Here is a 56,998-nt window from a genome sequence, read left to right as displayed (position 1 = left end):
CGGCGGCTCCGGCGCCGCCGATGAATCGCCTGCGGCCCAGCCCAAGAGGCGGTATGTCACTGTTGTGCATATCTGCTCCTCGTGAAAGCCGACGGAGGACACGGCCCGACGGAGTTGCTCATGGATCCAGCCGCGGCTGCGCCGATCCGGCGGTCGGTGGGGGGTCTGTCGCCGTCGCCAGTGTTGGACCGGCCTGATGGGCTGTCAACACTTTCGACGTGGGGACCGAATGTTTCGAACCGGCTCAGCGGCTCCGTACGGCGCCTACGGCCCTGAGTGTGCGCACCGCCGCCCGCTTCAACGCCGGGTGGTCCCGCACGAGCCGGTGTGCGGCCCTCGTCGGTTCGCTGCGGAGCCAGTGCAGGGTGCCGCCGGGGCCGGTGGTGCGCAGGGCCCCCTCGTGGACGAGGAGGTCGCCGGTCTTGAAGGAGTTCTTGTAGGCGGCGTCGCCTCGTCCGAAGTCGAACAGGCGGATTCCGGACGCGGCGGCGGCTTCGATCATGCGGAGGTAGAGGACGCGGCCGGGCGAGTAGGTGGCCAGGCTGCGGTCGTAGGAGGGGAACCAGCAGGAGAAGACGGTCTGCGAGCGCAGTCCGAAGTGGGCGGCGACCGGTCTGTCGGCCGCGTACAGCACGGAGAGGATGCCGGAGCAGTGCGGCGACGTGGTGTGGGCGAGTCGGTCGACGAGCTCGGTGATCCAGGGCTGGGCGAAGGGGTCGCGGCGGCCCGTGCGCCGGTAGTGGGCGGACTTCCAGGCCAGGAGTGTGCGCAGGGCCTCGGGGTTGCGTTCGTCGTGGACGTAGCGCAGGGGCCCGAGTTGGCGGTTCATCCGGCGTTCCTGAGCACGTGCCGTCTTGACGAAGCGGCGCGAGTGCGTGCGCAGATGGTCCTCGTACCGTGCGAAGCCGTGCGTGAGGTCGACGACCGGTGAGGCGAACTGGCCGGTCGCATAAGGGAGGAAGAGATCCTGGCCGCTCTCCAGGTGGTTGAACTCCCAGGCGTTCAGGGAGCAGGCGCGCATGAGGTGCAGCGGGTCGAGCTGGGCGTCGGGGTGCAGCACGGCGCCCTGGCAGTCGGAGACGCCCAGACCGACCGCACGGCCGTGGCCCCATCTGCTGCGCTGGTAGGGGAAGTAGCCCAGCCGTTCTCTTCTGCGGTGCAGGACGGCCACCCGTGTGTCGGGCCGGACCTGGCCCATGGCCCGGGTGAACTGTGCGCTCATGAAGGGGTTCACCGCGTCGGCGGTGGCGGTGCTCAGTTCGCCCCACAGTTCGAGGTCCCCTGGTGTCAGGTCGTCGGGGTGCACGACGTGGATGCGCGGGAGGCGGGGTGTGGACATGTGGGCTCCTGGTTCGGCGGCAGAGCGAGTGGTGCGGCTTCGCCGGTGAGGTGCGCGGGCGACTGCCGCCGAGGGCGGCGGTGCGGGCGCGCGCGAGGGTGCCCCGTGGCGAGCACGGGGGAACGCCGGCAGACGCCGAAGGGCTCGGCGTGTGCGGAGTCGCACGCGGCAGGACGGGCGCGGTCAGCGCTCGGTGACCTGCCCGGGTGGTGTGGACGCGCTGTTCTTCGGGGGAGGGCCCCGACGTGCCGCCGCACCGGTCGGCAGCGCCTCGGGAACGGGCGTGTCGTGGCGGTCGCCGCCGGCGCCGGTGAGCGGGCCGCTCCGGGCGCCGGGCGCCGGGGTCCGTGCGGACGCCAGGGCGCAGAGCCGGTGGGCGAAGGCTCTCAGTGCTTCCTGCATCATGACGGACAGCGGCGGCCCGGAGGGCGCGGCGGCGCGCAGGGCGCCGGTGGTCACCAGCGTCATCACCACGTAGAGGGCCGCTCCCATCTCCCCATGCAGCGCGGCGGCCGCGGGGGTGGGGTCGCTGAGACACGCCAGCCAGCAGCAGGCGGACGCCTGCGCGAGAAGCATGGCTCCGAGATCCGCGGAGAGGGACCGTTCCCTGGGTGGGCGCAGCAGGCGGCCCACGAAGAGCGCGAGCGCCACGGCGAGGTGTCCTGCGACGGGGGCCGTGCTCGCGAACGCCAGGTGGTGTCCGGCGGCTGCCAGGGGTGTCGCCAGCGCCGCGAAGGAAGCGGCCCCCAGCACTCGCGGCCGGGCCGCTCCGCTGGGCAGCGGGCGGCTCGGCCGGGTGAGGGGGCATGCGTGCGGGCTCATGACGTGACCATCGTCCGTGAGATGTCCGGTCGGCGTTCCTGAACGGAAAAACTTCCCCACACGAACGTCCGCTCGAAAGCTCACCTGTACGGGTGAGTTTCCCGGCCGTTCGGATCCGCTCGGGGCGGAGGGTGTGCGGGCGTCCGCCTCACCTCTCGGTGTCCGTCACTTCGTCCCGGTTCCCTGCGCCGTCCGCTCCCCCGCCCGGGCCTCTCGGCGCCGGCAGTGGTCGCGGGCCAGCAGCAGGTAGCCGCTCGCGGTCCAGGTGTAGGCGCGGTCGCGGAGCCCATGGCCGGTCAGGGCGTCGAAGTTCTCGGCGAAGCCGGAGGTCTCGCACAGGCCGCGGAAGCGGGCGCTGATCTCGTCGGCGAGGCGTTCGTGGCCGGCGCGGCGCAGGCCGTCCTCGACGAGGACCGTGGCCGGCGCCCAGATGGGGCCGCGCCAGTAGCCGTCGGACTCGTAGTGAGGGGAGCCCGGCTGTTCGGTCGCCAGGCCGAACTCGGTGAGATGGGTTTCGATCCGCTCGGCTAGCCGGTCGCGGACCTCTGGGGGAAGGCGGTCGCCGAGCACGACGGGCATCAGGTCGAGCAGGCCGGCGCTGTAGGAAGGGGGTCCGCCGTGGGCCGGGCGGCTGGTGAACCGTTCGCCGTCCCACAACTCCTCCAGCAGGGCGGCCTGGAGGGCGTCGGCCGTCCCGGCGCGACGCCCGGCTTCGTCGTGGAAGCCCAACTCCGCTGCCATGCGCGACAGTTCGTCCAGCTGGAGGATCAACACGGCGGCGAGGTCGGCAGTGACGGCCACGCGGGCGGGGTCGAAGGTGGTGGCGTTGTCCCAGCCGCTGTCGTTGCCGTGCTGGTAGTGCGGGAGGGCGGCGGAGGGTGCGCGCCGCGCGGTGAGCCAGAAGTCGGTCCAGCGCGCCAGCCTGCCGTACGCCTCGGTCAGTTCGGCCGGGCCGAGGGGCGCGGGGAGCCGGTCGCGCAGGCCGCGCAGGGCCCAGCCGTGGATGGGAGGTTTGACGAAGTTGTAGAGGACCTCGGAGTGGGTGACGGAGTCGGGCAGCGCCCCCGTCTCGTCCTGGTGGTCGAAGGGCAGGGCGAACTGGTCCCAGGCGAGCTCGGGGCGACCGGGGGCCAGGGCGAGGGCGTTGAAGCAGTGGTCCCAGCTCCAGACCTTGTCCATCCAGTGCTTGGACATCAGTACGGCGGGCCGGGTGACCAGTCCCGCCGGGGCCACGGTCGCGGACCACACCACGTAGGCGGCGAGTTCGGCTGCCGGGGTGTCGGCCGAGCGCCAGGGGGCGACCGTGTCGGCGAACTCGGCGAAAGACCGCTGGGCGGTCTGCGTGATCTCGGCGAACGCCGCCGACGGGCGGTGGGGCGGTCGTGCGCTGTCCAGTTCCTCGACCGCGATCTCCCACGGGGCGCCGGACTCGCCGGTGACCGTGAGACCGCGGTCGCCGGCGCCGAGGGCCTGGGAGCCGGACACCTCGGTGACCGCGCCGGACAGCACGGTGATCCGGTAGCGGCGGCCGGTCTCGTAGGAGGTGAACGTGTGGGCGCCGTCGACCGGGTCCCGGAAGAAGTAGGTCCCGCTGAAGGGGGTGAGGGTCCGCGCCGCCGCGGTGACGCGCAGGCCGAGTCCTTCGCCGCGCACGCGCACGGTGTCGGGCGAGGCGTAGGCGAGGTCGATGCGGCCGCCCGCACCGGTCCAGGTGAGCAGGCTCGGGGTCGCCCGCACATCGGTGTGCGCCCGCCCTGCGGTGGCCGGGTCGAGGGGGACGAGGCGCAGGACGGCGTGCATGCCGTTCTGGTGCGAGACGAGGTGGAGGTCCTCGGCACGGGTCTTCTCCGCCAGTACGGGTGAGATGCCGAACCAGGAGCCGTGTGTGCTGAACGGGATGTCGTGGACGGAGAAGGCCGGGCCGGACGGGGCGGCGGTCATGGCGCTGACTCGTTTCTCGAGCGGGGGCGGGGCACGGTGGGCGGCTCAGTCCTTGACGGCGCCGGTGGTCACTCCGGCGGCCACGTAGCGCTGGGCGAGGACGAGGATCACCGCGGCGGGCAGTGAGGCGACGACGGCGGTGGCCATGATGGCGTTCCACTCCTGGTTGTTGTTGCCGATGTAGTGGTAGACGCCGAGCGTGATCGGCTCGTGGGCGCCGCCGTTGACGAGGGTGTTGGCGAAGACGAAGTCGGACCAGGACCACAGGAAGGCGAAGAGCGAGACCGTGACGACGGCGTTGCGGCTCATCGGCAGGACGACGGACCAGAAGACGCGCCCGGCTTTCGCTCCGTCCATCTGCGCGGCCTGGAGCAGTTCGCCGGGGATGCCGGACATGAACGCGGTGAAGATCAGGACCGCGAACGGGACGGCCAGGGTGGAGTCGGCGACGATGAGGCCGGGGACGGACTGGAGCAGGCCGAGCTGGAGGTAGACGGCGTAGAAGCCCATCGCCATGATGATGCCGGGGATCATCTGCGCGGCCAGCAGGAGGAAGCCGAGCAGACCGCCGCCGCGTGGGCGCAGTTTGGCCAGGGCGTAGCCGGCGGGTGCGGCGAGGGCCACGGTCAGCGCGACGGTGCCGAGGGCGACGACGAGGCTGGTGGCGAGGTAGGGCAGTTGCTCGTCGAGGACGGTGCGGTAGCCGGCCAGGGTGCCGTGCAGGGGCAGCAGGTCGGGTGGGCTCTTGCGCATGTCCTGGTCGCGGGTGAGGGACACGTTGATCATCCAGTAGACCGGGAAGAGCATGATCCCTGTCAGCAGCAGGCCGACGGCGGTCTTCCATCCCGTGCGGCCGGAGCGTCGGTTCATGACAGCGCCTGCTTTCGCTGGACGCGGAGGTGGATCAGCCCGAAGACGAGGGCGGCGACGACGAGCAGGTTCCCGACGGCCGCGCCCGGGCCGAAGGCGGGCAGGAGGTTGCCGAAGCCGAGCCGGTAGGACCAGGTGGCGAAGGTGGTGGACGCGTCCGCGGGACCGCCCTTGGTCATGATCCAGATGATGTCGAAGACCTTGAGCGTGTAGACGAGTCCGAGCAGCAGGGTGATCGCCGAGACCGGGCGCAGCAGCGGGAAGGTGATGCGCCAGAAGCGCTGCCACGCGTTCGCTCCGTCGAGGGCCGCGGCCTCGTGGAGCGCCGCGGGGACGGACTGCAGGCCGCTGTGGAGCACGACCAGGTTGAAGGGGACGCCGATCCAGATGTTCGCGATGATCACCGAGGTCAGGGACCAGGACGGCGAGGTGAGCCAGTCGACCGGGCCGATGCCCACGGCGTGCAGGGCGGCGTTGACGATGCCGGAGTCGCTGTTGAGCATCCACGACCAGGTGGAGGCCGACACGATCAGCGGCAGCAGCCAGGGCACCAGGAACAGGGCGCGCAGGGTGGCGGAGAGCCGGAAGTGCTGGTGGAAGAAGACGGCGAGGGCCAGCCCGATGGCGTACTGGAAGACCAGGCATACGGCGGTGAAGACGACGGTGTGCAGCAGTGCCGGCGCGAAGGTCGGGTCGGCAAGGACCTTGCGGTAGTTGTCCAGCCCACTGAAGGGCGCGTCGCCTTGGACGAAGGAGCGGACGGTGTAGTCGCGCAGGCTGAGGTCGAGGTTGCGGTAGAGCGGATAGGCGTAGAAGCAGGCCAGGTAGAGGGTCACCGGGGTGAGGAAGGCCCAGGCGGTCCACTGCGGGGAGGCGGGGCGTCGCGGGGGTCGCGTCAGTGCCCGGGCCGGGGCGTCGGTGGCAGCCTCGGTGGGACGGTGTGCGGGCCGTCGTCGCGGCAGCTGTGTCGTGTGGTCCATCGTGGGGCCGCGTTCCCGGATCACTTGACGGCCGACTGGGCCTCGGCCAGCGCGTCCTTCGGCGACCGGGCGCCGCTGAGCGCTGACTGGACGGCCTTCCACATCTGCTCGGAGATCTTGGGGTAGCGGGTGCCCAGGTCGTCGCTGGTGCGGCCCTTGGCTCCCTTGACGGCCTGCACCCACGGCTTCAGTTCGGCGTTCGCCGCGACCTGCCTGTCCTGGACCTCGCCGGTGGGCGCCACGTACGACAGGGTCGTGTCGGTGTCGTAGAGGTTGTCGGTGCTGGTCAGGCAGGTCACCAGTTTCCGCGAGGTGGCGTGGCGGGCGGTGTCGCCCTGGACCGGCAGGGTGACGAACTCGCCGCCGGTCGGGGCCGCCGCGGCGCCGCCGGTTGCGGCGGGGACCGGCAGGACGCCGTACTCGAAGCCGGTCTTGTGGGCGGCCGCGAGCTGCCAGGTTCCGTTCTCCGCGAAGGCGTAGTCGCCACTGGCGAACTCCTGCCAGCTGGTCGTCTGGGTGTTGTTGAGCACGGAGTTGGGGGCGTAGCCGCGCTTCAGCCAGTCCTTCCACAGCGACAGGGCGGACACGGCCCGGGCGGAGTCGAGTTCGGTGAGTTTCGCGCCCGAGCCCCAGAACCAGGGCAGGAACTGGAAGCTGCCCTCCTCCGTGCCGATCGCCGAGAAGGTGATGCCCTTCTTGCCCGCCTTCTCGACCTTCTCCAGCGCTGCCGTAAGCGACTTCCAGTCCTTGACCGTGGCGATGTCCACCCCGGCCTGCTCCAGCACCTTCTTGTTGTAGTAGAGGGCGAGAGTGTTGGCGCCGATCGGCGTGCCGTACGTCTTGCCGCCCGCCTGGCCCGCGGCGAGCAGGTTGGGGTCCACCTTCGAGGTGTCCAGCTTGTTGTCGTCGGTGGTGGTGAGCACGCCCGCCTCGGCCAGGGTCGACACCACGGGGTTGTCGACGATGAGGACGTCGGGCGAGTTGCCCTGCTGGGCCGCCAGCAGGGTCTTGTTGGCCAGGTCGCCGGTGTCGAAGGCGGTCCGCTTGATCTTCACGCCGGCCTGGGCACCGCACCGGTCCAGCAACCGCGTCCAGGCCGACCCCTTGGCGAACTGCGGGTAGGGGTCCCAGACGGTGTACGTGCCGCTGTCGGCGTTCTTCGATCCGGCGACGCCCGAGCCGGAGGAACAGGCGGTGGCGCCGGCGGCGACTGTCAGGAGGGTCAGGGCGGCGGCGGTCAGACGGCGCTGTCTGGAGGTGCTGGGCATGGCGGATCCTTCACTTCTGGCACGGATGTGCCGCGGGAGGGGTGACGGACGGGAGGAGGGCGCGGCGGACCGCGGCGGCGGGGGGCAGGGGGTGCCGTAGGGCTGTGCGGCCGGGCCCCGAAGCGGAGACCGGGGCTGTGGGCTCGGCCCCCGAAGCGGAGACCGGGGCTGTGGGGTCGGCCCCCGAAGCGGCGGCCGGGGCTGTGAGTCGGGCCCCGGAGCGGAGGCCGGGGCTGTGGGCTCGGCCAGGAGCAGAGGCAGTAGGGCTGTGAGCCGGCTCCGGAACCGAGGGCATGGAGCCGGCTGTGCGGTCGGCCCCCGCGGCGCGGATTCACGGCGCGGTGTGAGGCCGCGGGCTCGGACGGGAGGTCGGGCGTCGTGCGGACTTCGGGTCTCAGGCGGTGCCGGCGGCGGGGCCGGTGCTGCCCCGCAGTGAGATCGGCGGGGTCAGGAGGTGGTGCCGGGGTGGTGCGCCGGGGTGGTCGAGCCGTTCGACGAGGAGGTCGACGGCGCGGCGGCCCAGCTCCCGCGCCGGCACGTCCGCCGCGGTGAGCTGCGGGGTGACCGTCTCCGCCCACCGGCCGGCGACGACTCCGGTGACGGAGAAGTCGCGTGGCACATGGCGGCCCGCCCCGGCGAGCCCCCGGTACAGACCGCCGAGGGCGGCCTCGTTCAGCGTGACCAGGCCGGTGGTGGCCGGGTCGTCCCGCAGGATCCGCTCCACGCACGCCTGGCCCGACGCGGCGTCGTCCCCGCAGGTGTACGTCCGTACCGTCAGCCCGCGTTCGGCCGCGGCCTTGGTGAAGCCGTCCAGGCCGCGGTGCGCCGACTCGTATCCGGCCCGCAGGAGTTGCTCGGGCCGGTTGACGAGGGCGACCCTGCGGTGGCCGAGGTCGGCGAGGTGGTGGACGCAGGACGCCGCGAGCGCGGTGTGGTCGAGGCTCACCCACCAGCCGCCCTCGGGGCGGGCGGTGCGGCCGATGGTGACGGAGGGGAAGTCCAGGGCGGCCAGGTGGTCGGCCCGGTCGTCCTCCAGCCTGATCTCCATGAGGATGGCGCCGTCGACGCGCCGCTCCCCCAGCATCCGCTGGAACGAGCGGTCGCTGTCGACGCCGCTCGGGGACAGCAGCACGTCGTAGTCGCGGGCGGCGGCGGCTTCCACGACGCTGCCGATGAAATCCAGCTGCATTCCCGTGTAGTGGTCGCCGGCCGGCGGGAAGACGAGGCCGATCGTGCTGGTCCGGCCGTTGGCGAGGGCGCGGGCGCTCGCGTTGGGCCGGTAGCCCAGTTCGTCGATGACCCGCTGGATCTTCCGCCGGGTGCCGTCCGACACGGGGCGTTTGCCGCTCAGCGCGTAGGACACGGTGCTCCGCGAGACACCGGCCCGCCGGGCGATCTCACCGATGTTCACGGATGACTCCTTCGTCGCACCGGTTCGTCCGCGACCGGTCGTCGAACCGGTTCGCGTGAAGTGAACGTAGGAACAAGCCGGGCGGCTGTCAACATCCGCGACAGCACTGTTCCCGCATCTTGCCGAAAGTGCTTCACCACCGGACTCGGCTCGTGTCCGGGGTATTGCTGAGCGATTTTCCCGGGTGCTAGCTTCCAGCGAACCGGTTCGATGAAGTGATCCTTCCGGCGGCCCCGGAACCCTCCTCGCCGACGGCGGCACGCCGATGCGCGACCGGCTCGGCGGGGCCGACCGGAACCCGTTGCTCAAAGGATTGAGGACGCACTCCATGTCATCCGCTGACAGTTCCGCCCGGCGCCGGAAGGCACCGGCCGCCGTGGTCCTGGCCCTCGGCGCGGGGGTGCTGGCCGCCCCGGCCGTCCCCGCGCAGGCGGCCGGCGCGCCCCCGCCCACGGTCCGCTACACCTTCGACCAGGACGACCTCGCCTCGGGAAGGATCGTCGACAGCTCCGGCAACGGCCTGACGGCGAGCCTGGTGAACGGGGCCACCGCACGGTCGGTCGAGGGCGCGGACGGCGGCAGGGCGCTCGCCCTGCCCGGCGGCGCGCCCACCTCCGACGGGGCGTACGTCCGGTTGCCGCGCGAGGTGCTCGCGGACGCCACCGACCTGACGGTGTCCGCCCGGGTGCAGTGGGGGGACGACCGGTCGCCCTGGCAGCGGATCTTCGATCTCGGCACCGGAACCGGCAAGTACCTGTTCACCACCCCGTCCCACGACGGTGGCGTCCTGCGCACGGCGGTGACCACCGGCGGAGGGGGCGGAGAGGCCCGGGTCTCCGGGTACGCGGCGCTGCCGGCCGGCGCCTGGCGGACGGTCACCGTCACTCTCGACGCCTCCGCAGGCCGGGTCACGACCTATCTCGACGGTGTGGCGGTGTCCTCCGCCGCGACGACCGTCAAGGCCGGTGACCTGCTGGAGGGTTCGGCCGCGGCCGCCGGATACATCGGCAAGTCCTTCTACCCGGACCCGCTGTTCAAGGGCGCGATCGACGACTTCACGGTCTGGCACGAGGCGCTCACCCCCGAGCAGGTCGCCGGCACGGTCGCGAACCCGCCCGAGCTACGGGAGCTCTCGCGGACGTCGTTCGCGGTCCGTACGACGGCCGGTACGGCTCCCTCGCTGCCGGCATCGGTCCGTGCGTCCTTCTCCGACGGCTACGACCGTGACACGCCCGTCGTCTGGAACGCCGTGCCGCCGGAGAAGTACGCGCGGCCCGGCACGTTCGGCGTGGCGGGGACGGCGGCGGGGCGGGCGGTGGAGGCGTCCGTCACGGTGGTGCGCGAGGGGCAGTTGACCGTCGACCTCGGCTCGGACACCGGCGCGTTCCACGGCGGCGCGTCCGGCACGCTGTACGGCGTGTACGGGCCGGACGTCCCGACCGGCAACCTCATCGAAGGGATGGGCCTGCGCACGGTCTCCACCAAGGCGCAGGACGGCCCGCAGCATCCGGGGGCGGACGCGCTGGAGGTGGTGAGGCCGCTGGCCGACTCCACCGACGGCGACGTGTACATCTACATGACCGACATCCACCGCGGCTTCCCCTACGAGTGGCCCGGCGGCACCCCCGCGGAGAAGCTGAGGCTCTACCAGGAGAAGATCGCGAAGCAGGTCGACCAGGTCCTGAAGCTGCCGAAGGAGTACCAGGACAACATCGTCTTCGTGCCGTTCAACGAGCCTGAGGGCAACATGTTCGGTACCGGGCAGTGGAGTTACGACAAGGTCAGCTGGCTCGACGACCCCGACGACTACTTCGCCGCCTGGGACAGCTCCTACCGGATCATCAAGGACAGGATGCCGGACGCCCGTATCGCCGGGCCCAACACCAGCATCCTCTACAACCAGGTGAAGGGCTTCCTCTCCCACGCCCTGGCCGCCGGCACCCTCCCGGACGTCATCACCTGGCACGAGCTGAGCCACCCGGAGGCGGTGCGCGACAGCGTCGCCAAGTACCGGGTGTGGGAGCGGGAGTTGTTCGAGGGGACGGACAGGGAAGGCAGCCGGCTGCCCGTCAACATCGACGAGTACGCCTTCAACTACCACACCTCCGTGCCGGGTCAGATGATCCAGTGGGTGTCCGCGATCGAGGAGTCCAAGGTGGACGCCGACATCGCGTACTGGAACATCGACGGCAACCTCTCCGACTCCGCTGTGCAGTCCAACCGCGGCAACGGCCAGTGGTGGCTACTGAACTCGTACGCCTCGATGAGCGGCCACACGGTGCGGGTGACCCCGCCGTTCCCCGGCGAGAACTACACCATGCAGGGCGTGGCCACGCTCGACGCGGCGAAGAGGCAGGCGCGGCTGGTCTTCGGCGGCTCCACCGGCAAGGGGCACATCACCTTCGCGGGCGTTCCGCGCGAGCTGTTCGGTGACCGCGTCCACGCCTGGGTCCGAGAGATCGAGTGGACCGGGCAGGTCGGCGACTCCACCGGCCCGAAGCTGCTCACGGAAACGAACCTGACGGTCAATCAGGAGGGGTCGGTGGCGGTCGACTTCGGAGACGGGGCGCTGCCCGCGCTGGAGGAGTCCTCCGCGTACGAGATCGTCCTCAGCCCTGCCGGTACGGCGAAGGGGACGCAGGCCGCGCCCGTGCGCTGGAAAGGGTCGTACGAGGCGGAGGAGGCCGCCCACACCGGGTCCGGCCATTCGAAGAACGGCCCGGAGGGCTCCCCGCGGGACGTGTCGAAGTTCTACACCTCCGGCGGCTACGACGTGGGGGGCCTGCGCACCGGCTCCGACCTCACGCTCGACTTCGCCGTGGACGTCCCCGAGGACGGCGTGTACGACCTGAGCGTCTTCGCCAACTCCCTCAACACCTATGACAAGGTGGCCGAGCAGGGCCCCACCAACGTGTTCCTGCGGGTGGACGGGCAGGCGGACAGCGAGCAGGAACTGCATCTGCCGCTCGGCTACAAGTGGGTGGTGTGGGACCACACCGACACCAAGGTGCGGCTCACCGAGGGCAGGCACACCCTGACCCTCGCCGCGAGGAGCGCCGACGGGACCCGCGCCACGAAGGGCGACGCCATCGTCGACCGTGTCACCCTCACTCTTCCCGAGGCATCGGCGGGCACGCGGGTGTACGAGGCCGAACTCGCCTGGCTGGAGGGCGGAGCACGGCCCGTCTACGACCTGCCGGAGAAGGCCGACAGGCCCGCCACCGGTTCGGGCGGGGCCCTGATCGCGCGGGACCAGAGCGCCACGTTCTGGGTGTACTCCCCCGCCGACCGCGAGGCGACGCTCCGGGTCGACACCCTGGACGGCAAGGGCGCCCGGCTCTCCGTCAACGGGCAGGACGTGATGCGTCTGGCCAAGAGCAGGACCAGCGTGGCGGTTTCGCTCTCCGGCGGCGTCAACAAGGTGACACTGACGGGAGGTTCGTCCGCCACGCTCGTCGACCGGCTGACGGTCACGCCCACCGACGGCGTGCTCGGCTCACGGACGTACGAGGCTCAGGACGCGCGACTCGCCGGCTCGGCGACGCTGATCCCGCTCTCGCTCGCCACGAAGGGCAGCGCGATCACCGGCGTCGGCGGCGACCCGGGCAACGGCAACACGGCCACGTTCACCGTCACCGCGGACAAGGCCGGTCTGCACGCGCTGCGCATCCGCTACTCCAACCCCGAGCAGTCCCCGGCCACCCACTACAACCCGGACCCACTGGCCCGTTACGCCGACCTCACCGTCAACGGCGGCGCGACACGGCGCGTGGGCTTCCCGCACACCTTCCACCAGAACAACTTCTGGGAGCTGACCGTCCCGGTCCAGCTCGGAAAGGGACGGAACACCCTCGTCCTCCGCGCCGAGGAACCGCCGAACTTCGACGGCACGACGCACGCCTCGGACACCTTCCCCGGAGTCCTGCTCCGCTCCCGCCACGCACCCCTGATCGACCGCATCACGGTCACGCCGTTCGCGAAGGAGGTGCGATGAGGTGATCCGCGCGCACGGCGGCCGTCCTCATCCCTCGCGCAGCGCGGGCCCGAGCGTCTCCAGCAAGGTGTCGCGGACGGCGGCCCACTCCTCGGCGCAGCCCCGTGCACGGGCGAGGGGGAGGACGTCCGGGCGCACCAGGTCCTGATGTCGGCCGGGAGCGGAGCCGTAGAGGTGGCAGAACGCGCTGACGGCACGCTCCCGGTCCGGGGAATGCTCGTCCTCGGCGTCGCCGTCGGCGTTCTCGGCCGCCGCCGCCAGCAGGTTCCACGCATCGGCGGCGGCGCGCAGGCGCCGCTCGCCGGCGGCGCCCTGCCGCAGCAGCATCAGGGCGGCGAACTGGTCGGCGAAGTCCTCCTCCCGGCCCGCCGTCCGCACGCCGAGGGCGTCGACGACGGCATGGGCGGTCTCGTGGAACACCGTCTCCTGGAGCACCGCCGCGACCGCGTCGTCCGTGTCCTGCCGCCCGGCCCGCGCGAACAGGTCCCGTGCCTCGGAGACTTCTTCGTAGCAGATGTCGATCCGGCGGGATTCGGGGTCGTAGGAGGAGCCGTCACCGTCGCAGGACCGGACGACGAGGGGGACCGGCCGGTCCAGCGTGAGGAGGACGGTGACCGCGGCGGCGGCCTGTGTCACCGGTTCGTGCTCCCGCAGGAAGGCGGCGGCCGCCCGGTCGGAGCGGGCCGGTTCCTCGAACCGGACCACGACGGCCGGGTCTTGGGCGCCGGGACCGGACACTTCGGCGTTCCCGCAAGCGGCGCCTCCGGTCAGGGCGGCCAGCGCCACCAGCCATGCGCGCGACCAGGCCGTCAGGGCGGCCCCTCCCTGTGCTCTCGCTCCCGTTCGCACGGCTCCCCCGACTCCCGGTCCCGGACGGTCCGTTCGCTCAGCCGCGCTGTGCGGCGTCGTAGACGGCCTGGGCGGTCTTGTCGAAGGCCGGGCCGTACATCGGGGAGCCGCCGTCGCCCGCGCCGTGGCTGTTGACCGAGACCAGGGTGCCCTTGCCGGTGGCGGAGTCGAAGCCGGCGAGCCAGGGGCCGCCGCTCGCGCCGCCGCCGAGGTCGCAGGGGACGCGCTGCTCGTTCTCGGGCGCGACGGCGGACGTGCCGACGCAGTACAGGAGTTGCTCGCCCCGCTGGGGCGTCGTCCCCGGGTAGCCGAAGGTGACGATCCGCTCGCCGGCCGCGCGGCCGAAGGCGATCTTCTGCTCCCCCACCGCGTCGGTGAGCCGCTTGCCGCCGGCCGGGGTGGCGACGACCATCGCCGCCACGTCGCCGACCGACTTCTCCACCCAGGAGCGCGGTGTCATGGCCGTCTTTACGGCGTAACGGCCGTACGGCGTCTTGCCCTTGGCGTAGCCGGGGGCGAAGACCATGTCGGTGAAGGTGTTGAAGGACGACGAGCCGACGCGTGAGCAGTGGGCGGCGGTCATGATCACCGACCGGTTGCCGCTGGTGACGGAGCTGGCCGTGCACCAGCTGTCGTCGCCGCGCGAGTTGACGAAGAAGAGCCGGCCGATGCTGGGGATCGCCTTGCCGGTCCAGGTCTTGGTGAGCGGCCCGGTGGCGCCCAGGTCGACGGTGCGGCCGGCCTGCGCCATCCGCGCGGGCGTCCAGTACGACAGGGCGGCGGTCTGCTCGGCCGCGGCGTAGGCGACCGTGCTGACCTGCCCGGTTCCGGCGGCGGCCGCTGCCGGCGCGGCCGGGACCGCCAGTGGTCCGGCCAGGGCCAGCAGGGCGGCGGTGGCGACGCCGGAGACGGCGCGGCGGACGCCTCGGGACAGGGTGTGCGGCATGGATGTCCTCTCGGGTGATCAAGATCGTGCGATCACCCGGGAGGACGCGATCCGGGCGGGCGGGGTGCATCCGCCGGGGCTACTTTCGTCGGGGTCACGTGGGGTCGGGGACGAAGAGGCACACACGGTAGGCGGCCGGCGTCGGCGGGCGTCCGCACACCATGTCGATGCGGACCGTGGACATGTCGACCGGTTCCGCTCCCGTGCTCAGCCGGCGCAGAAAGTCGCGCAACTCCGCCGCGTCCAGCGTCTCGAAGACCGCTTCCCAGCGTCCCGGTCCGTCGGTCGCGGATCGTCGCCCGGCGGCTTCCCGCTGTCGCTTCCTCTTCCGTTGTCCCGGCACGGGCCCACCCTGGCCGAACGGAGGGGCAGGGGCAAGGAGAATCCGAGTGTCGACGGCGGGCTGTCCGCTGGCGGGGCCGCTTCGGGGGCGGGACCATGAAGATCTCGTGGGTCTGGTGGTGAGAGGCATGGCGTCTGCGGACCGGCAGGAAACGTTCGGACCGGCGACGTCGGCGAGCGGCGGCCCCGGCGCCGTCGAGCCGACGGACGCGACCGCCGTCGTCACCGCCGCCGGCGAGATCATCGGCTGGACCCCGGGCGTGGAGGAACTCCTCGGGTACGCACCGGAGGAGGTCGTCGGCCGCTCGGGGGCGTTCCTGTTCGCAGGGTCCGAGGACCCCGCCCGGACGGCGAGGATCCTCCAGCGGTGCCGCACGGGACCGGGGTGGAGCGGCGTGACGACGGCCCGCCGCCGCGACGGCCGGACGATCGAGGTCGCCGTGCAGGTCTCCGCCGCGTTCCGGCTGGCCGGCCAGGAGTGCTTCCTCGTCTCCGGCCGGGAGCGGCGGCCGGAGTGGACGATCGGCCAGTCCGTGCTCGACGGGTTCCTGACCCGCTCCCCGATCGGCATGGCGGTCATGAGCCCGGACCTGCGGTACGTCTGGCTGAACGACACCCTGGAACGCTTCGGCGGGGTGCCCCGCGAGCAGCGGATGGGCTGCCGGCTCAGCGAGGTGGTGCCGGGTCTGCAGGCCGAGGCCATCGAGGCGATCATGCGCCAGGTGCTGGACACGCGCGTGCCGGTGGTCGACTACGAGTACCAGGGCTGGAGCTGGGCCGACCCGCACCGCCGGCACGCCTACTCCACCTCCTTCTTCCCGCTGGTGGACGCGCAGGGTGTCATCACCGGCGTGTGCTACATGGTCACGGACGTCACCGACCGCTGGAACGCCCAGCAGCGCCTGGCCCTGATGAACGACGCCGGGGCCGGCATCGGCAGCACCCTCGACGTGATGCGCACGGCCCAGGAGCTCGCCGACGTCACCGTGCCGCGCTTCGCCGACTTCGTCGTCGTCGACCTGCTGGAGTCGGTGCTCAGCGGCGAGCCCGCGGCCCCCGCCACCCTCGGGGACGAGCCGCCCGAGAGCACCCCGAGGATGCGGCGGGCCGGGATGAGGTCGATCCACGAGGGTTGCCCTGAGGCGGTCGTCCAGATCGCAGAACCCGTCGACTTCACCACCCCGCGGTACGACGCCAGCCACATGTTCCACGGCGAGGCCGTGTTCATACCGACCCTCGACCCGCTGGACGAGGCCTGGGCGACCGAGCAGCCGGAGCGGGCCGCCAACATCCGCCGGTTCGGTCTGCACACGCTCATCTCGGTGCCGTTGCGGGCGCGGGAGACGGTCCTGGGCGTGGCGACGTTCATGCGGTCGGAGAACCTGGCCTCCTTCGAGCGGGACGACCTGCTGCTCGCCCAGGAGCTGGTCGCCAGGGCGTCGGTGTGCATCGACAACGCGCGCCGCTACAGTCGGGAACACGCCACGGCCCTCGCCCTGCAGCGCAGCCTGCTGCCGCGGACCCTCGCCGGCAGTCCGGTGCTGGAGGTCGCCTCGGCCTACCTGCCCGCGGACGCGAAGGACGGCGTCGGCGGCGACTGGTTCGACGTACTGCCGCTGTCGGGCGCGCGGATCGCCCTGGTCGTCGGTGACATGGTCGGGCACGGCATCACCGCCGCGGCGGCCATGGGACGGCTGCGCACCGCCGTGCACACGCTCGCCGACATGGACCTGCCGCCGGCGGAGCTGCTGGCCCACCTCGACGACCTGGTGCTGCGCCTGACCGACGACGAGCCCGAGGACGAGCCCACCCGCACCGCCGTGCTCGGCGCGACCTGCCTGTACGCGGTCTACGACCCCGTCACCCGGCACTGCGAACTCGCCCGCGCCGGGCACCCGCCGCCCGTCCTGGTGGGCCCCGACGGGACGGTCAGCTTCCCCGACCTGCCGTTCGGCCCGCCGCTGGGCCTGGGTGGTCTGCCGTTCGAGGCGGCCGATCTGGAGGTGCCCGAGGGGAGCATGATCGGTCTGTACACCGACGGTCTCATCGCGACCTCCGGCCAGGACGTCGACGCCGGGATGGCCCGCCTGGGGCACGCCCTGGCACAGACGGGTCTGGACCTGCGTGAGCTGTGCGACGCGGCGGTGGGACGACTGCTGCCGGGCCCGCAGCCCGACGACGTGGCGCTGCTGCTCGCCCGGCCCCATCCGCTGCCCCCCGAGCAGGTGGTCACCTGGGACGTCCCCGCCGATCCCGCCGCCGTGGCGGCCACCCGGTCCCTCGCCGCGCGCCATCTGGACGGCTGGGGTCTGGGCGAGCTGGTCATGACGACCGAGCTGATCGTCAGCGAGCTGGTCACCAACGCCATCCGCCACGCCACCGGACCCGTCCGGCTCAGGCTGCTGCGCCAGCCGCTCCTGATCGTCGAGGTGTCGGACGCCAGCAGCACGTCGCCGAGGCTGAGGCATCCCCGGACCACCGACGAGGGCGGCCGCGGTCTCTTCCTGGTCGCTCAGCTCGCCCGCCGCTGGGGCACCCGGTACACCGACAACGGCAAGATCATCTGGGCGGAGCAGGACCTCCCGGCCGGCGCAGCCGCGACCGGCCCCCTCAGCTCCGGCCCGCTGCCCGCGAGGCATCCCATGTCCGACGGCGAACCGGCCGCCGCGCTGTAGCCGAGCCGGGCATCGCCGCCCACGTCCGCACGAAGCCGCACGTGAAACGGGCGAACCGCGCATTGATGGGATTCATTCAAGGGCAGGCGCGATACAAGTAAGGGCGCACCCGGAGAGCCGAGTGCCCATTTTCAGGGCTTTTCCTGTCGGACATCTAGACAGCCCGCCCGCGCCACCCCTATAAACATCCCATCTCTCCGCGGGCGACATCCCACCGTCGCACCGTGCACCACGCCGCTTCGGGACCAGCGCGAGGAAGTACCGATGAGACTCAGAACAGTCCTCTGCTCCACCGCCTCCGTAGTCTCCGCCCTGGCGCTGCTCAGCGCCTGCGCCGGCGGCTCCCCGACCGCGTCGTCGGGCGAGCCGCTCGTGGGCGTCGACTACCCGCGGTCCGACACCGACTTCTGGAACTCGTACATCAAGTACACGCCCCAGTTCGCCAAGGAGCTGGGCCTGAACCTGAAGACCACCAACTCGCAGAACGACGTCGCCAAGCTGACCGCCAACGCCCAGACGTTCATCAGTCAGGGCGTCAAGGGCGTGGCGATGGCCCCGCAGGACACCGCCGCCATCGCGCCGACCCTCGCGCAGCTGGAGGCGAAGAAGATCCCGGTGGTCACGGTGGACACCCGCCCCGACACCGGCAAGGTCTACATGGTCGTACGCGCCGACAACCGCGCCTACGGCGAGAAGGCCTGCCGGTTCCTCGGCACGAAGCTGGGCGGCAAGGGCAAGGTCGTCATGCTCCAGGGCGACCTCGCGTCCGTCAACGGCCGTGACCGCACCGAGGCGTTCAACGACTGCATGAAGAAGAACTACCCGGACATCAAGGTGTTCGGCGAGGCCACCAACTGGGACGGGGCCGTCGCCGCGCAGAAGCTCCAGACCGACCTGACGGCCCACCCGGACATCAAGGGCGTCTACATGCAGTCCAGCTTCGCCCTGTCCGGCACCCTCCAGGTGCTCAAGCAGAAGGGCCTGCTGGTCGGGCCGCGGGACGAGAAGCACGTGTTCGTGGTCTCCAACGACGGCATCCCCGAAGAGCTGAAGGACATCGCCGCGGGCAAGATCGACGCCACCGTGTCCCAGCCGGCCGACCTCTACGCCAAGTACGCCCTGTACTACCTGAAGGCGGCGATCGGCGGCAAGACGTTCCAGCCCGGCAGGACCGACCACGACAGCACCATCATCGAGGTCCGTGACGGCCTGCTGGAGGACCAGCTCTCCGCGCCGCTCGTGACGGCCGACGGCGCCACCTACGGCGGGGTCGCCAGCCTCAAGAGCGACGACAAGTCCCTGTGGGGCGGCAACCTCGGCTGACCCGCCCCCATCGGGCAGCCAACGGCTATGGAGGACAAGGCGGTTGAGATGAGCGACGGGGAGCGGGAAGTCACCCCCGCGTCCGCCCCGGCGGACGGCGGACGGGCCCCTGCGGACCCGCCTGTCGTCGAGGCGGCGGGCATAGTCAAACGATTCGGTCCGACGGTGGCCCTGAACGGCGCCCGGATCACCATCAGGCTCGGCGAGACCCACGCACTCGTCGGCCGCAACGGGGCCGGCAAGTCGACCCTGGTGTCCGTGCTCACCGGCCTCCAGGCCCCCGACGAGGGCACGGTCTCCTTCGGCGGCGTCCCGGCGCCGCGGCTCGCCGACCGCGACGGCTGGCGGCGACGGGTGGCGTGCGTCTACCAGAAGTCCACCGTCATCCCCACGCTGACCGTCGCCGAGAACCTCTTCCTGAACCGGCACGACCACGGCCGCGGCCGCCTGATCAGCTGGCGGGGCGTACGCGGCCGCGCCCGGGACCTGCTGGCCGCATGGTCGGTGGACGTCGACCCGCAGACGCTCGCCGGCGATCTGGACGTGGAGCAGCGGCAGTTCGTGGAGATCGCCCGGGCGTTGTCCTTCGGGGCGCGGTTCATCATCCTCGACGAGCCGACGGCGCAGCTCGACGCGGCGGCCATCAACCGCCTCTTCGACCGCATCCGCGATCTGCAACGCCAGGGCGTCACCTTCCTGTTCATCAGCCATCACCTCCAGGAGGTCTACGAGATCTGCGACATGGTGACGGTGTTCCGCGACGCCCGGCACATCGTGACCGCGCCGGTCGCGCAGCTGCCCCGCACGGACCTGGTCGCCGCGATGACCGGCGAGGCGGCCGCCGGCCGGCGCGAGGACCGGGCGAGCAGTCATGTGCCCGCCGTCGGAACCGCGCTGAGCGTGCGCGGGCTGACCGGCGAGTCCTACGGCGACGTCGGCTTCCGGGTCGGCGCCGGTGAGATCGTCGGGCTGGCGGGGGCGGCCGGCAGCGGACGCACCGAGGTCGCCGAGACCGTCGTGGGGCTGCGTTCGGCGGCGGCGGGCGAGGTGGAGATCGCGGGGACGCGGCCCCGGCCGGGCAGTGTGCCCGCCGCGCTCGCGGCCGGGGCGGGATTCGTCCCGCAGGACCGGCACCACCAGGGCTTCGTCCCCGACATGTCGATCGCGGACAACGCCACGCTGTCCGTGCCGAAGCGGCTGGGCCGGGGCGGGCTGCTGGACCGCGGCCGCCGGGACCGGCTCGCCGAGGTCATGATCGAGAAGCTGGCGATCAAGACGCCCGGTCCCGATCTTCCCGTCTCCGCCCTGTCCGGGGGCAACCAGCAGAAGGTCGTGATGGCCCGGGCTCTCGCCGACGACCCCCGTCTGCTGGTCCTGATCAGTCCCACCGCGGGCGTGGACGTGCGCTCCAAGGAGTTCCTCCTCGGCAAGGTCGAGGAGATCGCGGACACCGGGACCGGGGTGCTCATCGCCTCCGACGAACTCGACGACCTGCGTATGTGCGACCGGGTCCTGGTGATGTTCCAGGGCCGGGTGACGACCGAGATGGCCCGCGGCTGGCACGACCACGACCTCGTGGCCGCGATGGAAGGAGTGGACCTGCATGCCTGAGGCAGTGCCTGAAACGGTCCTCGCGCACCCGCCCGCGCCCCCGGCGGCGAAGCCGCGGCTCAAGCGGACCGCGCTGCTGGGCGGCCGGGTGCCGCTGGCCCGGCTGCGCGACCTGGCGCTGGTTCCCGCGATCGTGGTCATCGCGATCGTCGGCCAGATCGTCAACCCGGTCTTCCTTCAGACGGACAACCTCGTCAACGTCCTTCAGACCATGTCGGAGATGGCGCTGCTGGTCCTCGCCCAGACGATGATCCTGATCGTCAGGAAGATGGACCTGTCGCTGGAGTCCACCATGGGCCTCGCGCCCGGAGTGGCGGCCTGGCTGGTGGTCCCGGTCGGCGCAGGACACGGGCTGGGCCTGCTATCCGGAGCGTGGGCCGTCCCCGTGACGCTCGCCGTGGGCGCGCTCGTCGGCGTGCTCAACGCGCTGCTGATCATCCGTTTCGGCCTCAACGGCTTCATCGTCACCCTCGGCATGCTGATCGTGCTGCGCGGCGTCCTCACCGGTGTGTCCGGCGGCCAGACGTTCTTCCAGCTGCCCGAGTCGATGCTGTACCTGGGCACCGCGCAGTGGTTCGGGATGCCGGCGTCGATCTGGATCTGCCTGGCGCTGTTCGCCGTGGCGATCGTGGTGCTCGGCTGGACGAGTTTCGGCCGGTCCCTGTACGCCATCGGCGGCAACGTCGACGCGGCGAAGGCGGCCGGCATCCGCACCGACCGGGTGCTGTGGATCGTCATCGTCACCGGCAGCGTGCTCGCCGCCCTCGCCGGCCTGATGCTCTCCGGACGGCTCGCGTCGGTCGCCTCGGCGCAGGGCAACGGCTACATCTTCACCGTCTTCGCCGCCGCCGTCATCGGCGGGATCAGCCTCAACGGCGGCAAGGGCACCATGTTCGGGGCGTTCAGCGGCATCCTGCTGCTGTTCATGATCCAGAACGTGCTCACCCTGGCCGGCGTTCCCGCCCAATGGATCGGCGCCCTCAACGGCCTGATCATCCTGTTCGCCCTGATGATCTCCCGCATCACCGGCGGCAAGGTCCAGGACTGACCGGGCGGTCCGCGCCCGAGCCGTCTTCCCATGTCCCGTCGCGAGGGGCCGCACGCCCCTCGCCCCTCACAGGAGTTGCCGCCATGTCCTCCGCTGTGTCCCCTCCCCCGGCGTCTGCCCGCATCACCGCCCTGGACGTGCTGGACGTGCGCTTCCCGACGTCCGAGCATCTCGACGGCTCGGACGCGATGAACCCCGAACCGGACTACTCGGCCGCCTACGTCGTCCTGCGCACCGACGCCGGCGACGGTCTTGAGGGCCATGCGCTGGCCTTCACCACCGGCCGGGGCAACGACGCGCAGGCCGCCGCCATCGCCACCCTCGCCCCGCATGTGGTGGGCCTGTCCGTCGAGCAGGTCTGCGCGGACCTCGGCGCGTTCGCGCGCGGTCTCGTCCACGATCCCCAACTGCGGTGGCTGGGGCCGGAGAAGGGCGCCATCCACATGGCGACGGGCGCGGTCGTCAACGCGGCCTGGGACCTCGCCGCCAAGCGGGCCGGAAAGCCGGTCTGGCGCTTCCTCGCCGAGATGACGCCCGAGGAGCTCGTCGCCCAGGTCGACTTCCGGTGGCTGAGCGACGCCCTCACCCCCGAGGACGCGCTGGAGATTTTGCACCGCGCCGAACCGGGCCGCGAACGGCGTACCGGCCTGCTGATCGACGAGGGCTATCCCGCGTACACGACCACCCCGGGCTGGCTCGGCTACTCCGACGAGAAGCTGGCCCGTCTCGCCCGCGAGGCCGTCGCCGACGGCTTCACCCAGATCAAGCTGAAGGTCGGGGCGTCGCTGGCGGACGACACACGTCGTATGCGGGTGGCGCGTGAGGCGGTGGGGCCGGACGTCCGCATCGCCGTCGACGCCAACCAGAGATGGGACGTGGGCCCCGCAGTCGCCTGGATGCGGGAGCTCGCCCCGTACGACCCGTACTGGATCGAGGAGCCCACCTCCCCCGACGACATCCTCGGCCACGCGGCCGTCCGCGAGGCGCTGGCGCCGATCAAGGTCGCCACCGGTGAGCACGTCGCCAACCGGGTCGTCTTCAAGCAGCTGTTGCAGGCGCGCGCCGTGGACGTGGTGCAGATCGACTCGGCCCGGGTGGGCGGCGTCAACGAGAACATCGCGATCCTGCTGCTCGCGGCGAAGTTCGGCGTGCCGGTCTGCCCGCATGCCGGCGGGGTCGGCCTGTGCGAGATGGTGCAGCACCTGTCGATGTTCGACTACGTCGCCGTCACCGGCACCACCGAGGACCGGGTCATCGAGTACGTCGACCATCTGCACGAGCACTTCGTCGACCCGGTGCGCGTCGTCGACGGCCGCTACCTCGCGCCGACGCGGCCCGGGCTGAGCGCGCAGATGCACCCGGAGACGCTGAAGGAGTACCTCTACCCCGACGGCCCGGTCTGGTCCGCCCGTGTCTGAGCCGCTGCCCCTGGTCGACGCCCACCACCATGTGTGGGACCTGGACCGGCGCCCCCAGCCCTGGCTGGACGAGCCCGGCCTCGAACCGATCCGCCGCACCCACGGCATGGGAGACCTGCGGCGGGCCGCGGACCGGCCCCTCGCGGGACGGCGGCTGACCCGGACGGTGCTGGTCCAGTGCGTGACCTCGGTCGCCGAAACGAGGGAACTGCTGGCCCTCGCCGAACGGGACCCGCTGGTCGGCGCGGTCGTCGGCTGGGCGGACCTCACCTCGCCCACGGTCGGCGACGTGCTCGACGAACTGCGTGCCGGGCCCGGCGGCGGGCGGCTGCGGGCCCTGCGCCACCTCGTCCAGGGCGAGTCGGACCCGCAGTGGCTGCAACGGCCGGCCGTCGAACGGGGCCTGCGCGCCGTACGGGAGCGGGGGCTCGGCTACGACGTGCTCATCCGCAGCCACCAGTTCCCGCAGGCCGTCCGCCTCGCCCGACGCTTCCCGGACCTTCCGCTGGTCCTGGACCACGCCGGCAAGCCGCCCGTCGGCCGGTCCTCGCTCACCGAGTGGACGCGGCAGGTGCGCGCACTGGCCGACTGCCCCCAGGTGCGGTGCAAGGTCTCCGGGCTGATCACCGAGGCCGACCACCGCACCTGGACCCTCGACGACATCCGGCCCGTGTGGGACACCCTGCTGGCCGCCTTCGGCCCCGGCCGGCTGATGTTCGGCTCCGACTGGCCCGTGTGCGTCCTCGCCGGCGGCTGGGACCGCTGGGCCGCCGCCGTCGAGGAACTGCTGCACGACTGCTCCGCCGACGAGGCCGGGATGATCCTGGCCGGCGCCGCGACCGATTTCTACCGTCTGAAGGACGCACCGTGCTCCTGACCGAACTGCTGCACCCCGGCATCCTCGAAGCGCTCGCGGGAGCGGGGCACGGCGCCCGCGTCCTGCTCGCCGACGGGCACTACCCCGCGAGCACCGCCGTCGGGGAGCGGGCGCGGACCGTCCACCTCAACCTCTGCCCCGGCGTCCTCGACGTCACCACCGTCCTCGGGGTGCTGCTGCGGGCCCTGCCCGTGGAGTCGGCGCAGGTGATGGTGCCGCCCGAGGGCGAGCCGGAACCGCCCGCCGTCGCCGAGTACCGCTCGCTGCTCGCGCCCGTCGCCGTCGACGCTCTCGGCCGCTTCGCGTTCTACGACGCGGCCCGCTCACCCGACCTGGCCCTGGCGATCGTCACGGCCGACACACGGACCTACGCCAACCTGCTGCTGACCATCGGCGTCCGCGCTGAAGGGACCCTGACCCCGCGATGACACTCGCCGTCCGCTACACCCGCGCCCGCACCCTGGACACCGCGCCCGCGCTCAGCGCGCCGCCCGGTCCCGGCGAGGTGGAGCTCGCTCCCGCCTACGTCGGCATCTGCGGTACCGACCTGCACATCTTCCACGGCGACATGGACGCCCGGGTCGCCGCGCCCGCCGTCCTCGGGCACGAGATGTCCGGCCGGGTCGTCCGGGTCGGACCCGGCGTCGAAGGATGGCGGCCCGGTGACGCGGTCACCGTGATGCCGCTGCGCTGGGACGGCTCCTGCCCCGCCTGCCGGGCGGGTCATCGCCACATCTGCCGGCACCTGGACTTCATCGGCATCGACTCCCCCGGCGCCATGCAGCAGCGGTGGGTTGCCCCCGCATCCACCCTGGTGCGGCTGCCCGACTCCCTGCCCCTGGACCAAGGCGCCCTGGTCGAGCCCACGGCGGTCGCGGTGCACGACGTGGGCCGGGCCGGGGTGCGCGACGGCGAGCGGGTCGTCGTGGTCGGCGGCGGCCCGGTCGGCGTCCTCATCGCGCTGGTGGCGCGGGCCGCCGGCGCCGACGTCCGCGTGGTCGAACTCAACGCCCATCGGCGACTGCTCGCCGGGGACCTCGGCCTGACCGCCTGGGACCCGGCCTCCCACGACATCCCCGAACTCGTCGCCCGGTGGACCGGCGACGCGGGCGCGGACGTCGCCTTCGAGGTGTCCGGCGCGGCGGGCGGCGTGGACACCGCGGTCGAAGTCCTCGGCGCGCGCGGCCGGTTGTGCCTGGTCGCCATCCACCCCAGGCCCCGCGAGGTGAACCTGCACCGCTTCTTCTGGCGTGAACTCACCCTCGTCGGGGCCCGGTTGTACGACCGGGACGACTTCGAGGAGGCGGTCGCCCTGGTGGCCGACGGAACCGTCCCCGCCCAGCGCCTGATCAGCAAGGTCGTGCCCCTCACCCAGGCGTCCGCCGCGTTCGAGGCGCTGGAGAGCGGCGGCGACGTGATGAAGATCCTGCTCGACTGCGCCACCGTCCCGCAGGGAGCCGCCGTATGAACGCCTTCGACCTCACCGGCAGGCTCGCCGTCGTCACCGGCGCCCGGCGCGGGATCGGCCGGGCCATGGCCCGCGCGCTCGCGGAGGCCGGCGCGGACGTCATCGGCGTCAGCGCCTCGCTGGAGGAGTCCGGCAGCGAGGTGGAGAAGGACGTCACCGCCGCCGGCCGTGCCTTCGAGGCGATCCGCGCCGACTTCGCCGACCCCGACGCCGTCCGCGCCCTCGGTGCCGAACTCGCCGCGCGGGACCGCCCGGTGGACATCCTCGTCAACAACGCCGGCACGATCCGCCGCGCACCGGCCGTCGAACACAGCGACGCCGACTGGGAGTCGGTGCTCCAGGTCAATCTGAGCGCACAGTTCGCCCTCACCCGTGCGGTCGGGGCGGGCATGGTCGCCCGCGGACACGGCAAGATCGTCTTCACCGCATCGCTGCTCAGCTTCCAGGGCGGCATCACCGTCCCCGGCTACACCGCCGCCAAGCACGGCGTCGCCGGACTCACCAAGGCACTCGCCAACGAGTGGGCGCCGCACGGCGTCAACGTCAACGCCATCGCCCCCGGATACATCGCCACCGACAACACCCGGGCGCTGCGGGACGACCCTGCCCGCAGCAAGGCCATCCTCGACCGCATCCCGGCCGCCCGGTGGGGCAACGCCGACGACCTCGCCGGCGCCACCGTGTTCCTCGCCTCCAGCGCGGCCGACTACGTCCACGGCGCCGTCATCCCGGTCGACGGCGGATGGCTCGGCCGATGAGCGGCGCCGGCATGACGGCCGTACTGGCGGGGTCCCGGCTGCTGCCCGTGCTGACGGTCGCCTCCGCCGCGAGCGCCGGTCCGCTGGCCGACGCGCTCGCGGAGGGCGGCGCCCGGTGTGCCGAGGTCACCCTCCGCACGCCCGATGCCGAACAGGTCCTCAAGGCGATGGGGGCGCACGGCGCTCTGACCGTCGGAGCCGGCACCGTGCTCACACCGGACCAGGCCGAGCGAGCCGTGGCGGCCGGTGCGCGGTTCCTCGTCTCGCCCGGCTTCGACGCCGAAGTGGTCGACAAGGCAAGGGAGTTGGGGGTGCCGGTCGTGCCCGGCGTGGCGACGGCGACCGAGTTGATGTGTGCGTTGAAGGCGGGCCTGGACACGGTCAAGCTGTTCCCCGCCGAACCGCTCGGCGGCACCCGGACGCTCCGGGCCCTCGCGGCGCCCTTCCCACAGGCTCGGTTCGTGCCCACCGGCGGCATCGGCCCCGACCGGTTGGCCTCCTACCTGGCCCACCCGGCGGTCCTGGCCGTGGGCGGCAGCTGGATGGCGGCCGCCGGCCACCTGGAGCGCGGTGAGTACGCCGAGATCCGCCGGCTGACCGCCGAGGCCGTGGAGAGGAGCGCTCCGTGACCGACGTGATCGCCCTGGGCGAGGTGATGCTGCGCTTCGACCCCGGAGAGGGACGCATCCGCACCACCCGCTCCTTCCAAGTCTGGGAGGGCGGCGGGGAGTACAACGTCGTACGGGGACTGCGCCGTTGCTTCGGGTGGCGTACCGCCGTGGTGACCGCGCTCGTCGACAACGCGGTGGGCCGGCTCGTCGAGGACCTCGTCCTCCAGGGCGGTGTCGACACCTCGCTGATCCGCTGGACGCCCGACGACGGCGCCGGCCGCACCGTGCGCAACGGACTCAACTTCGTCGAGCGCGGCTACGGCGTCCGGGGCGCGCTCGGCGTCAGCGACCGGGCGAACACCGCCGTGTCCCGGCTGCGCGAGGGGGACGTCGACTGGGACGCCGTCTTCTCCGGCCCGGTGCGCTGGTTCCACACCGGGGGCGTGTTCGCCGGCCTGTCGGACACCACCGCCGACGTCGCCGAAGAGGCGATGGCCGCCGCCCGCCGCCATGGGGTGACGGTCTCCTACGACCCCAACTACCGCCCGAGTCTGTGGGCCGGCCGGGGCGGGGCCGACCGTGCCCGCGAGACGGACCTGCGGCTCGCCCGGCACGCCGACGTCGTCGTGGGCGCCCTGGGTCTCACGGGCGCCGGGCCTGACGCGGGCCGTCCGACTCGGGACGAGGTGCCCGACGCGCTGACCGAGGTCGCCGGTCTGCTGCCGGGTGCCGGGGTGCTGGCGACGACCCTGCGCGAGGTCCCCTCCGCCGGGGTCAACGACTGGTCGTCGGCCGCCTGGTCCGCCGCGACCGGCGTGGTGACCGGCCCCCTCATGCCCGGCCTGCAGGTCCTGGACCGCATAGGCTCGGGAGACGGGTTCGCCGCCGGGCTCATCCACGGTCTGCTCACCGGCGCCGGCCTGGAGCGCGCCCTCGCCTACGGCACCGCGCACGGCGCACTCACCATGACCACGCCCGGGGACGTCTCCATGGCCACCCTCGACGAGGTCGAGGCGCTGGCCGCGGGCGCCACGGCCCACGTCCGACGCTGACCGGACCTGCACCCGGGACCCGCACCCTCACCCTCACCCGCACGACCGAGGAGAACGTCTTGCACCACCGGAAGATCCGCGGCACGGCGGTCACCGTCTCCGAACTCGGCTTCGGCGGGTCGGTGATCGGCAACCTGTACCGCGTCACGCCGGCCGAGGAGGCGGCCGCCGCCGTCGACGCGGCCTGGGACGCCGGCATCCGCTACTTCGACACCGCGCCGCACTACGGCCTCGGCCTGTCCGAACGGCGTCTCGGCGCCGCCCTGCGCGGCCGGCCCCGCGGCGAGTACACCGTCTCCTCCAAGGTGGGCCGGCTCCTCGTCCCCAACGAACAGCCCCGGGGCGTGGACAGCGAGGGTTTCGCCGTCCGCGACGACCTGTGCCGCCGGTGGGACTTCAGCCGCGACGGTGTGCTGCGCTCACTCGACGACACGCTGGAACGCACCGGCCTGGACCGGATCGACGTCGTCTACCTGCACGATCCGGACGACCACTGGCGGCAGGCCGCCGACGAGGCGATGCCCGCCCTCGCCGAACTCCGCGACCAGGGCGTCGTCGGCGCGATCGGCGCGGGCATGAACCAGTCCGCCATGCTCGCCCGCTTCCTGCGGGAGACGGCCGCCGACGTCGTCATGCTGGCCGGCCGCTACACCCTGCTCGACCAGTCCGCCCTGGACGACGTCCTCCCCGCCGCACAGGAGCACGGCAAGAGCGTCGTCGCGGCCGGCGTCTTCAACTCCGGTCTGCTCTCCCAGGACCGGCCCGCCGAGGGCATGAAGTACGACTACCGGGACGCCCCGTCCGGACTCGTCGCGCGGGCCCGCGCGCTCGCCGAGGTCTGCGAGGCGCACGGCACCACCCTTCCCGCGGCCGCCATCGCCTTCCCATGGACGCACCCCGCCGTCGTCGACGTCACCCTCGGCATGCGCGATCCCGGCGAGGTCGCCCGCAACGCACGGCTCCACCGCGACGCGGTCCCCGACGCGCTGTGGGACGACCTGCGCGACCGGGGACTGATCAGGGCCGACGTGCCCGCCGGGAGGAGCACCCCGTGTCCCTGACCGACAAGGCGATCACGAGGATCCGCGAGCTCATCGCCACCGGCGCGCTGCCCCCGGGTTCCAAACTGCCCCCGGAGCAGGAGCTGGCCGCTCAGCTCGGCCTCTCCCGCAACCTCGCGCGGGAGGCGGTGAAGGCCCTTTCCGTGGCCCGTGTGCTGGACGTCAGACGCGGCGACGGCACCTATGTCACCAGCCTCCAGCCGAGCCTGCTCCTGGAGGGCCTCGGCGGCGCGGTCGAACTCCTCCAGGGAGACCCCGGCGCGGTGCTGGACCTCATGGAGGTACGGCGGCTGCTGGAGCCCGCCGTCGCGGCGCTGGCCGTCGCCCGGATCTCGGACGACGGGCTGGCCGAGGTGGGACGGCACCTGGACGCCATGCGGGCGGCGCGCGACGACATCGAGCGGCTGACCGTCCACGACGCGGCGTTCCACCGGGCCATCGCGGACATCACCGGCAACGAGACGCTGATCATGCTGCTGGAGGGCATCGCGGGGCGCACCCTGCGGGCCAGGACCTGGCGCGGCCTGGTGGACGCCCGCGCCGCGGGACGCACCCTCGCCGAGCATGAGGCGATCTACGCGGCGCTGGCCGCGCGGGACGCCGGCCTCAGTCATGCCGCCGCGCTGCTGCACGTCAGCAACACCGAGCAGTGGCTGCGGGAGCACCTGGCGGCCGGCGGCGCGCGGCGCGAGACGGCCGCCGCGTCCGGGTCGCCCTCGTGACACCGGGCCGCCGTACGCCGCTCGGCAGGGCGGCCTCCGATCCGCGCCGGGCGCACGGCTATCATCGACGTCACACTTCAAGGCCTTCCCGCCCGGGACTCGACGAGACGAACAGGGCCGGTGCACGCGGCGCACTCGCGGAAAGGAGCTCCCGTTGTCCCTGACCGACAGGGCCATCGAGCAGATCCGTGAGCTGATCCGCTCGGGCGCGCTGCCGCCGGGAGCGAAGCTGCCGCCGGAACCCGAGCTGGCCGCGCAGCTGGGGCTCTCGCGCAACCTGGCCCGTGAGGCGGTCAAGGCGCTGGCCGTCGCCCGGGTCCTCGAAGTCAAGCGCGGTGACGGGACGTACGTCACCAGTCTCCAGCCGAGCCTGCTCCTGGAGAGTCTCGGCGGCGCGGTGGAACTCCTCCAGGGCGACAACGGGGCGTTGCTGGACCTGATGGAGGTGCGGCGGCTGCTCGAACCGCTCGCCACGGGGCTCGCCGCGAGCCGGATCTCGGACGCTCAACTGGGCGAGGTCGAGCGCCACTTGGACGCCATGCGGGAGGCGCGGGACGACGTGGAGCGGCTCAACGCCCATGACGCGGCCTTCCATCGCGCCGTCGTCGCGGCCACCGGCAACGAAACGCTGCTCACGCTGCTGGAGGGCGTCTCGGGCCGCACCCTGCGCGCCCGCATCTGGCGCGGGCTGGTCGACGACCAGGCGGCCGGGCGGACCCTCGCGGAACACGAGGCGATCTTCGACGCGCTCAGCGCGCGTGACGCCAACCTGAGTCAGGCCGCCGCCCTGCTCCACGTCGGCAACACCGAGCGCTGGCTGCGCGAGCACCTGCGCTCCGCCGGCTTCGAGCAGGAGCCGCGCTGACAGTCGACGCATGTCGTCGGCGAACCCGCCTCGACGTGACCGGCCCTCCTGAACGCCGTGCACCTCGAGGAACACCCGCCCGGCCCGGTCCGCGCCCGAGAGCGGGCGTGAACGCCTCGCCCGGTCACGGGATGGCGCCCTTCTCGCAGACGAGGCGGGCCACCTCGCGGAGTTTGACGTTGTTCTCCTGGGAGTAGCGGCGCAGAACGTCGAAGGCCTGTTCCTCGCTGACCTGGTGACGGCCCATCAGGATGCCCATGGCCTCGCCGATGAGGTGGCGGGTGGCGATGGCCTGTTCCAGTTGGGCGTGGGTGCGGGCGCTGGAGAAGGCGACCGCCGCGTGGGAGGCGAGCAGCCAGCCGGACAGCTCGCTGGCCTCGGTGAACGCGCCGGGGCGGCGGGAGTAGAGGTTGAGCGCGCCGAGGTCCTCCTCCTCGGTGAACAGCAGGAAGCCCATCATGCTGCCCACGCCGAGGGCGCGGGCACGCGGGGCGTAGGCGGGCCAGCGGGGCTGCTCGGCGGTGAAGTCGGCGATACGGAAGACGCGCTCGCCGGTCGCGGTGCGGGCGGCGTCGAAGCAGGGACCCTCGCCCAGCCGCACCTGCAGCCGGTCGCTGTCGACGACGAGCTGGTCGGTGGCGGCGAGGGTCTCCACCTCCGAGCCGCTCAGCAGGAGGATGCCGGCCGCGTCGCACCCGTCCACCAGTTCGGTGGCGGACGCGGTGATCCGCTCCAGGGTCGCGTCGACCGACTCCTGCGCCAGGAGGTCCCGCGCCATCGACGCCATGTTCTGCGCGAACCGGGCCCAGTCCACCGGTGTCCTCCGTTGCTCTCCTCGTGCGGCCACCCGACGGAGAACCTCATACCCGGCTTCTCGCCTCGCGCCTCACGGCGGGTTCTCAGTCGTCGTAGTCGGGGGTCCACTGGGCGGCCTCGATCGCGGCGCGCAGCTCGTCCTCGCCGGCCTTCGGGGCGACGCCGTCCTCGACGGCCGCGAGGGCCGCGGCGAGGGCGATCTCGCGGGCGGCGTCCCGCATCCGGCCCAGCGGCGGCAGCAGGGGCGCCGGGGCGCCGTCATCCGGTGCGGAGCGGGCGGCGCAGCGGCCCACGGCCCGGGCCGCTGCGACCATCATCCGGTCCGTCACCCGGGTGGCGCGGGCGGCGGTGACGGCGAGGCCGATCGCGGGGAAGACGTACACGTTGTTGGCCTGCGCGACCGGCACGTCGCGGCCGTCGATCCGCAGCGGCGGGAACGGTGACCCGGTCGCGACCAGTACCTTCCCGTCCGTCCAGCGGGCCAGGTCGGCGGGGTCGGCCTCGGCGTGCGAGGTGGGGTTGGACAGCGGGAAGACGACCGGGCGTTCGCAGCCGGCGGCCATGTCCCGCACGATCTCCTCGGTGAACGCCCCGTGCGCGGTGGACAGCCCGATCAGCACGGTGGGCCGCACGCGGCGCACGACCTCGGCGAGGCCGGGCGCGCCGTCGCCGTCCCAGTCGCCCACCTCGTCGTCGTCGCGGGCGTAGGTGCGCTGCTCCTCGGTGAGGCCGGACCGCGACGCGAGCAGCAGTCCGTCGACGTCCACGAACCAGAAGCGGGAGACGGCGTCGTCCGCCGACATGCCTTCCTCTTCGAGGGCGGTGCGGATCATGTCGGCGACGCCGACGGCCGCGGATCCGGCGCCGAGCACGACGAAGCGCTGGTCGGACAGGCTGCCGCCGGCGATCTCGGTCGCCGTGGTGAGCGCGCCGAGCGCCACGGCCGCCGTTCCCTGGATGTCGTCGTTGAAGGTCAGCAGCCGGTCCTGGTAGCGGGTGAGGATCGGGCGCGCGTGCGCGGTGGCGAAGTCCTCCCACTGGAGGAGGGTGCCGGGCAGTTCCGCCTCGACGGCCGAGACGAACAGCTCCACCAGCTCGTCGTACTCGTCGCCCGTCACCCGGCGGCGGCGGGTGCCGAGGTAGTGCGGGTCGGCCAGCAGTTCCTCGTTGTCGGTGCCGACGTCCAGCAGGACGGGCAGGGTGCGCGCCGGGTGGATGCCGCCGATGGCGGTGTAGAGGCTGAGCTTGCCGATCGGGATGCCCATGCCGCCGACGCCCTGGTCGCCGAGGCCGAGGATGCGCTGGCCGTCGGTGACGACGATGACGTCGACGTCGGCGTGGGGCCGGTTGCGCAGGATCTCCCGGAAGCGGTGCCGGTCGTCGTACGACAGGAACAGTCCGCGCGGCCTGCGGTAGATCTCGCTGAAGCGGCGGCAGGCCTCGCCGACCGTGGGGGTGTAGACGACCGGCAGCATCTCCTCCAGGTGCCGGGTGACCAGCCGGTGGAACAGCACCTCGTTGGTGTCCTGCAACTGGCGCAGGTAGATGTGCCGGTTGAGCGGCTTGTCGTAGCCGAGGAACGCTTCGTAGGCACGGTCGGCCTGCTCGTCGAGGGTTTCGACGGCGGGCGGGAGGAGCCCGTCGAGGCCCAGTTCGGCGCGGTCGCGCCGGCTGAAGGCTGTTCCCCGGTTGCGCAGGGGGTCGGAGAGCAGTGCCGTGCCGCGGGTGGTGTTGCTGGCTGTCATGCCGGTCGGCTGCCCGGGATGTCGTGGTCCGCACCCCAAAACTCGGTAAGACATGGGAGCGCGGCCGTCACAGGAAGCGGCGTACGGGCTGTACGACGGTTTCGTAGGCGCGCTGCCGCAGCGGGCGCTTCTTCCAGCGGCCGGGCACGATCGGCGTGCTGACCGCGGTGTCCTCGTCGAAGTGGGCGTCGAGGGCGGCGGTGAAGCGTTCGTCGAGCACGGCGAGCATGACCTCTTCGTCGTGGTCGAGGGAGCGCCGGTTGAAGTTGGTGGAGCCGACGAGGGCGGCCGTGCGGTCCACGGTGACGATCTTGGCGTGCAGCATGGTCGGCTGGTACTGGTGGATCTTCACTCCGCAGGCGAGGAGGTCCTCGTAGAAGTGCTGGCCGGCGAGCTGGCAGACGCGCTTGTCGGTGTGCGGGCCGGGCAGCAGGATCTCCACCTCCACGCCGCGGCGGGCGGCGGCGCACAGCAGCTCGACGAAGTACGCGTCCGGGGAGAAGTAAGCGGTGGCCAGCCGGAACCGCTGCTCGGCGGACTCGATCATCACGCGCATCAGGGTCTGCATGTCCTGCCAGCCGAAGCTCGCGGAGCCGCGCACCACCTGGACGACGGCGTCGCCCTGCGGGCGGTGCCCGGTGAAGCGGTCGCGGTCGTCGAACAGCTCGTCGTGGCACTCGGCCCAGTTCTGCGCGAACGCGGCGGCGACGCCGTCGACCGCGGGACCGGCGAGCCGTACGTGCGTGTCGCGCCACTCGCCCGGGTTGCGGGCGTCGCCGCACCACTCCTCGGCGATGCCCACCCCGCCGGTGAAGGCGACCTGTTCGTCGACGACGAGGACCTTGCGGTGGCAGCGGTGGTTCTGTTTCAGCGGGGACAGGTAGAGCGGTCTGCGGAACCAGGCGACCTGTACACCGGAGCGGCCCATCTCCTCCAGCAGGTCCTTCTCGATCAGGCGGCTGCCGAAGCCGTCGAGGAGCAGCCGCACCCTGACGCCCGCGCGGGCCCTCTCGGACAGCGCGCGGGCGAACTGGCGGGCTATGTCGCCCTTCCAGTACACGAACGTCATCATGTCGACGGTGTGCTCGGCGGACCGGATGCTCTCCAGCATCGCGGGGAAGATCTCGTCCCCGTTGCGCAGGACGACCAGGGCGTTCCCCTCGGTGGCCGCGATGCCGATGAGCCGTTCGAGCCGCCGCCGTATCCGGGCGGCCCGCTCGGCGAAGTCGGACCGCCCGGGGGCCCCGGACTCCCCGGCCTCGCTGGTGGTCACTACGGGCGCGTTCTCCTGTGTGCTGGTCATTCCTGCCCCTTGCTCCGCCGGCCCGACACCAAACAACCGCGGCCGCCGGCGAGGCCCGGCGCGGGTGCACGGGGACTGTAGCGCCGGGGCGGCAGGGGTGTCGGGAGGCCGGGGTGCGAGACGGATCACCTGGCGGTACCGGGGGGCGGGGTCGGCGACGCGCGGCCGCTCAGCGGTCGCCTGGAGCGGGCTCCACCGGCTGACCGGCGAGGTCCCTCACCCGTCAGCCGGTGGGGCCGCCTCGCTTGCTCCGCGTGCCCTCCGCCAGGCGCCCTCGGTCAGCAGGCGCAGGCCGTTGAGGCCGACGAGGACGGTGGAGCCCTCGTGCCCGGCGACGCCGAGCGGCAGGGGGAGGGTGCCGATCAGGTCCCACAGGACCAGGGCGGCGATGAACGTGCCGGCGATCACCAGGTTCTGCGCGACCAGGCGGCGTGCGCGCCGGGAGAGCGCGATCACGGCCGGGACGGCGGCGAGTTCGTCGCGGACGACGACGGCGTCGGCCGCGTCCAGCGCGAGGTCGGAGCCGGTGCGGCCCATCGCGACGCCGGTGTGCGCGGCGGCCAGGGCGGGCGCGTCGTTGACGCCGTCACCCACCGCCAGGACCCGGCGTCCCCCGCCCTCCAGCTCGCGCACGGCGGCGACCTTGTCCTCGGGCAGCAGCCCGGCGCGCACGTCGGTGATGCCGACCTCCTCGGCGAGGCGACGGGCCGCGCGCGGGTTGTCGCCGGTGAGCAGGACGGGCGGGCGGCCGGTCAGGGCGGTGAGGCCGCGGGTGGCCCGGCCGGCGTCGGCCCGCAGCCGGTCGGCCACGCCGAGGAGGCCTGCGGGCGTGCCGTCGACGGTGACCAGGACGGCCGTACGGCCCTGTTCCTCCAGTCGCCCCGCCGCGGCGCGCGCGGGGTGCCCGTCGGGCAGGAGCCGGGCGGGGCTGCCGACGCTCACGGTGCGGCCGTCGACGACGGCGGTGACGCCGGCGCCGGGCACGGAGCGGAACCCGGTCGCCTCGGGCGGGGTCAGCCGGCGGCCGCGCGCGGCCTCGGTCACGGCGCGGGCCAGCGGGTGCTCGCTGGCGTGCTCGGCCGCCGCGGCGAGCCGGAGCAGCTCGTCCCGGTCCGCGCCCCCGTCGGGCAGGGGGCGTACGTCGGTGACGCGGGGAGTGCCCTGGGTGAGGGTGCCGGTCTTGTCCAGGGCGACCGCGTCGACCTGCCCGAGGCGTTCCATGACGACGGCGGACTTGACGAGGACCCCGTGCCGGCCGGCGTTGGCCATGGCCGACAGGAGCGGCGGCATCGTCGCGAGGACGATGGCGCAGGGCGAGGCGACGATCATGAAGGTCATGGCCCGCAGGAGCGCGTCCCGCAGCTCGGCGCCGAACAACAGCGGAACGGCGAAGATCAGGACGGTGGCGGCGACCATGCCGACGCTGTAGCGCTGTTCGACCTTCTCGATGAACAGCTGGGTGGGCGCCTTGGTCTCGGCGGCCTCCTCGACCATCCTCACGATGCGGGCGATGACGGAGTCGGACGGGTCGCGTTCGACACGGACGCGCAGGGCGCCGGTGCCGTTGACGGTCCCCGCGAAGACGTCGTCGCCGGGTTCCTTGGGGGCGGGCAGGGGCTCGCCGGTGATGGTGGCCTGGTCGACCTCGCCGGCCCCCGCCACGACGCGGCCGTCGGCGCCGATCCGCTCGCCGGGCCGGACGAGGATGACGTCGCCGGGGGTGAGGCGGTCGGCCGGGACGGTCTCCTCGCCGTCCGGCGTGAGCCGGGTCGCGGTGTCGGGCGCGAGGTCGAGCAGTCCACGCACGGAGTCGGCCGTGCGGGCGGTGGCGACGGCTTCGAGAGCGCCGGACGCGGCGAAGATGACGATCAGCAGCGCACCGTCCAGCACCTGGCCGACGGCCGCCGCGCCCAGCGCCGCGACGACCATCAGCAGATCGACGTCCAGGGTCCTCTCCCGCGCGGCCCTCAGCCCCTCCAGGGCCGGCTCCCAGCCGCCGGTGACGTAGACGGCGGCGAACAGCGGCCCCCACGTCCACGCGGGCGCGCCGAGCAGGTGCAGCGCGAGGGCGGGGAGGAACAGGGCGAGCGCGGCCAGCGCCCACCGGGCCTCGGGCAGCGCCAGCAGGCGGGTGCGCCGCCCGGGCGGCGCGGGGCTCGGGCGCGGGCCGGTCAGGCCCGGGGCGGGGCGCTGGTCCAGGGCGGAAGGCATGACGATCGACCCCTCGGGGGCACGGCGGCAGGGACTCCCACACCATACAGGAACATATGAACAGGTCTTCATATGTCGTCGGTATGCTGTCTCCCATGGGCCATGGAAGCGTCACCACCAGCACCGCGACCACCCGTGAGCGTCTCGACGCCGTCGGCGCCGCGGACGTCGCCGCCACCCTCCAGGCCCTGGCGACCCCGTCACGGCTGCACATCCTCGCCCGGCTCCAGGAGGGCCCCTGCTCGGTCGGGGACCTGGCCGCCGCCGTCGACATGGAGCCGTCCGCCTGCTCCCACCAGCTGCGCCTGCTGCGCAACCTCGGCCTGGTGACGGGGGAACGCCGGGGACGGTCCATCATCTACGCCCTCTACGACCGGCACGTCGCCGAACTGCTCGACCAGGCGCTGTACCACGTGGAGCACCTGCGCATGGGGATCCGCGACATGCCGGCCCCGGGCTCCGCGGACGCCCCCGGCCCCCTGGACTGACGCCTTCGGGGCCGGCCCCTCCCCGGCCGGGCTCAGTCCGCAGCCGCCCGCTCTCCCGCCGGGCGCCTGCGCAGCGCGGGCTCGGTGAGCGGGCGGGGCTGCCAGACGCCGTCGGCGCGGTACAGATCCGTGCCGGGTGCCACGATCTCGTCGATCCGGTCGAGCGTCTCGTCGTCGAGCAGCAGATCGGCCCCCTTCAGCAGCGAGGTCAGCTGGTCCATGGTGCGCGGGCCGATGATCACCGAGGTGACGGCCGGGTGCACCAGCGGGAAGGCCACGGCCAGCTCCGGCAGGGTGCGGCCCAAGTCCTCCGCCAGCAGGGCGAGTCGCTCCGCGGCCGCGAGCTTCTCGGCGTTGCCGGGGACGGCGGGGTCGAAGCGGTGCGGGGTGAGCTTGGCGCGGCCGGCGGTGAGGTCGACGGGGCGGCCCTCGCGGTAGGCGCCGGACAGGAATCCCGAGGCGAGCGGCGCCCACGTCAGCACGCCCATGCCCAGGCGGTGCGCGGTGGGCAGCACCGACCGCTCGACGCCGCGCGCGAGGATCGAGTACGGCGGCTGCTCGGTGCGCAGTCGCATCAGTCCCCGCCGCTCCGCCACGTGGTGCGCCTCGACGAGGTCCTCGGCGGGGAACGTGGAGCAGCCGAACGCCCGGATCTTGCCCGCCCGCACCAGATCACTGAGGACCGACAGGGTCTCCTCGATGTCGGTGGTGTGGTCGGGACGGTGCACCTGGTAGAGGTCGATCCAGTCCGTGTCCAGCCGGCGCAGACTGTCCTCGACGGCCTTGAGGATCCAACGGCGGGAGTTCCCGCCGCGGTTGCGGCCCTCCCCCATCGGGAAGTGCACCTTCGTGGCGAGCACGACGTCGTCGCGTCGGCCCTTGAGCGCCTTGCCGACGATCTCCTCGCACTCCCCGGCCGAGTACATGTCGGCGGTGTCCACGAAGTTGACGCCGGCGTCGAGGGCGGCGTGGACGATGCGCGCGCTGTCCTCGTGGTCGGGGTTGCCGACGGCTCCGAACATCATGGTGCCGAGGCAATGGGTGCTGACCTCGATGCCGGTGGTGCCGAGGACTCGATAGCGCATGCCGCTTCTCCGTGTCGGGTAGGGGCCAACTGGGAGCGTCACTGTAGAAGTTGGAGCGCACTCCAACGCAAGCGCGTTGAGAGCGGAGCGAAGGAGGCGGGATGCTCACGCTGGCGGAGATCGCCGCGGAGCCAGCGCTCCTCACCCGGCGGGTGGGTCTGGGCGACGGCACCGAGCTCGTCTTCCGGCCGCTCACGCACGCCGACGCGGAAGGGCTCACGGAGTTCCTGCGGGAACTGTCCCCCGAGTCAAGGCGGTTCAGTACGTTCGCCGGGTACGACCTCGCGTTCGCCCGGGAGTTGTGCGACGCCATAGCCCGCTACGACAAGCTGAGGCTGGTGCTGGAGGAGGCGGGGTCCGGCAGGATCGTCGGCCTGCTGGAACTGGCCCTCGATCTGCACCCGTCGGACATCGCCCGCTACCGCGAGGCGGGCATCGCCCTGACGGCGGCGGACTGCCGTTTCGGCCCGACCCTGGCCGACGACCACCAGGACAGGGGCGTGGGCACCCTGGTCTTCCCGCTCGTCGCGGACGTCGCCCGGCGGTTCGGCAGGACGCGGATCGTCCTGTGGGGCGGCGTCCTCGCCGACAACGCGCGCCGTCCGCTTCTACGAGAAACAGGGCTTTCGGACCGTGGGCACGTTCACCGGGGCCGACGGGACGCGTGCGCTCGACATGATCCTCGACCTGCCCGCGCCGCCGGACGGCTGACGCCGCCTCACGTCGTCACACGCCGTCTCGTGCCGCCTGAGCGAGCGCCGCCTCGATCAGCGATTCGAGCTGCTGTGCGACCTGGTCCAGAGGGTGCGCGCCGCGCTTGGCGCGGCACATCGCGGTCGCGCCCTCGACGGACGCCACCACGAGGGCCGCGAGGCCCTCGGCCCGGTCGGCGTCCACCCCCTGTCCGCGCAGCGAGTCGGCGAGCAGCCGCTCCCAGTCCTCGAACGCCTCGGCTGCGGCGAGGAGGGCCGGCGGGGCCTCGTCGGCCTGCGGTTCCTCGACGGAGACGGCCAGCACCGGACAGCCCGCGCGGAAGCCGCTGTCGACGACGATGCCGCGCCACAGGGCCAGGAACGCCCGCAGTCCCGCGACCGGGCCCGAGTCCAGTTCCCGCCGCAGCACGCCGGTGACCGCCTCGCCCGCGTACCGCACGGCCTCGGTGGCCAGTTGCCCCTTGCCCTGCGGGAAGTAGTGGTAGGTCGAGCCGAGCGGCGCTCCGGCGTGTTTGGCCAGATCACGGATGCTCGTGGCGTTCAGGCCGCGCCTGCTGATCAGATCGGCGGCGCCTGCCACGATGCGCTCGCGCGAAGGCGCACTGGGTTTGGCCAAGGCTCCCCTCCCCTCTGGATATAACGGACGTCATAGTCTACCTTGGCCCCCACTGTGACGACCGTCATCGGCCGGCCCGCCGCAGCGCGAGGAGCGCGACGTCGTCGAGGCGTTGGGCGCCGACGCCGGCCTGCCCGAGCAGTGTGTCGACGAGCGGGTCGAGGTCCTGTTCGCGGGCCTGTGCGAGGTGGCGGGCGAGGTCGGCGATGGCGTCGTCCAGGTCGACGCAGGGCCGTTCGACGAGCCCGTCGGTGTAGAGGACGAGCAACAGCCCGGCGGTGAGCGGCATCTCGGTGACGGGGAAGACGGCGTCGGGGTCGATGCCCAGCAGCGGGCCGGGCGGGACGTCCAGAACCCGGGCGTCGCCGTCGGCCGGGCGCACCAGCGGCGGCGGATGGCCGGCGCTGGCCAGCGTGGCGCGGCCCGCGGCGAAGTCGAGATGGGCGTAGAGGCAGCTGGTGAACAGGTCGGCGGCGAGGTCGGTGAGGAGGCGGTTGGTGCCGGACAGGACCGTGTCCGGGGCGCCGGCGACCGAGTGCGCGTGGACGGCCGTGCGCACCTGCCCCATCAACGCCGCCGCGGCGACGTCGTGGCCCTGGACGTCGCCGATGACGGCGGCCACGGCGGTGTCGCCGAGCCGGATCAGGTCGTAGAAGTCCCCGCCGATGTCCATGCCGTGGGTGGCGGGCAGGTAGCGGGCGGCGACATCAAGTCCGGGGACGGCGGGGAGGTCGTGCGGGAGCAGGGCCTGCTGGAGACCGTGGGCGAGCTCGTGCTTGACGTCGTAGAGGCGGGCCCGGTCCAGGGCCTGGGCGACGAGCCCGGCGAGCGAGGTCATGACGGCGCGGTCCTCGGCCGGGAACTCGCGGGGTTCGTCGTAGGACAGGATGCAGATTCCGACGGGCCGGCTGGAGATGATCAGGGGGAGGAAGGCCCATGCCTTCTTGCCGCTGACCTCCTGCGCCTCGGGGTAGATGCGCCGCATCTCCTCGGGGTTCGCGAAGAACGCGGGGATTCCACTGCTCAGGGCGCGGCCGGCGGGGGTGAACGAGGTGCCCAGCGGCAGGCCCTGGAGTCGTTCGATGGCCTCGGGGGGATAGCCCCGGTACCCGGTGATCCGCAGCCGGCCCGCCTCGGCGCTCGACAGGACCAGGCCCTGGGCGCCGAAGGCGGGCATGATCTGCTCGGCGACCAGGTCGACGACGTCCTGGACGCCGACGACCTCGGTCAGCGCGGCGGCCAGGTGGGTGAGCTGGTAGAGCCGGCCGGCCCGGGCCGGCGCCGCCGCCGGCGCCGGCTGGTGGGGGGCGGGCGAGGGCGGCGGGGGGTCGCCGCCCGGGACGATGCGGACGCTGATGCCGCTGGCGTCCGGGAAGAGGTGGAAGTCCAGCCAGTGGTCGGGCGGGCGGCACGCGGTGAAGGCGACGGGTGCGCGGCTGATCACTGCGGCGCGGTAGCGGTCCTCGTAGGTCGGGTCGTCGAGCCAGGGCAGGCTCTGCCAGGGCAGTGTGCCCAGCAGCCGGCCGGCGTCACGGCCGAGCAGTGCGCAGGCGCTCTCGCTGAGATAGGTGAAGTGCCCTTGCAGGTCCAGGGCGCAGCTGCCGCCGGGCAGGCGTTCCACGAAGTCGGCGGCGGCCGCCTCGGAGCCCGACCGCAGGCCCGCCCCGGCGGGCAGGGCGCGCGGGGGCCCGGCACAGGCCGGCGGTTTGCCGTGGTCGAGGGCTTCCTCCAGCAGTCGCGCCAGCCGGCGGCAGCTCGCCAGGACGTGGTTCTCCTCCCGCCGGGTCATCCGGGGCGGGCGGGTGGCCGGCCACATGAGGAGCAGCGACCCCCAGGTGCGGACGCCGGTGACCGGTGCGGCGGCCATCGACAGGGGGTACGGCAGCGCCATCGCAGTGCGGGGGTAGGAGTGGGCCAGCTCCCCCTGGTCGGCCATCCACACCAAGCGGCCCTCGCGGACGGCGTCGGCCACCGGCGCGGGCGACGCCGTCGACACCCTGGTCCACGGCGCGGCGAAGTCGGCGGGCGCCCCGCACAGCACGTCGAGGCAGAGCACCTGCTCGTCCGGCGCCAGCAGGTACAGGGCGCCGATGGACGCGCCCGTCCTGCGGACCGTCTCCGCCAACGCGGCGTCGAGCCCGTCGGCGGGGGCGGCGTCGAAGCCATCCGGGCCGCTCACTCGGCACCTCCAGCACATGAGGCGTTCGCCGTGGCGTTCTCCCCACGCGCCTCCCGGCCTCACCCACCTGTGGACGCTACGCCTGTGCACGGCTGTCGGCACCCCGCGCCGCCACAGCCCCCGACGAGCGGCGCGTGGTGCGCGCGCCCGGTGCCGTCGGCTCCGCGGGTTCAGCCCGTTCCCGACTGCCCCCGTGCCTCGTCGGCGACCTGCCCACCCGATCGGCGTGCCTGATCCGTGAGCTCGGCTGCCTGGTCGCGGGCCTCGTCCTGGGTGGTGCGGGCGGCTTCCCGGGCGGTGCCTCTCACTTCCTCCATCGCGCCCTGCGCGACGTCCTTCGCACCCTCGCGCAGGTTCTGCGCGGTGTCGGCGGCCTCCTTCAGCGGCTCCAGTGCCTCGCCGCCGCGTTCCATCAGGTCGGCGGCCTTCTCCTGCTCCACCTGGGAGGCCGGGAGCAGCGAGGACGCCAGCATGCCGGCGCCGAAGGCGATCAGCCCGGCGGCCAGCGGATTGCCCTGCGTGCGGCGCATCGCCTGGTCGGGCGCCTGCCTCACCGCTTCACCCGCCTGGCCTGCCGCTTCGCCCACCTGGCCTGCCGCGTCGCGCGCCGTGCCGGCCGCCTGCTGGGTGCCCTCCTGCAGCGAGCCGGCCGCCGACTGGGCACCGCTCTTGACTTCGTGAGTGGTGTGGGCGGCCGTTCCCATGACCCTCTCGCGCACACCGGAGACGGCGCCGCGCATCCTGCGCGTGCGACGACGCACCACGCGCCGGGGGCTGGCCCGGTCCGCGAGCCGGTCCACGTCGGCGGACAGCCGCTCCCGGGTGGCGCTTATCTCTGCCCTCATCTGGTCGGGTGACGTGCCCATTGCGCATTCTCCTTCATCGTCTCGACTGTCCGCTCCGGCTTGGGCGCCATGGCGCGCATACGGGTGCGGCCCCGCTGGTAGAGCACGGCTGCGATCACCGCCCACACGGCGGCGACGATCAGAGCGGCCCAGCCTCCGTCCATCACGTTGGCCAGTCCGAGCACGGCGGCCAGCGACAGGAACAGGAGCACCATGTATCCGCCGAAGCCGGCGCCGCCGTACATGCCGGCGGCCTTGCCCGCCTTGGTCGCCTCATGCCTGACCTCGGCCTTCGCGAGTTCGACCTCCTGACGGAACAGGGTCTGCACATCCGACGTGACGACGGACAGCAGCTCGCCCACCGAGTCGTCCCCGGCGCGCGTCGGCGCCGGGTGGGACGGGAGAGAGGTCATGGTTCACACCCCCGGAACGGGCCGGCCCGGCACGTCGCCGGAGGGCGCGCCGACGGACGGCGGGTACTCCGGGACGGCGGGCGCCGCCGGTGTGGCGGTCTGTGCGACGTCCGTGGCGGAAGCCGCCGGGACGGCCGTGGTCGGGTCGCTCAACGTCAACTGCTGTGTGTCCGCGGCAAGTTCGCGCCGTCCCGTCCCGGCCGAGGTGTCGGTGCCCGAGGACATGTCGGCCTTGGCCGCCACCTTCATCAGGCGGCCGACGGCCATCCCCGCCAGCAGGGCGCCGCCCAGGAACGCCCCCGGACGTCGGCGGGCGAAGCCCTGCACGTCGGAGAGGACGCCTTGGACCCCCTGCTTCTCCAGGTAGTCGGCGGCCCGGTGTCCGCCGTCCGCCGCATGTGTCGCGAGACTGCGGGCGGGCGAGTCGCCCGGGGCGTTCTCCGCCAGTCCGGCGAGGTCGTCCGCCCAGTGGTGCAGCGTGCCTGCGGCCCGCCGGGTCTGTCCCTGGACCTCGTCCATCGCGCGGCTGCGCAGGTCGCCCGCGGCGGCGCCGACCTGCTGCCGCGCCTCACCCGCCACGGACTTGGCCTGGTCCACCGCCGTGCCCGCGACCTGACCGGCGGCCTGCTTGGCCTGGCCGGCCGTGGCCGAGGCCTCCGCCCTGGCCGTCTCACCCGTCTGCCGCATTCTCGTCGTGTCGCCCTGCACTGTGTCACTCATCAGCCACGCCTCCCAGCACCGCGTCAGTGATATATCCGCTCCGCAAACGAGTGACTGTTTTGTCATGGTTCACACCCATATGGCAATCGAAACTCGGGAGTTCCTGGCGGACCCGCGCCCCGGTACGTCCCACCACTCGACCGCACGGCCTTGGTTTGCCGGGGATGCGAGCGCGGCACTCGGGGCACCTACGGGCGTGCACCCCTCGAGGGTCGGAAACAGAGGCGGCCGATGACGACGATCGGTGTGGAAGAGGAGTACCTGCTGCTCGACCCGGTCACGGGACTGCCGGTGCCCCACGCGGACAAGGTGCGCGTCGCCGCGGGGCTGGGGTCCCTCACGGCCGACCGGGAAGTGCAGAGCGAGCTGCTCCAGGCGCAGGTCGAGGTGGCCACGCCGGTCTGCGGCGATCTGGAGGAGGTCGGCGGGCACCTGCTGCGGCTGCGGCACGCGGTCGGGGCCGCCGCCGAGGCGCACGGCTGCCGGATAGCGGCCTGCGGGACGCCGCCGCTGCGCCACGGCAGGCCGGTGGCCGTCACCGACCACGCCCGCTACCGCGCCATGGCCCTCCAGGCGCCCCAACTGGTGGCGGAGCAGCTGGTCAACGGCATGCATGTGCATGTGGCCGTGCCCAGCCGGGAGGCGGGCGTGCAGGTGCTGAACCGGATGCGGGTGTGGCTGCCGACGCTGACGGCGATGTCGGCGAACTCCCCGCTGTGGGACGGCCACGACACCGGGTTCGCCAGCTGGCGAACGGTGATCTTCAGCCGGTGGCCGGTGAGCGGCGTCCCCCCGTTCTTCCGTGACGCCGCCGACCACGACCGGCGGGTGGGGCGCCTCCAGGAGAGCGGTCTGATCTCGGACACGGGCCAGTTGTACTGGCAGGCCCGTCTGTCGGACCGGTATCCCACGGTGGAGGTGCGGTGCCTGGACGTTCAGCTGCGCGCTGACGACGCGGTCATGTTCGCCGGTATCGTCCGCGCGCTGGCGGAGACCGCGCTCGCCGAGGCCGCCGCCGGGGCGCCCGCCCCCGACTGCGCCCCCGAGCTGCTCCAGGCCGCCATGTGGCACGCGGCCCGCCACGGACTGAGCGACGCCTTGATCGATCCCGGCGGCGGCCGGACCCGGGCGGGTGACGTGCTGTACGAGCTGGTGCGGCACATCGGCCCCTCCCTGGAGGCGGCGGGCGACACGCGCGAGGTGACGGCCCTGATCCACCGGCTCCTTCAGGAGGGCACGGGAGCGGACCGCCAGCGCACGGCCCTCGCCGCCGGAGGCCTCCGGGCGGTCACCGACCTGATCTCGGTCGAGAGCACGACCCCGTGAGCCGAGAGCACGGCCTCGTGAGCGGTGCCCGCCAAGCGGCGCACCGGCTCGCCGCCACCCCCCGGCGCGGCCCGCGTCTGCGCTTCGACGGCTGGATCGCGGGCGTCGGCACGTCCTCCGGGACGCGGATCGTGCTGGGGCACTGGCAGCGCTCGCCGTTCGGCCCGTTCAGCGACGTGATGCTCGAACGGCCGGACGGGCGGCGCCTGCTGCTGGCGCCCACCCGGCGGACGGCCGACTTCATCGGTACGGCGTACACGTTCGACGCCGTCGAGGTCGCCTCCGTCGACGTGCGCGTCGCCGGCGACACCTGGACCGTGTCCGCCGGGCCGCTGGAGTTGCGTCTCGTCACCGGGCGGCGGGGTCTCCTGGGGTGCCTGCTGCGGGCGGTCCCCGGTGTCCTGGCCGGCCGTCCGGCGTGGAGCGCGCTCACGGACACGGTCGCCCGCGTCCTGCTGCCCGGGGTGCGCACGCGCGGCCGGGGCGCGTCGGGGCGTCGCGCCTGGTACGGCGCGCGGGACCTGCGCCCCATCCGCGGTGTGTCGGCGTTCTACGAGGGCCGCGACCTGGGCCCGGCGGCCCCCGTCGACCCGCCCGTCCGCTTCGGATTCGGATCGGCGCCGCGCACGCCGGCGGTCACCCGCATCACGACGACGGTGGAGGCTTGAGGGCGCCGGGTGAGCTCACCCGGACGAGTGGATCACCCGGCCGTTCGGCGCAGGAACCGCGGTCCGCGGGGGACGGCCGCACCGCGCCGAGGCTAGTTTCCGCTGGGCTGGTCACGCGCGGCCCGCCGCTCCCACGTGCCGCCCACCACCGCGTACCCACCGAGGGGAACCATGGCGACCTATACCGAGCCCGTCGCTCCGGTGCCGGCGGCGGAACGCCGCGGCCGGGGACAGGTGATCGTCTCCTGGCTGAGCACCACCGACCACAAGAAGATCGGTCACCTCTACCTGATCACCTCGTTCGGCTTCTTCCTCGTCGGCGGGGTGCTGGCGATGGCGATCCGGGCGGAACTCGCCCGTCCGGGCATCCAGATCCTGTCCCAGGAGCAGTACAACCAGGCGTTCACGATGCACGGCACGATCATGCTGCTGCTGTTCGCGACCCCGACGTTCGCGGGGTTCGCCAACGCGATCATGCCGCTGCAGATCGGCTCCCCGGACGTGGCGTTCCCCCGGCTGAACATGTTCTCGTACTGGCTGTTCCTCTTCGGCGGCCTGACCGTCGTCAGCAGCATCATGGTCCCCGACGGCGCCGCCGACTTCGGCTGGACCGCGTACACGCCGCTCAGCGGCGGCGAGCGCACCACCCAGCTGGGCGCCGACCTGTGGATCATGGGTCTTGCGTTCGCCGGGTTCGGCACGATCCTCGGCGCGGTCAACTTCGTCACCACCATCATCTGCATGCGCGCCCCCGGCATGACCATGTTCCGGATGCCGATCTTCACCTGGAACGTGCTGCTCACCTCGGTGCTGGTGCTGCTCGCCTTCCCGGTCCTGGCGGCCGCCCTGTTCGTCCTGGAGGCGGACCGCAAGTTCGGGGCGCACGTCTTCGACCCGGAGAACGGCGGGGCGGTCCTGTGGCAGCACCTGTTCTGGTTCTTCGGCCACCCCGAGGTCTACATCCTCGCCCTGCCGTTCTTCGGCGTGGTCACCGAGATCCTCCCGGTGTTCTCCCGCAAACCGATCTTCGGCTACATGGGGCTGGTCGGCGCGACCATCGCCATCACCGGCCTCTCCGTGACCGTGTGGGCGCACCATATGTTCGCCACCCAGGCGGTGTTGCTGCCGTTCTTCTCCTTCATGAGCTTCCTGATCGCCGTGCCGACGGGGGTGAAGTTCTTCAACTGGATCGGCACCATGTGGAAGGGCTCGATCTCCTTCGAACCGCCGATGCTGTGGGCGTGCGGCTTCCTCGTGACCTTCCTCTTCGGCGGCCTGACCGGTGTTCTGCTCGCCTCTCCGCCCATGGACTTCCACGTCACCGACAGCTACTTCGTCGTCGCGCACTTCCACTACGTGCTGTTCGGCACGATCGTCTTCGCGATGTTCGGCGGGTTCAGCTTCTGGTGGCCGAAGATGACGGGCACGATGCTCGACCACCGGATGGAGAAGGTCCACTTCTGGACGCTGTTCGTGGGCTTCCACACCACCTTCCTCGTCCAGCACTGGCTGGGCGCGGAGGGCATGCCCCGCCGCTACGCCGACTACCTCGCCGCCGACGGTTTCACCGCTCTCAACACCGTCTCCTCCATCGGCTCGTTCCTGCTGGGCCTGTCCACGCTGCCGTTCCTCTACAACGTGTGGCGGACCGCGCAGCGGGGCCGGCGGGTGGAGGTCGACGACCCGTGGGGGTACGCCCGCTCCCTGGAGTGGGCGACCTCGTGTCCGCCGCCCCGCCACAACTTCGTCACCCTGCCGCGCATCCGCTCCGAGTCCCCCGCCTTCGACCTGCACCACCCCGACCTGGCGGAGGCCGAGTACCTGGAGCACGGCGGCCGGCGCGACGCGCTGGACGCGGAGAGCCACCGGGGCGAACCGAAGTGAGGCGCGCCGGGCGGCGGACCTCGGGCGAGGACGCCGGCGGTGCGCTGGCCAACACGGTCGAGGGGTACCTGCTCGCGCGCGCCCACCACGACGAGGCACGCCGCGAGGCGGAGGAACTGTGCGGCCGTCTGCCCTGGCTGACGACGGCCCAGGCCGAGGACGTCAGCCGCCACTACGTCCGTCAGCGCATCGACCTGACCCGCCGGATGCTGCGGACGACGGTCGACCGGGCCGCCGAACTGCGCCGGGAGTACGAGGCCCGTTACGCCGCCCTGCGGCGCGAACTGCTCCGGCGCCACGTCGCGTTCGCGTCCGCGACGCTCGCCTGCGCGGCCGGGATCGGCGTGCTGGCCGGCCTGCTCAACCGCTGACGCCGCGACAGGGGTGGCGGTCAGCCGGTGCGGCCCTGGGTGCCTTCCGTCGCCTTCCCGCTCCACTTGCCGTTCGCCTCGCGCACGCCGTCGCGCCTGAGACGCACCTCCACGTGGCCGTCGGTGATGCGGGTGTCGAAGGCGGGCTGGGGCGCGGTGGCGGGGCCGCGGACGTTCCAGCCGTCGGAGAGGCGGAAGACGCTGCCGTGCCAGGGGCATTGGACGCACCCGTCGGCGACCGTGCCCTCGGACAGCGGTCCTGCGAGGTGGCTGCACCGTTCGGCGAGGGCGTGGATCTCTCCCCCGGTCTCGCGGACGACCAGGATCGGCACGTCGTCGACGACGCGCCGTACGGGTTCGCCGGCCGGGAACTCGGCGACCGCGCCGACGCGGTGCCAGGTGTCCCGGATCACGTGCGGGACCTCTTCCGCGTGGTTGGCGCCGGAGGCCTGGCGGTAGGCGAGGTGCCCGCCGAGCATGCCGCCGACCCCGACCGCCGTCAGACCCAGGAAGCCGTACGCGCGGCCGGCCGCCGTGCGGCCCTTGAGGCGGCACACGAGGGAGGTCGCGTACAGGCCCACGGCCGTCCAGTTGGCCATGGCGTGGACGAGTCCCACACGGGACTGCTCGCGGTGGAGTTCGGCCCAGTCCACGGCCCCCGACAGGGCGGCGGGAACCGCCGCGGCGAGGCCGACGCCCACCAGGAGACCGGCCTCACGGGAGCGGCCCGGTCGCGTGTCGAGCACGGCGGCGGACATCCAGCTGCCCACCGGCACCTGTACCAGCAGCGGGTGGACCGGATGCCCGAGCCACCTGCCGTGCAGCAGGTCCCGGCCGCGCCCGAGCGGCAGGGACCGGATCCCCGACTGAAGGGTGTCGATCAGCCGGTCGGCCCTCGGTTCACGCTCCAGGCGGTCCAGGAGGGCCAGCACTCGGTTCTGCTTCGTCCGACGGCGACGCTGCGTTGCGCTCATGCGCCGTCGGGTTCCCCGCCCGGCCCTGGACAAAACAGAGCGGACGGGGAGAAAGAGGGTGAACACCTGCGGTGAGGCCGGCTCACCGTGTCATGTCGCGGGCCATCCCGGTGGAACGGCCGCGACCGCCCCGGTCCGTGTCGCCCGCCGCCATGGCCGCCACGAGGGCGAGCAGCAGGGCGATGACGCCCACGATGACGTTGTTGACGATGGTGCGCGTGGTGTCCACCTCTCCGGCGACCGCCCACGGCGCGATGACGGTCCAGGCACCCAGCACGACGGCCGCCCAGGCACGGGCGTGGGTGCGTTCGTAGGCGTGCCCGAAGCCGCTCAGGAGCAGCGCGTAGGCGATGCCGGTGATCAGGTTGCTGACGGTCAGGGTGGTGAGGCCGTTGAAACCCGCGATCCAGGGGGATGCGGCCAGGTAGAGGCCGGTCAGCATGGCCATCGCCTCGACGGCCTGCCCTTGCTGGGTCGACGCGGCCCGCTCGGCGCGCTCGTGGCGCTCGCGCATCTCCAGGATGTCCGGGTGCGACTCCATGGTCGTATGGGTCCGGTCGGTCATGTTCGTCTCCTGGCGAGGGTGTGCGGTTCCGGAGCCCCCCATCGCCGCCCGGGTACCCATCGAACGGCTCCCGCCCCGGACACCGCGCACCGAATTTCCGGCGCGCCGTACGGCCGTCAGCTGTCGCCGTTCATCGCCTTGCGCACCGCGTCCTTGGTGCGGTCCATGAGGGCGGCGACGGGTCCGAGGGCGACGTTCTCGGCGGCGGACTCCACGCCGGGGTGGGGGCGGGTGGGCGCCATCGCCTCGGCCGCCTTGACGCCCTTGGCCATGGCGGCCAGGGTTCCGGCGTCGGCGGCGCGTCGCAGACGAGACCCGCGCGGGCGTGGTCGGCGGCCAGGGCCCGCCTGCGGCGCAGGTCGGCGTACAGGACGAGTCCGGCGACGAGGGCCGGCAGCTCGGCGGTGTGCAGCAGGCCGTCGGAGAACAGGCCGACGGCGGTGGTGGAGCGGTCGTAGAAGTGGTGCCAGCCGAGCAGCTGATGGAAGACGATCTCGTCGACCGCGGCCATGACGGCCGTACCGATCAGGGCGCACACCGCCAGCGACCGCCGGGGCTCGAGGCGTGCGCCGGGGTCGCCGGGGTCGCCCCGCCGGGGGGCCGGAGCACTGTTCGCCATGGTGTGCGAGTCACCCTTCGCGGCGACGTCATGCGGCCCCCCGGCGATCCCGCGTGCGGTCAGAGGTCGGGCGCCGGGCGGATCGTCACGTCCTGGTGGACGGTGACCTGGTCGATGTCGGTGAGGCGGACGGTGAGGGCCATCGTCCAGGCGCCGGGCAGGGCCAGGCGGAGCCGGTCGGCGGCCCAGTAGCCGTCGCGGTCGACGAGGTTGGCGTCCAGCGGGCCGATCTGCTGCTCGCGGTGGGTGAGCGTGAGCCGGACCTCGGGGACCGACAGGATGCCGCCGTCCGCCCCGTACACGAGGGCCTCCACGGTGTTGTCGCCGACGCGCGCGGGGGCGAACGTGATCTGCACCTTGCCGCTGCCGTTCGCGATCCCGGTGTCGAAGGGCACCATCACCATCCTCGCCGTCGGAGCGTGGGCCTCGGCGGCCATGGCGGCGTTGCGGACGGCGGCCCGGCTGGGCTCGGTGCCGGTGAGCAGCGTGGTGATCGCCAGGACCAGGACGCCGAGGACGGCTTCGAAGGCGACCGAGCGGCGCAGGGAGCGGCGGTGGCTCGCGGGGTCGGGGGCCGGCTCGTCGGGGGCCGCCCGGTCGGGCGCCGGGTCGGCGGGGTCCGCCGGCGTCGGCTCGGTGTCGACTGCGGCGTCGGCGTCGGCGCCGTCGTCGGCTTCGACGGGGGTGGCGGCTTCGGTTTCCGCCTCGACGGAGGCGGTGGTGGCGGCTTCGGAGGGCGCGTCGGCGGGCGGCGGCCCGGCCGGGACGGTTTCCACCACTCGCCGGCGGGCCGTCTCCGGGACCGCCTCGGGGACGACCTCGGGGGCCGTCCGCGCCGGTTGCGGCTGGAGGAGCCGGGCGGTCAGCTGGCGGGAGAAGGAGGCCACCGTCAGCACCAGGACCACGGCGCTGGCCTTCAGGGTGAGGAGCCGGCCGTAGTCGGTGGTGCTCAGGGCGGCCGGCGAGCCGACCTGGCGCCAGGACTGGTAGAGGCCGGTCACGACCAGGACGACGACCGAGGCGAACGCCAGGCGGGAGAAGCGGGCCACCGCCGGCGCCGGGACCTCGGAGCCGGCGGGCGCCCGGTACAGGGCGACCGCGAGCGCGGCCAGGCCGCCCAGCCACACCGCCATGGCCAGCAGGTGCAGCACGGAAACGGGGATCGCCAGCGGGACCTGGATGCCGGCGGACGCGTGCTCGGCGGCCGCCCAGGTCAGGGCGAGGGCGACGGCGGTCAGCGCGCCCGCGGCGCGGACGCCGGCGCCCGTCGCGTCGCCGAGCCGGGCGCCGTACTTCCTCAGCGCGACGCCCACCGCGACGAGCAGGACCAGCCGGGCGCCGAGCGCCAGCCCCGTCCTGCCGGTGATCGTGCCCTCGAGGAGCGACGGGTCGAAGACGGAGGCGAGGCTGCCGCCGGACTCGTACGGGCCGCGCAGCGCCAACAGCAGGGCGGTGACGGCGGTCAGCGTGGCCCAGCCGGCCGTCAGCAGCCGGCGCAGCGGACGCAGGCCCGCTGCTGCCGGCCAGCACGCCGCCACGAACAACGTGACGCCGATCAGCAGGGCCAGGCCGCCGTAGGCGACGTAGCGGACAGCGTCGTAGAGGCGGGAGGCGGCGGTGCCGTCCGGGGAGTCGGCGGCCGGCACGGCGGTGGAGAAGGAGGGCCGGCCGAGCGAGAAGGTGAAGGCGCCGGAGATCGGGTGGCCGTCGGCGGAGACGACCCGCCACCCCACGGTGTAGGTGCCCTCGGGCAACTTGCCGGCCAGCCTCACCTCGGCGGTGTCGGACGTGCCGGACGCGTGCCGCACGGGCCCTTCGTCGACGCGCAGGCTCTCCGGGGACAGCACCCGCAGCGAGCCCGCGGAGAGGCCGACGGCCTCGGAGAAGGTGAGGGTGATCCGGTCGGGCGCGGTCTTGATCACCGAGGAGTCGGCCGGGACGGCGCGCACGAGCGTGGAGTGGGCGGCGGCCGGGCTCGCGCCGCCGGCCAGGAGGGCGAGCACGGCGCCCGCCAGGAGCAGGAGGGCGGTCAGCCGGGAGCGGGACGACCGGCGCGCCGCCGGGGCGGCGAGAGCGGCCGTCATGACGCGCTCGGAGCGGTGGTCGGGGCCGTGGTGGGTGCGGTGGTCGGGGCCGTGGACGGGCCGATTCCGCCCAGTCGGCGGATCGTTCCGCCGAGCTTGGTGCGGAACCGTTCCAGCATCTCGGGCTCCTTCGCGCTGACGATCCACCGCGTGCCGACGAGGTAGGTGCCGCCGTAGACGGCCGCGGAGTCCAGCCAGGCCTCGGTGAACCGGTCCTCGGGGAAGGTGGTGATGAGGTAGTCGATCTCGGGGGTGTGGCAGACGCCCTGGCGCAGCTCGTCCGCCTCGATGCGGATCTTGGGCGTGCAGCCGGTGAGGCCGGCGATCACCTCGACCTTCGCGGGCGCCACTACACCGGCCGCGGGGGCGGCGGAGATCTTCGCGGGATCGCCGTCGCCTGCCGCGTTCTTGTCCGTTCCGCCGTCGGCGCCGCTGCACGCCGTGGCCAGGGGCAGCAGGGCCAGGCTCAGGGCGAGGGCCGCCCCGCGTATGGAGCGGGCGGGGTGGGGGGTCCGGCCGGTGCGTCCTCGCTGCGGCTGTCGTGGCACGTGCCTCTCCGTATCAGGTGGGGGCCTGCCCGTGGGGGCGGGCAGGGGGGCGGTTTGTTGCAGGGGGTACGGATGAACGGGATGCGGCGTTCACCCCGGTATGTGACCCGGGTATGTCACCTGGGTGCAGTGAAGGCGGGTACCGCGAGCAAGGGGGCGGGCGAACGGGGGTGCGCGGACGCCGCAAAGGGGGTGCGACGGCTCAGCGGCGGAAGGACTGCAGGGCGCTCAGCGCGGGCGCTCGGCCGCCGCCCGGGTCGCGGACGTCCCGCGCGGCACGGGAACGCGCGGGGTCTGGCGCGGCGGAGTTCACGTGGGCCTCGTCCACGCTCACGTCGGCGGCGAGCGCGGACGCCCCGTCGGGGTGGCCGGAGCGAGCGGGCAGGACGAGGGCGTCGGACTGGGCCTCGTGGTGCGGCGCGCCGAGGGCGCCGCCGTGCAGCGCAGCGGCCACGGGCACTCGGCCGGCGTCGGACCTCTCGGGCCCGTCGTGCGGCTTGCTCTCCCCGTCGCCGGGAACCACCGTCGCCGCCACCGGGTTCACCGGGGCGGCGAAGAAGTGGTGCGGTGTGCCGAGGTGCAGCAGGACGGCCGCGGCGAGCAGCACGAGGGCTGCGGCCATGCGACGTACCACCACTGACGCCCCGACTCCTCGACCTGCTCGTGAGCGGTGACCGCTCTCGGCCGCCGGCTGGCGCCGGCGGTCTGAACGTTACCGGTCCGGGCCCTGCGGGCAGCGCGAACGTCCGGGGAGCGGGAGTGACATGGACGACACCGGCAACGCCCCCACGGGGTCAGAGCACGGGTTCGCGGGCGACGTAGCAGTCACCGGCGTCGTCGGCGACGGCGCTTCCCCCACCCCCCGCCGTCCCGCCGCCGCTCGTCCCGCCGCCTGCCGATCCTCCCCCGGCCGGCGTCGCGTCGTCGGCCGGGGGCGACGGGGGGAACTGGGGGGTACGCGCCGCCTCGGCCAGGACGCGTACCTTCAGGCACTCCGGCGGGGGGCGGGAGGCCGCGAGGGCGAGCCAGGCCGCGGCCTCCTGGTGACGGACCGTCTCACGGGCGCACTCGGGGCACTCGGCGCAGTGGCGGCGGAAGGCCTCCCGTTCCTCCTGGTCCAGCGCGTCCATGGCATAGGCGCCGCTGAGGTCGATCGCGTCGTCCTTCGTCATCGGGGGGCTCCCAGGCAGTGCCGCATATAGGTCAGTGCCCTGCGCAGACGGCTCTTGACGGTGCCCAGCGGCAGGGACAGGACTGAGGCGACCTCCGCGTGGGTCAGGCCCCGGTAGTAGACGAGCAGCACCGGCTGAAGGAGTTCGGCGGTGAGCTGCCGCAGGCAGGTGCGGATCTCCTCGCGTTCGCCGAGCGCCTCCACGGCTTCCGCGACGTCGTCGAAGGCGGGCACCGACTCCCGCTGGGAGACGGTGCGTTCGCGTTCGGCGGCGCGGCGCACGGTGCGGACGCAGTCGACGGCGCGGTGGTGGGCGATGGTCATCATCCAGGTCATGGCGTGCCCGCTCTCCGGCCGGTAGCGGGGGGCTGTCTGCCACACCTCGAGCATGACCTCCTGGGCGACCTCCTCGGCGCGGGCCGGGTCCCGCAGGACCTGGCAGGCCAATCCGTAGATCGGGCCGGCGACCGCGTCGTACAGACGGGTGAAGGCGTCCTGGCTGCCCTCGGCCACGGACAGCAGCAGCCGGTCGGTCTCGGAGGCATCGATGTGCTGCGCCCAGGAGGCTTGTCGCTTCGCCACACCCTCTCCCGCCTGCGCGCCTGCCCCGGCCTCACCGCCGGGTTCATGTGTCCCTCTTCACAGTCTCCGAGGCACGGCCCTCGGCCGCATCTCGCAGGGGCGCGGAGTCCGCCGTCCGGGAACCGGTCCAGGCCTCGTCGTCCTGGAGGGGGCGGCCGGTCCACAGGTCGGGGGAGGCGACGGGGGGCGCGGTGCGGGCGGCCAGGGAGCCGGCGGCGTCGGACTCGACCGGGCCGAGGACCTCTGCGCCGAACAGGGCCTGCACCCAGTTGGCCTGGTAGACGGTTTCGAGGTAGCGCTCTCCGAGGTCGGGGGCGATGGCCACGGCGGTGAGGCCGGGTGTGCCGTGCCGGGCCAGCCAGCGCATCGCGCCGCTGACGACGGTGCCGGTGGAGCCGCCGAAGAGGAAGCCGCGCCGGGCCAGCCGGCGGCACGCGCGGATGGTGTCCGCCTCCTCGACGTGGACGGCCTCGTCGACGTACCCCTCGTCGAGGAGCGGGGGGCGGACGCTCATGCCGAGGCCGGGGATCATCCGGCGGCTCGCCTCGCCGCCGAAGGACACCGAGCCGACGCTGTCCACGGCGACGATGCGCACGGGGCGGTGCCATTCGCGGAACCAGCGGGCGCAGCCCATCAGGGTGCCGGTGGTCCCGGCGCCGATGAACAGCACGTCCAGCCGGGGGAACGAGCGGGCGATGGCGGGGGCGGTCTGGTGGTAGTGGGCCTGCCAGTTGCCCGGGTTGGTGTACTGGCTGAGCCACAGGTAGCGGTCGTCCGAGGCGCAGAGCGAGCGGACGTAGTCGAGGCGCGCGCGCAGGAAGCCGCCGTGGGCGCTCGGCTCGGTGATGACGTGGACGTGCGCGCCGAGGGCCTCCATCAGGAGCCTCGTGGACAGGTTGCAGCGGGAGTCGGTGACGCACAGGAACGGGTAGCCCTTGCTCGCGGCGATCATGCTGAGGGCGACGCCCATGTTCCCGGAGGAGGACTCGAGCAGGACGGACCGCGATGTCAGGGCTCCCTGGCGTTCGGCGGACTCCACCATCTCCGTGGCGGGCTTCAGCTTGATCGACCCGGCGAAGTTGAAGCCCTCGCACTTCAGGAAGAGTTCGCCTCCCAGCACCGATCGGAGATCGACGTAGAGGTCCTCCTCGTTGAAGGTGTAGGGGTCCGATATGACTGACACGATGGCCTCCGCGGGTTGAAGGTCGGCCGGGGGCCGGATGGCGTTCATCCGTACCTGTTCAGTTCGTGGAAGAAGTCGTCGACTATGTGCAGCTCCCGGGAGGCGGCCACCTCGTCGTGGACGTACTTGCCGACCGCGAGGTCGAGCACGCCGAGGCCGAAGGGCGAGAACACCGTCGTCCGGTCCGTCGGTGGCGTGAGGCGTCCGGCCAGCACGTCCGCCAGGGTCCCGGTGACGAAGTCGCGTCGGCCGGTCAGCTGTTCGGCGAGGTGGACGGAGGTCTGCGCGGTCAGGCAGTGGTCGACGTCGTCGACGAGGTTGGCGGAGGCGAGGACGACCTCGGGGGCGAGGTCGCGCAGGGACAGGTGCAGTACGAGCGGGTGGTGGGCGAACCACGAGGGCGCGTGGATGTGCGGCCGGGCGGCGACGGTGGCGAAGACGACCAGGTCGCTCGCGCGGATCAGCGCCTCGGGGCTGTCGTGCACGACGATGTCGCCCGGGGCGCCGGACCGCTCCAGGTAGCCGCGGAACCCGTTCGCGCTGTCGGCGGACAGGTCGTGGACGCCGATGGCGTCGAAGGACCAGCCGGTGCCGGTGAGGAAGGTGTGGACGTAGCGGGCGATCAGGCCGCAGCCGATGAACCCGACGTGGGCGGGGCGGGGCCGGCCGGCGCTGAGCCGGTCCGCGGCCAGCGCCGCGGACGCCGCCGTGCGGGTGGCGCTCACGATGGAGGCCTCCATGCAGGCGAAGGGGTAGCCGGTGTCGTGGTCGTTGAGGATGAGCACCGCCGACGCCCTCGGCACGCCGGCCGTCACGTTCTGCGGGAAGCTGGAGATCCATTTGATTCCGTCCACCGGTGTCCGGCCGCCGATCGAGGCGGGCAGCGCGATGATCCGCGAGGTGGGGCGGTCTGGGAAGCGCAGGAAGTTCGACGGCGGGTTCACCGTGTCGCCGGCGTCGTGGAGCCGGTAGACGGCCTCGACGAGTTCCACGATCTGCTTCTCCCGCCCGCGCAGGGCGTCGCGGACCTGTGCGCCGGGGACGACCGCGAAGGGCGGCACGGCGGCCGGGGTCGCGTCGTCGCGGGGGGCCGTCGTCATACGGGGGTCACCTCCACGGTGGGCGAGCAGTCGGCCAGCCGGACGGGGTCCGCCATCGCGACGAGCACCTCGCGCGGCCCTTCGTAGGGCTCCCGGCTGTGGGCGGTGCGGACGTTGTCGACGAGCATGAGGTCGCCGGACTGCCACGGCTCGCGCACGGTGTGCGCCTCGTACACCTCGTTGAGCAGGCGGACGGTGTCCTCCTCCAGGGGTGTGCCGTCCCCGTAGCGGGTGTTGAACGGCAGCCCGTCGGCGCCGTAGACGTCCACCAGGTACTCGCGGATCTCGGGGGCGAGGGTCCACTCGTTGAGGAAGGCGATCTGGTTGAACCAGCAGCGCCGGCCGGTGACCGGGTGGCGTACGACGGCGCTGCGGCGCTGCCGGGTGCGCAGTCCGCCGTCGGGCTGCCACTCGAAGGCGATGGCCGAGGCGCGGCAGTAGGCCTCGATCGCGGCGCGGTCCTCGGTGCCGAAGGAGTCGGCGAGGGAGGCGCCGATGTCCTCGTTGTAGGTGCGGGTGAGGAGCCAGCCCTGCCGCA

51 protein-coding genes and 2 pseudogenes (2 of these 53 only partly in view) are annotated in these 56,998 nt (G+C 72.9%); 20 read left to right on the top strand and 33 right to left on the bottom strand.

Features of this window, described 5'->3' with window-relative positions; genetic code table 11:
* From EV567_RS14955 to EV567_RS14920, 8 genes are all read right to left on the bottom strand, one after another.
* Positions 1–70: the 5' portion of a glycoside hydrolase family 11 protein gene (locus tag EV567_RS14955; protein ID WP_130440139.1), read on the bottom strand. 623 nt of this gene lie to the left of the window's left edge; the window shows 70 of its 693 coding nt (coding positions 1–70); the start codon lies at positions 68–70; its stop codon lies off the left edge, out of view.
* Between the two features lie 174 nt (positions 71–244).
* Positions 245–1,339, bottom strand: a complete 1,095-nt coding sequence (locus tag EV567_RS14950; protein ID WP_130440137.1) for a GNAT family N-acetyltransferase — start codon at positions 1,337–1,339, stop codon at positions 245–247.
* Between the two features lie 183 nt (positions 1,340–1,522).
* Positions 1,523–2,161, bottom strand: coding sequence for a hypothetical protein (locus EV567_RS14945; protein WP_130440135.1), 639 nt, complete (start codon positions 2,159–2,161; stop codon positions 1,523–1,525).
* Between the two features lie 165 nt (positions 2,162–2,326).
* On the bottom strand, positions 2,327–4,102 hold the full coding sequence (locus tag EV567_RS14940; RefSeq protein ID WP_130440133.1) for an amylo-alpha-1,6-glucosidase: 1,776 nt from the start codon (positions 4,100–4,102) through the stop codon (positions 2,327–2,329).
* Positions 4,103–4,147: 45 nt separating this feature from the next.
* A complete protein-coding gene (locus EV567_RS14935; protein WP_130440131.1) occupies positions 4,148–4,972 on the bottom strand; it encodes a carbohydrate ABC transporter permease in 825 nt (274 codons plus the stop codon).
* Positions 4,969–5,952, bottom strand: coding sequence for a carbohydrate ABC transporter permease (locus EV567_RS14930; protein WP_130440129.1), 984 nt, complete (start codon positions 5,950–5,952; stop codon positions 4,969–4,971). The genes EV567_RS14935 and EV567_RS14930 overlap by 4 nt, the downstream gene beginning before the upstream one ends.
* A gap of 20 nt (positions 5,953–5,972) precedes the next feature.
* Complete coding sequence (locus tag EV567_RS14925; RefSeq protein WP_130440127.1) at positions 5,973–7,220, bottom strand: extracellular solute-binding protein; 1,248 nt, start codon at positions 7,218–7,220, stop codon at positions 5,973–5,975.
* 394 nt (positions 7,221–7,614) lie between these two features.
* Positions 7,615–8,631 (bottom strand): LacI family DNA-binding transcriptional regulator, encoded by a 1,017-nt coding sequence (locus EV567_RS14920; RefSeq protein WP_130440125.1) that lies wholly within the window; start codon positions 8,629–8,631, stop codon positions 7,615–7,617.
* 328 nt (positions 8,632–8,959) lie between these two features.
* Between EV567_RS14920 and EV567_RS14915 the strand changes: the two genes are divergently transcribed.
* Positions 8,960–12,625 carry a LamG-like jellyroll fold domain-containing protein gene (locus EV567_RS14915; RefSeq protein WP_130440123.1) on the top strand — a complete coding sequence of 1,222 codons (3,666 nt, stop codon included), beginning with the start codon at positions 8,960–8,962 and terminating at the stop codon, positions 12,623–12,625.
* Positions 12,626–12,652: 27 nt separating this feature from the next.
* Here EV567_RS14915 and EV567_RS14910 read toward each other — a convergent pair whose 3' ends face one another.
* The 3 genes from EV567_RS14910 to EV567_RS14900 form a co-directional block, all read right to left on the bottom strand.
* Positions 12,653–13,474, bottom strand: a complete 822-nt coding sequence (locus EV567_RS14910) for a DUF4344 domain-containing metallopeptidase (protein WP_130440121.1) — start codon at positions 13,472–13,474, stop codon at positions 12,653–12,655.
* A 37-nt stretch (positions 13,475–13,511) separates the two neighbouring features.
* Positions 13,512–14,420, bottom strand: a complete 909-nt coding sequence (locus EV567_RS14905) for a serine protease (protein ID WP_130440119.1) — start codon at positions 14,418–14,420, stop codon at positions 13,512–13,514.
* A gap of 94 nt (positions 14,421–14,514) precedes the next feature.
* Positions 14,515–14,763, bottom strand: a complete 249-nt coding sequence (locus EV567_RS14900) for a hypothetical protein (RefSeq protein ID WP_130440117.1) — start codon at positions 14,761–14,763, stop codon at positions 14,515–14,517.
* A 127-nt stretch (positions 14,764–14,890) separates the two neighbouring features.
* On the opposite strand from EV567_RS14900, the gene EV567_RS14895 reads away from it, so the two are divergent.
* The 14 genes from EV567_RS14895 to EV567_RS14830 all read left to right on the top strand — a co-directional run bounded on the left by EV567_RS14895 (position 14,891) and on the right by EV567_RS14830 (position 30,251).
* A complete protein-coding gene (locus EV567_RS14895; RefSeq protein ID WP_130440115.1) occupies positions 14,891–17,437 on the top strand; it encodes a SpoIIE family protein phosphatase in 2,547 nt (848 codons plus the stop codon).
* Positions 17,438–17,701: 264 nt separating this feature from the next.
* Positions 17,702–18,760, top strand: a complete 1,059-nt coding sequence (locus tag EV567_RS14890) for a sugar ABC transporter substrate-binding protein (RefSeq protein WP_130440113.1) — start codon at positions 17,702–17,704, stop codon at positions 18,758–18,760.
* 48 nt (positions 18,761–18,808) lie between these two features.
* Positions 18,809–20,371 (top strand): sugar ABC transporter ATP-binding protein, encoded by a 1,563-nt coding sequence (locus tag EV567_RS14885; RefSeq protein ID WP_130440111.1) that lies wholly within the window; start codon positions 18,809–18,811, stop codon positions 20,369–20,371.
* A 4-nt stretch (positions 20,372–20,375) separates the two neighbouring features.
* Entirely contained in the window at positions 20,376–21,419 is a 1,044-nt protein-coding gene (locus EV567_RS14880; protein WP_130440652.1) for an ABC transporter permease, read from the top strand.
* Between the two features lie 83 nt (positions 21,420–21,502).
* Positions 21,503–22,837 (top strand): L-fuconate dehydratase, encoded by a 1,335-nt coding sequence (locus EV567_RS14875; protein ID WP_130440109.1) that lies wholly within the window; start codon positions 21,503–21,505, stop codon positions 22,835–22,837.
* Positions 22,830–23,714, top strand: a complete 885-nt coding sequence (locus EV567_RS14870; protein ID WP_130440107.1) for an amidohydrolase — start codon at positions 22,830–22,832, stop codon at positions 23,712–23,714. The genes EV567_RS14875 and EV567_RS14870 overlap by 8 nt, the downstream gene beginning before the upstream one ends.
* Positions 23,705–24,142 carry an RbsD/FucU domain-containing protein gene (locus EV567_RS14865; RefSeq protein ID WP_130440105.1) on the top strand — a complete coding sequence of 146 codons (438 nt, stop codon included), beginning with the start codon at positions 23,705–23,707 and terminating at the stop codon, positions 24,140–24,142. The genes EV567_RS14870 and EV567_RS14865 overlap by 10 nt, the downstream gene beginning before the upstream one ends.
* Complete coding sequence (locus EV567_RS14860; protein ID WP_130440103.1) at positions 24,139–25,182, top strand: zinc-binding dehydrogenase; 1,044 nt, start codon at positions 24,139–24,141, stop codon at positions 25,180–25,182. Before EV567_RS14865 ends, EV567_RS14860 begins: the two co-directional genes overlap by 4 nt.
* Positions 25,179–25,940, top strand: coding sequence for a 2-dehydro-3-deoxy-D-gluconate 5-dehydrogenase KduD (kduD, locus tag EV567_RS14855; RefSeq protein WP_130440101.1), 762 nt, complete (start codon positions 25,179–25,181; stop codon positions 25,938–25,940). Before EV567_RS14860 ends, kduD begins: the two co-directional genes overlap by 4 nt.
* A gap of 11 nt (positions 25,941–25,951) precedes the next feature.
* Entirely contained in the window at positions 25,952–26,569 is a 618-nt protein-coding gene (locus EV567_RS14850; protein WP_242620814.1) for a bifunctional 4-hydroxy-2-oxoglutarate aldolase/2-dehydro-3-deoxy-phosphogluconate aldolase, read from the top strand.
* Complete coding sequence (locus tag EV567_RS14845) at positions 26,566–27,603, top strand: sugar kinase (protein WP_130440097.1); 1,038 nt, start codon at positions 26,566–26,568, stop codon at positions 27,601–27,603. The genes EV567_RS14850 and EV567_RS14845 overlap by 4 nt, the downstream gene beginning before the upstream one ends.
* Before the next feature lie 59 nt (positions 27,604–27,662).
* A complete protein-coding gene (locus EV567_RS14840; RefSeq protein WP_130440095.1) occupies positions 27,663–28,664 on the top strand; it encodes an aldo/keto reductase in 1,002 nt (333 codons plus the stop codon).
* The gene (locus tag EV567_RS14835; protein ID WP_130440093.1) at positions 28,655–29,386 is read left to right on the top strand and encodes a FadR/GntR family transcriptional regulator; all 732 of its coding nucleotides are present in this window, start codon (positions 28,655–28,657) and stop codon (positions 29,384–29,386) included. Before EV567_RS14840 ends, EV567_RS14835 begins: the two co-directional genes overlap by 10 nt.
* A 154-nt stretch (positions 29,387–29,540) precedes the next feature.
* Positions 29,541–30,251 carry a FadR/GntR family transcriptional regulator gene (locus EV567_RS14830; RefSeq protein ID WP_130440091.1) on the top strand — a complete coding sequence of 237 codons (711 nt, stop codon included), beginning with the start codon at positions 29,541–29,543 and terminating at the stop codon, positions 30,249–30,251.
* A gap of 124 nt (positions 30,252–30,375) precedes the next feature.
* Here the strand turns inward: EV567_RS14830 and EV567_RS14825 are convergent, their stop codons facing one another.
* The 4 genes from EV567_RS14825 to EV567_RS14810 form a co-directional block, all read right to left on the bottom strand.
* Positions 30,376–31,065 (bottom strand): GAF and ANTAR domain-containing protein, encoded by a 690-nt coding sequence (locus tag EV567_RS14825; protein ID WP_242620813.1) that lies wholly within the window; start codon positions 31,063–31,065, stop codon positions 30,376–30,378.
* 85 nt (positions 31,066–31,150) lie between these two features.
* Entirely contained in the window at positions 31,151–32,812 is a 1,662-nt protein-coding gene (locus EV567_RS14820) for an NAD-dependent malic enzyme (protein WP_130440089.1), read from the bottom strand.
* Positions 32,813–32,879: 67 nt separating this feature from the next.
* Complete coding sequence (locus tag EV567_RS14815) at positions 32,880–34,115, bottom strand: phosphatidylserine/phosphatidylglycerophosphate/cardiolipin synthase family protein (protein ID WP_130440087.1); 1,236 nt, start codon at positions 34,113–34,115, stop codon at positions 32,880–32,882.
* A gap of 216 nt (positions 34,116–34,331) precedes the next feature.
* Positions 34,332–36,326, bottom strand: a complete 1,995-nt coding sequence (locus EV567_RS14810) for a heavy metal translocating P-type ATPase (protein WP_130440085.1) — start codon at positions 36,324–36,326, stop codon at positions 34,332–34,334.
* Between the two features lie 95 nt (positions 36,327–36,421).
* Between EV567_RS14810 and EV567_RS14805 the strand changes: the two genes are divergently transcribed.
* A complete protein-coding gene (locus EV567_RS14805; RefSeq protein ID WP_130440083.1) occupies positions 36,422–36,814 on the top strand; it encodes a metalloregulator ArsR/SmtB family transcription factor in 393 nt (130 codons plus the stop codon).
* 32 nt (positions 36,815–36,846) lie between these two features.
* On the opposite strand, the gene EV567_RS14800 is transcribed toward EV567_RS14805, so the two are convergent.
* From EV567_RS14800 to EV567_RS14770, 6 genes are all read right to left on the bottom strand, one after another.
* The gene (locus tag EV567_RS14800; RefSeq protein WP_130440081.1) at positions 36,847–37,899 is read right to left on the bottom strand and encodes an aldo/keto reductase; all 1,053 of its coding nucleotides are present in this window, start codon (positions 37,897–37,899) and stop codon (positions 36,847–36,849) included.
* A 726-nt stretch (positions 37,900–38,625) separates the two neighbouring features.
* Positions 38,626–39,228 (bottom strand): TetR/AcrR family transcriptional regulator, encoded by a 603-nt coding sequence (locus EV567_RS14790; protein ID WP_130440079.1) that lies wholly within the window; start codon positions 39,226–39,228, stop codon positions 38,626–38,628.
* A gap of 64 nt (positions 39,229–39,292) precedes the next feature.
* Positions 39,293–41,425 carry a SpoIIE family protein phosphatase gene (locus EV567_RS14785; protein ID WP_130440077.1) on the bottom strand — a complete coding sequence of 711 codons (2,133 nt, stop codon included), beginning with the start codon at positions 41,423–41,425 and terminating at the stop codon, positions 39,293–39,295.
* 152 nt (positions 41,426–41,577) lie between these two features.
* A complete protein-coding gene (locus EV567_RS14780) occupies positions 41,578–42,273 on the bottom strand; it encodes a DUF3618 domain-containing protein (protein ID WP_130440074.1) in 696 nt (231 codons plus the stop codon).
* Complete coding sequence (locus EV567_RS14775; RefSeq protein ID WP_130440072.1) at positions 42,249–42,665, bottom strand: phage holin family protein; 417 nt, start codon at positions 42,663–42,665, stop codon at positions 42,249–42,251. The genes EV567_RS14780 and EV567_RS14775 overlap by 25 nt, the downstream gene beginning before the upstream one ends.
* Positions 42,666–42,668: 3 nt before the next feature.
* Positions 42,669–43,385: a hypothetical protein gene (locus tag EV567_RS14770; protein ID WP_130440070.1), complete on the bottom strand. Its 717-nt coding sequence runs from the start codon at positions 43,383–43,385 to the stop codon at positions 42,669–42,671.
* Between the two features lie 231 nt (positions 43,386–43,616).
* On the opposite strand from EV567_RS14770, the gene EV567_RS14765 reads away from it, so the two are divergent.
* The 4 genes from EV567_RS14765 (at position 43,617) to EV567_RS14750 (ending at position 47,634) form a co-directional block, all read left to right on the top strand.
* Positions 43,617–44,711 carry a glutamate--cysteine ligase gene (locus EV567_RS14765; RefSeq protein WP_130440068.1) on the top strand — a complete coding sequence of 365 codons (1,095 nt, stop codon included), beginning with the start codon at positions 43,617–43,619 and terminating at the stop codon, positions 44,709–44,711.
* A gap of 17 nt (positions 44,712–44,728) precedes the next feature.
* Complete coding sequence (locus tag EV567_RS14760) at positions 44,729–45,379, top strand: hypothetical protein (protein WP_347400495.1); 651 nt, start codon at positions 44,729–44,731, stop codon at positions 45,377–45,379.
* Positions 45,380–45,550: 171 nt separating this feature from the next.
* Positions 45,551–47,263, top strand: a complete 1,713-nt coding sequence (gene ctaD, locus EV567_RS14755; RefSeq protein ID WP_207228773.1) for a cytochrome c oxidase subunit I — start codon at positions 45,551–45,553, stop codon at positions 47,261–47,263.
* Positions 47,260–47,634, top strand: a complete 375-nt coding sequence (locus tag EV567_RS14750; protein ID WP_242620811.1) for a hypothetical protein — start codon at positions 47,260–47,262, stop codon at positions 47,632–47,634. Before ctaD ends, EV567_RS14750 begins: the two co-directional genes overlap by 4 nt.
* 20 nt (positions 47,635–47,654) lie before the next feature.
* Here the strand turns inward: EV567_RS14750 and EV567_RS14745 are convergent, their stop codons facing one another.
* The 12 genes and pseudogenes from EV567_RS14745 to EV567_RS14695 all read right to left on the bottom strand — a co-directional run.
* Complete coding sequence (locus EV567_RS14745) at positions 47,655–48,608, bottom strand: Rieske 2Fe-2S domain-containing protein (protein ID WP_130440066.1); 954 nt, start codon at positions 48,606–48,608, stop codon at positions 47,655–47,657.
* 82 nt (positions 48,609–48,690) lie between these two features.
* Positions 48,691–49,173: an SPW repeat protein gene (locus EV567_RS14740; RefSeq protein WP_242620810.1), complete on the bottom strand. Its 483-nt coding sequence runs from the start codon at positions 49,171–49,173 to the stop codon at positions 48,691–48,693.
* Positions 49,174–49,289: 116 nt separating this feature from the next.
* A pseudogene (locus tag EV567_RS28160) lies at positions 49,290–49,481 on the bottom strand (hemerythrin domain-containing protein); the annotation flags it as partial.
* A gap of 5 nt (positions 49,482–49,486) precedes the next feature.
* Positions 49,487–49,792: pseudogene (locus tag EV567_RS28400) on the bottom strand (DUF2243 domain-containing protein); the annotation flags it as partial.
* A gap of 59 nt (positions 49,793–49,851) precedes the next feature.
* The gene (locus tag EV567_RS14730; protein ID WP_130440062.1) at positions 49,852–51,876 is read right to left on the bottom strand and encodes a copper resistance CopC/CopD family protein; all 2,025 of its coding nucleotides are present in this window, start codon (positions 51,874–51,876) and stop codon (positions 49,852–49,854) included.
* Complete coding sequence (locus EV567_RS14725) at positions 51,873–52,424, bottom strand: hypothetical protein (protein WP_242620809.1); 552 nt, start codon at positions 52,422–52,424, stop codon at positions 51,873–51,875. Before EV567_RS14725 ends, EV567_RS14730 begins: the two co-directional genes overlap by 4 nt.
* Before the next feature lie 202 nt (positions 52,425–52,626).
* Positions 52,627–53,046 (bottom strand): hypothetical protein, encoded by a 420-nt coding sequence (locus EV567_RS14720; protein ID WP_130440060.1) that lies wholly within the window; start codon positions 53,044–53,046, stop codon positions 52,627–52,629.
* Positions 53,047–53,218: 172 nt separating this feature from the next.
* Positions 53,219–53,596 carry a zf-HC2 domain-containing protein gene (locus EV567_RS14715; RefSeq protein ID WP_130440058.1) on the bottom strand — a complete coding sequence of 126 codons (378 nt, stop codon included), beginning with the start codon at positions 53,594–53,596 and terminating at the stop codon, positions 53,219–53,221.
* On the bottom strand, positions 53,593–54,177 hold the full coding sequence (locus EV567_RS14710; protein WP_130440056.1) for a sigma-70 family RNA polymerase sigma factor: 585 nt from the start codon (positions 54,175–54,177) through the stop codon (positions 53,593–53,595). The genes EV567_RS14715 and EV567_RS14710 overlap by 4 nt, the downstream gene beginning before the upstream one ends.
* A 43-nt stretch (positions 54,178–54,220) precedes the next feature.
* On the bottom strand, positions 54,221–55,360 hold the full coding sequence (gene sbnA / locus EV567_RS14705) for a 2,3-diaminopropionate biosynthesis protein SbnA (RefSeq protein WP_130440054.1): 1,140 nt from the start codon (positions 55,358–55,360) through the stop codon (positions 54,221–54,223).
* A gap of 44 nt (positions 55,361–55,404) precedes the next feature.
* Positions 55,405–56,460 carry a 2,3-diaminopropionate biosynthesis protein SbnB gene (sbnB, locus tag EV567_RS14700; protein ID WP_130440052.1) on the bottom strand — a complete coding sequence of 352 codons (1,056 nt, stop codon included), beginning with the start codon at positions 56,458–56,460 and terminating at the stop codon, positions 55,405–55,407.
* Positions 56,457–56,998 carry the 3' portion of a TauD/TfdA family dioxygenase gene (locus tag EV567_RS14695; protein ID WP_130440050.1) on the bottom strand. The gene runs 466 nt beyond the window's last position, so the window shows 542 of its 1,008 coding nt (coding positions 467–1,008); its start codon lies beyond the right edge, outside the window — the gene reads right to left on this strand; it ends in the stop codon at positions 56,457–56,459. The genes sbnB and EV567_RS14695 overlap by 4 nt, the downstream gene beginning before the upstream one ends.

The sequence above is a fragment of the Streptomyces sp. BK239 genome, from assembly GCF_004217285.1.
Lineage (GTDB): Bacteria > Actinomycetota > Actinomycetes > Streptomycetales > Streptomycetaceae > Streptomyces.
The sequence above is the reverse complement of the archived record's forward strand: the minus strand, read 5'-3'. Positions and strand labels throughout refer to the sequence as shown.

Bases quoted from the DNA above. Each gene is read 5' to 3' on its own strand.
- EV567_RS14950 (WP_130440137.1), bottom strand. From the start codon at position 1,339: ATGTCCACACCCCGCCTCCCGCGCATCCACGTCGTGCACCCCGACGAC.
- EV567_RS14945 (WP_130440135.1), bottom strand. From the start codon at position 2,161: ATGAGCCCGCACGCATGCCCCCTCACCCGGCCGAGCCGCCCGCTGCCC.
- EV567_RS14940 (WP_130440133.1), bottom strand. From the start codon at position 4,102: ATGACCGCCGCCCCGTCCGGCCCGGCCTTCTCCGTCCACGACATCCCG.
- EV567_RS14935 (WP_130440131.1), bottom strand. From the start codon at position 4,972: ATGAACCGACGCTCCGGCCGCACGGGATGGAAGACCGCCGTCGGCCTG.
- EV567_RS14930 (WP_130440129.1), bottom strand. From the start codon at position 5,952: ATGGACCACACGACACAGCTGCCGCGACGACGGCCCGCACACCGTCCC.
- EV567_RS14925 (WP_130440127.1), bottom strand. From the start codon at position 7,220: ATGCCCAGCACCTCCAGACAGCGCCGTCTGACCGCCGCCGCCCTGACC.
- EV567_RS14915 (WP_130440123.1), top strand. From the start codon at position 8,960: ATGTCATCCGCTGACAGTTCCGCCCGGCGCCGGAAGGCACCGGCCGCC.
- EV567_RS14905 (WP_130440119.1), bottom strand. From the start codon at position 14,420: ATGCCGCACACCCTGTCCCGAGGCGTCCGCCGCGCCGTCTCCGGCGTC.
- EV567_RS14895 (WP_130440115.1), top strand. From the start codon at position 14,891: ATGGCGTCTGCGGACCGGCAGGAAACGTTCGGACCGGCGACGTCGGCG.
- EV567_RS14890 (WP_130440113.1), top strand. From the start codon at position 17,702: ATGAGACTCAGAACAGTCCTCTGCTCCACCGCCTCCGTAGTCTCCGCC.
- EV567_RS14885 (WP_130440111.1), top strand. From the start codon at position 18,809: ATGAGCGACGGGGAGCGGGAAGTCACCCCCGCGTCCGCCCCGGCGGAC.
- EV567_RS14875 (WP_130440109.1), top strand. From the start codon at position 21,503: ATGTCCTCCGCTGTGTCCCCTCCCCCGGCGTCTGCCCGCATCACCGCC.
- EV567_RS14860 (WP_130440103.1), top strand. From the start codon at position 24,139: ATGACACTCGCCGTCCGCTACACCCGCGCCCGCACCCTGGACACCGCG.
- kduD (WP_130440101.1), top strand. From the start codon at position 25,179: ATGAACGCCTTCGACCTCACCGGCAGGCTCGCCGTCGTCACCGGCGCC.
- EV567_RS14850 (WP_242620814.1), top strand. From the start codon at position 25,952: ATGACGGCCGTACTGGCGGGGTCCCGGCTGCTGCCCGTGCTGACGGTC.
- EV567_RS14820 (WP_130440089.1), bottom strand. From the start codon at position 32,812: ATGACAGCCAGCAACACCACCCGCGGCACGGCACTGCTCTCCGACCCC.
- EV567_RS14815 (WP_130440087.1), bottom strand. From the start codon at position 34,115: ATGACCAGCACACAGGAGAACGCGCCCGTAGTGACCACCAGCGAGGCC.
- EV567_RS14810 (WP_130440085.1), bottom strand. From the start codon at position 36,326: ATGCCTTCCGCCCTGGACCAGCGCCCCGCCCCGGGCCTGACCGGCCCG.
- EV567_RS14805 (WP_130440083.1), top strand. From the start codon at position 36,422: ATGGGCCATGGAAGCGTCACCACCAGCACCGCGACCACCCGTGAGCGT.
- EV567_RS14800 (WP_130440081.1), bottom strand. From the start codon at position 37,899: ATGCGCTATCGAGTCCTCGGCACCACCGGCATCGAGGTCAGCACCCAT.
- EV567_RS14785 (WP_130440077.1), bottom strand. From the start codon at position 41,425: ATGTGCTGGAGGTGCCGAGTGAGCGGCCCGGATGGCTTCGACGCCGCC.
- EV567_RS14780 (WP_130440074.1), bottom strand. From the start codon at position 42,273: ATGGGCACGTCACCCGACCAGATGAGGGCAGAGATAAGCGCCACCCGG.
- EV567_RS14775 (WP_130440072.1), bottom strand. From the start codon at position 42,665: ATGACCTCTCTCCCGTCCCACCCGGCGCCGACGCGCGCCGGGGACGAC.
- EV567_RS14770 (WP_130440070.1), bottom strand. From the start codon at position 43,385: ATGAGTGACACAGTGCAGGGCGACACGACGAGAATGCGGCAGACGGGT.
- EV567_RS14765 (WP_130440068.1), top strand. From the start codon at position 43,617: ATGACGACGATCGGTGTGGAAGAGGAGTACCTGCTGCTCGACCCGGTC.
- ctaD (WP_207228773.1), top strand. From the start codon at position 45,551: ATGGCGACCTATACCGAGCCCGTCGCTCCGGTGCCGGCGGCGGAACGC.
- EV567_RS14745 (WP_130440066.1), bottom strand. From the start codon at position 48,608: ATGAGCGCAACGCAGCGTCGCCGTCGGACGAAGCAGAACCGAGTGCTG.
- EV567_RS14740 (WP_242620810.1), bottom strand. From the start codon at position 49,173: ATGACCGACCGGACCCATACGACCATGGAGTCGCACCCGGACATCCTG.
- EV567_RS14730 (WP_130440062.1), bottom strand. From the start codon at position 51,876: ATGACGGCCGCTCTCGCCGCCCCGGCGGCGCGCCGGTCGTCCCGCTCC.
- EV567_RS14720 (WP_130440060.1), bottom strand. From the start codon at position 53,046: ATGGCCGCAGCCCTCGTGCTGCTCGCCGCGGCCGTCCTGCTGCACCTC.
- EV567_RS14715 (WP_130440058.1), bottom strand. From the start codon at position 53,596: ATGACGAAGGACGACGCGATCGACCTCAGCGGCGCCTATGCCATGGAC.
- sbnB (WP_130440052.1), bottom strand. From the start codon at position 56,460: ATGACGACGGCCCCCCGCGACGACGCGACCCCGGCCGCCGTGCCGCCC.